At 43.1% G+C, this 54,604-nt stretch carries 70 protein-coding genes; 28 read left to right on the forward strand and 42 right to left on the reverse strand.

What is annotated here, in order from left to right; genetic code table 11:
• On the forward strand, window positions 1-112 hold a 112-nt coding region (locus ICN40_RS05270; RefSeq protein WP_216242901.1), incomplete at its 5' end, for an IS3 family transposase.
• A 169-nt stretch (window positions 113-281) separates the two neighbouring features.
• On the opposite strand, the gene ICN40_RS05275 is transcribed toward ICN40_RS05270, so the two are convergent.
• The 10 genes from ICN40_RS05275 to ICN40_RS05320 form a co-directional block, all read right to left on the reverse strand.
• Complete coding sequence (locus ICN40_RS05275) at window positions 282-1,715, reverse strand: UbiA family prenyltransferase (RefSeq protein WP_216242635.1); 1,434 nt, start codon at window positions 1,713-1,715, stop codon at window positions 282-284.
• A complete protein-coding gene (locus ICN40_RS05280) occupies window positions 1,708-2,619 on the reverse strand; it encodes an NAD(P)-dependent oxidoreductase (protein ID WP_216242637.1) in 912 nt (303 codons plus the stop codon). The genes ICN40_RS05275 and ICN40_RS05280 overlap by 8 nt, the downstream gene beginning before the upstream one ends.
• Window positions 2,616-2,984 carry an EamA family transporter gene (locus ICN40_RS05285; RefSeq protein ID WP_216242639.1) on the reverse strand — a complete coding sequence of 123 codons (369 nt, stop codon included), beginning with the start codon at window positions 2,982-2,984 and terminating at the stop codon, window positions 2,616-2,618. Before ICN40_RS05285 ends, ICN40_RS05280 begins: the two co-directional genes overlap by 4 nt.
• A gap of 11 nt (window positions 2,985-2,995) precedes the next feature.
• A complete protein-coding gene (locus ICN40_RS05290) occupies window positions 2,996-3,514 on the reverse strand; it encodes a hypothetical protein (RefSeq protein WP_216242641.1) in 519 nt (172 codons plus the stop codon).
• Between the two features lie 65 nt (window positions 3,515-3,579).
• Window positions 3,580-5,085 (reverse strand): hypothetical protein, encoded by a 1,506-nt coding sequence (locus tag ICN40_RS05295; protein WP_216242643.1) that lies wholly within the window; start codon window positions 5,083-5,085, stop codon window positions 3,580-3,582.
• A 1-nt stretch (window position 5,086) separates the two neighbouring features.
• Window positions 5,087-6,109: a rhamnan synthesis F family protein gene (locus ICN40_RS05300; RefSeq protein WP_216242644.1), complete on the reverse strand. Its 1,023-nt coding sequence runs from the start codon at window positions 6,107-6,109 to the stop codon at window positions 5,087-5,089.
• A complete protein-coding gene (locus tag ICN40_RS05305) occupies window positions 6,106-7,065 on the reverse strand; it encodes a class I SAM-dependent methyltransferase (RefSeq protein WP_216242646.1) in 960 nt (319 codons plus the stop codon). Before ICN40_RS05305 ends, ICN40_RS05300 begins: the two co-directional genes overlap by 4 nt.
• The gene (locus ICN40_RS05310; RefSeq protein ID WP_216242648.1) at window positions 7,058-8,395 is read right to left on the reverse strand and encodes an ABC transporter ATP-binding protein; all 1,338 of its coding nucleotides are present in this window, start codon (window positions 8,393-8,395) and stop codon (window positions 7,058-7,060) included. Before ICN40_RS05310 ends, ICN40_RS05305 begins: the two co-directional genes overlap by 8 nt.
• Entirely contained in the window at window positions 8,385-9,203 is an 819-nt protein-coding gene (locus ICN40_RS05315) for an ABC transporter permease (protein ID WP_216242651.1), read from the reverse strand. The genes ICN40_RS05310 and ICN40_RS05315 overlap by 11 nt, the downstream gene beginning before the upstream one ends.
• Window positions 9,203-10,195, reverse strand: coding sequence for a glycosyltransferase family 2 protein (locus ICN40_RS05320; RefSeq protein WP_308281770.1), 993 nt, complete (start codon window positions 10,193-10,195; stop codon window positions 9,203-9,205). The genes ICN40_RS05315 and ICN40_RS05320 overlap by 1 nt, the downstream gene beginning before the upstream one ends.
• A gap of 233 nt (window positions 10,196-10,428) precedes the next feature.
• Here ICN40_RS05320 and ICN40_RS05325 point away from each other — a divergent pair, with 233 nt between their 5' ends.
• The 5 genes from ICN40_RS05325 to ICN40_RS05345 are packed head-to-tail and all read left to right on the forward strand — an operon-like array spanning window position 10,429 to window position 15,956.
• Entirely contained in the window at window positions 10,429-11,400 is a 972-nt protein-coding gene (locus ICN40_RS05325; RefSeq protein ID WP_216242653.1) for a glycosyltransferase family 2 protein, read from the forward strand.
• A 13-nt stretch (window positions 11,401-11,413) separates the two neighbouring features.
• Window positions 11,414-12,868, forward strand: a complete 1,455-nt coding sequence (locus ICN40_RS05330; protein WP_216242654.1) for a flippase — start codon at window positions 11,414-11,416, stop codon at window positions 12,866-12,868.
• A complete protein-coding gene (locus ICN40_RS05335; RefSeq protein ID WP_216242656.1) occupies window positions 12,865-13,890 on the forward strand; it encodes a bifunctional 2-polyprenyl-6-hydroxyphenol methylase/3-demethylubiquinol 3-O-methyltransferase UbiG in 1,026 nt (341 codons plus the stop codon). Before ICN40_RS05330 ends, ICN40_RS05335 begins: the two co-directional genes overlap by 4 nt.
• 5 nt (window positions 13,891-13,895) lie before the next feature.
• On the forward strand, window positions 13,896-14,816 hold the full coding sequence (locus ICN40_RS05340) for a glycosyltransferase (RefSeq protein ID WP_216242659.1): 921 nt from the start codon (window positions 13,896-13,898) through the stop codon (window positions 14,814-14,816).
• A 39-nt stretch (window positions 14,817-14,855) separates the two neighbouring features.
• Window positions 14,856-15,956 (forward strand): glycosyltransferase, encoded by a 1,101-nt coding sequence (locus tag ICN40_RS05345; protein WP_216242660.1) that lies wholly within the window; start codon window positions 14,856-14,858, stop codon window positions 15,954-15,956.
• A gap of 20 nt (window positions 15,957-15,976) precedes the next feature.
• On the opposite strand, the gene ICN40_RS05350 is transcribed toward ICN40_RS05345, so the two are convergent.
• Entirely contained in the window at window positions 15,977-17,464 is a 1,488-nt protein-coding gene (locus tag ICN40_RS05350) for a mannose-1-phosphate guanylyltransferase/mannose-6-phosphate isomerase (protein WP_216242662.1), read from the reverse strand.
• A 149-nt stretch (window positions 17,465-17,613) separates the two neighbouring features.
• Here ICN40_RS05350 and ICN40_RS05355 point away from each other — a divergent pair, with 149 nt between their 5' ends.
• The gene (locus ICN40_RS05355) at window positions 17,614-17,760 is read left to right on the forward strand and encodes a hypothetical protein (protein WP_216227240.1); all 147 of its coding nucleotides are present in this window, start codon (window positions 17,614-17,616) and stop codon (window positions 17,758-17,760) included.
• A gap of 9 nt (window positions 17,761-17,769) precedes the next feature.
• On the opposite strand, the gene ICN40_RS05360 is transcribed toward ICN40_RS05355, so the two are convergent.
• The 14 genes from ICN40_RS05360 to ICN40_RS05425 all read right to left on the reverse strand — a co-directional run bounded on the left by ICN40_RS05360 (window position 17,770) and on the right by ICN40_RS05425 (window position 25,159).
• Entirely contained in the window at window positions 17,770-18,312 is a 543-nt protein-coding gene (locus ICN40_RS05360; RefSeq protein WP_216242664.1) for an HPP family protein, read from the reverse strand.
• A gap of 113 nt (window positions 18,313-18,425) precedes the next feature.
• Window positions 18,426-18,734, reverse strand: coding sequence for a high-potential iron-sulfur protein (locus ICN40_RS05365; RefSeq protein ID WP_216242666.1), 309 nt, complete (start codon window positions 18,732-18,734; stop codon window positions 18,426-18,428).
• A 184-nt stretch (window positions 18,735-18,918) separates the two neighbouring features.
• On the reverse strand, window positions 18,919-19,146 hold the full coding sequence (locus ICN40_RS05370; protein WP_216242667.1) for a hypothetical protein: 228 nt from the start codon (window positions 19,144-19,146) through the stop codon (window positions 18,919-18,921).
• Window positions 19,143-20,081, reverse strand: a complete 939-nt coding sequence (locus ICN40_RS05375; RefSeq protein ID WP_216242669.1) for a hypothetical protein — start codon at window positions 20,079-20,081, stop codon at window positions 19,143-19,145. Before ICN40_RS05375 ends, ICN40_RS05370 begins: the two co-directional genes overlap by 4 nt.
• Window positions 20,082-20,085: 4 nt before the next feature.
• Entirely contained in the window at window positions 20,086-20,871 is a 786-nt protein-coding gene (gene folE, locus ICN40_RS05380; protein ID WP_374222783.1) for a GTP cyclohydrolase I, read from the reverse strand.
• A 41-nt stretch (window positions 20,872-20,912) separates the two neighbouring features.
• The gene (locus tag ICN40_RS05385; RefSeq protein ID WP_216242671.1) at window positions 20,913-21,356 is read right to left on the reverse strand and encodes a type II toxin-antitoxin system VapC family toxin; all 444 of its coding nucleotides are present in this window, start codon (window positions 21,354-21,356) and stop codon (window positions 20,913-20,915) included.
• Complete coding sequence (locus ICN40_RS05390; RefSeq protein ID WP_216242673.1) at window positions 21,322-21,573, reverse strand: antitoxin; 252 nt, start codon at window positions 21,571-21,573, stop codon at window positions 21,322-21,324. Before ICN40_RS05390 ends, ICN40_RS05385 begins: the two co-directional genes overlap by 35 nt.
• 83 nt (window positions 21,574-21,656) lie before the next feature.
• A complete protein-coding gene (locus ICN40_RS05395; protein WP_216242674.1) occupies window positions 21,657-22,028 on the reverse strand; it encodes an MAPEG family protein in 372 nt (123 codons plus the stop codon).
• 26 nt (window positions 22,029-22,054) lie between these two features.
• Entirely contained in the window at window positions 22,055-22,687 is a 633-nt protein-coding gene (gene plsY, locus ICN40_RS05400) for a glycerol-3-phosphate 1-O-acyltransferase PlsY (protein WP_216242675.1), read from the reverse strand.
• A gap of 17 nt (window positions 22,688-22,704) precedes the next feature.
• Window positions 22,705-23,628, reverse strand: coding sequence for a site-specific tyrosine recombinase XerD (xerD, locus tag ICN40_RS05405; RefSeq protein WP_216242676.1), 924 nt, complete (start codon window positions 23,626-23,628; stop codon window positions 22,705-22,707).
• A 1-nt stretch (window position 23,629) separates the two neighbouring features.
• The gene (locus ICN40_RS05410) at window positions 23,630-24,043 is read right to left on the reverse strand and encodes a type II toxin-antitoxin system PemK/MazF family toxin (protein WP_216242677.1); all 414 of its coding nucleotides are present in this window, start codon (window positions 24,041-24,043) and stop codon (window positions 23,630-23,632) included.
• Window positions 24,040-24,321 carry a hypothetical protein gene (locus tag ICN40_RS05415; protein ID WP_216242914.1) on the reverse strand — a complete coding sequence of 94 codons (282 nt, stop codon included), beginning with the start codon at window positions 24,319-24,321 and terminating at the stop codon, window positions 24,040-24,042. Before ICN40_RS05415 ends, ICN40_RS05410 begins: the two co-directional genes overlap by 4 nt.
• A 151-nt stretch (window positions 24,322-24,472) precedes the next feature.
• Complete coding sequence (locus tag ICN40_RS05420; protein WP_216242678.1) at window positions 24,473-24,655, reverse strand: CopG family antitoxin; 183 nt, start codon at window positions 24,653-24,655, stop codon at window positions 24,473-24,475.
• Window positions 24,656-24,673: 18 nt separating this feature from the next.
• On the reverse strand, window positions 24,674-25,159 hold the full coding sequence (locus tag ICN40_RS05425) for a YajQ family cyclic di-GMP-binding protein (protein ID WP_215321476.1): 486 nt from the start codon (window positions 25,157-25,159) through the stop codon (window positions 24,674-24,676).
• Between the two features lie 123 nt (window positions 25,160-25,282).
• Here ICN40_RS05425 and murB point away from each other — a divergent pair, with 123 nt between their 5' ends.
• The 3 genes from murB (at window position 25,283) to ICN40_RS05440 (ending at window position 27,083) form a co-directional block, all read left to right on the forward strand.
• Window positions 25,283-26,320, forward strand: coding sequence for a UDP-N-acetylmuramate dehydrogenase (gene murB / locus ICN40_RS05430; RefSeq protein WP_216242679.1), 1,038 nt, complete (start codon window positions 25,283-25,285; stop codon window positions 26,318-26,320).
• 155 nt (window positions 26,321-26,475) lie between these two features.
• Entirely contained in the window at window positions 26,476-26,655 is a 180-nt protein-coding gene (locus tag ICN40_RS05435; protein ID WP_216189216.1) for a type II toxin-antitoxin system HicA family toxin, read from the forward strand.
• Between the two features lie 8 nt (window positions 26,656-26,663).
• A complete protein-coding gene (locus tag ICN40_RS05440; protein ID WP_255561210.1) occupies window positions 26,664-27,083 on the forward strand; it encodes a type II toxin-antitoxin system HicB family antitoxin in 420 nt (139 codons plus the stop codon).
• Window positions 27,084-27,087: 4 nt separating this feature from the next.
• Here the strand turns inward: ICN40_RS05440 and ICN40_RS05445 are convergent, their stop codons facing one another.
• Window positions 27,088-29,103, reverse strand: a complete 2,016-nt coding sequence (locus ICN40_RS05445) for a hypothetical protein (protein WP_216242682.1) — start codon at window positions 29,101-29,103, stop codon at window positions 27,088-27,090.
• A 1-nt stretch (window position 29,104) separates the two neighbouring features.
• Entirely contained in the window at window positions 29,105-30,325 is a 1,221-nt protein-coding gene (gene xseA, locus ICN40_RS05450) for an exodeoxyribonuclease VII large subunit (protein WP_216242684.1), read from the reverse strand.
• Between the two features lie 313 nt (window positions 30,326-30,638).
• Between xseA and ICN40_RS05455 the strand changes: the two genes are divergently transcribed.
• The 6 genes from ICN40_RS05455 (at window position 30,639) to adk (ending at window position 34,682) form a co-directional block, all read left to right on the forward strand.
• Window positions 30,639-31,298 carry a MotA/TolQ/ExbB proton channel family protein gene (locus ICN40_RS05455; protein WP_216242686.1) on the forward strand — a complete coding sequence of 220 codons (660 nt, stop codon included), beginning with the start codon at window positions 30,639-30,641 and terminating at the stop codon, window positions 31,296-31,298.
• The gene (locus ICN40_RS05460) at window positions 31,295-31,759 is read left to right on the forward strand and encodes a biopolymer transporter ExbD (protein WP_216242688.1); all 465 of its coding nucleotides are present in this window, start codon (window positions 31,295-31,297) and stop codon (window positions 31,757-31,759) included. Before ICN40_RS05455 ends, ICN40_RS05460 begins: the two co-directional genes overlap by 4 nt.
• A 26-nt stretch (window positions 31,760-31,785) precedes the next feature.
• Complete coding sequence (gene lpxK / locus ICN40_RS05465) at window positions 31,786-32,877, forward strand: tetraacyldisaccharide 4'-kinase (protein WP_216242689.1); 1,092 nt, start codon at window positions 31,786-31,788, stop codon at window positions 32,875-32,877.
• Between the two features lie 60 nt (window positions 32,878-32,937).
• Window positions 32,938-33,117: a Trm112 family protein gene (locus ICN40_RS05470; RefSeq protein WP_215321469.1), complete on the forward strand. Its 180-nt coding sequence runs from the start codon at window positions 32,938-32,940 to the stop codon at window positions 33,115-33,117.
• A 20-nt stretch (window positions 33,118-33,137) separates the two neighbouring features.
• Window positions 33,138-33,902, forward strand: a complete 765-nt coding sequence (gene kdsB, locus ICN40_RS05475; RefSeq protein ID WP_216242690.1) for a 3-deoxy-manno-octulosonate cytidylyltransferase — start codon at window positions 33,138-33,140, stop codon at window positions 33,900-33,902.
• Between the two features lie 114 nt (window positions 33,903-34,016).
• Window positions 34,017-34,682, forward strand: coding sequence for an adenylate kinase (gene adk, locus ICN40_RS05480; protein WP_216242691.1), 666 nt, complete (start codon window positions 34,017-34,019; stop codon window positions 34,680-34,682).
• 58 nt (window positions 34,683-34,740) lie between these two features.
• Here adk and ICN40_RS05485 read toward each other — a convergent pair whose 3' ends face one another.
• From ICN40_RS05485 to glyA, 4 genes are all read right to left on the reverse strand, one after another.
• Entirely contained in the window at window positions 34,741-35,043 is a 303-nt protein-coding gene (locus ICN40_RS05485; RefSeq protein WP_216242692.1) for an addiction module antidote protein, read from the reverse strand.
• The gene (locus ICN40_RS05490) at window positions 35,044-35,346 is read right to left on the reverse strand and encodes a type II toxin-antitoxin system RelE/ParE family toxin (protein ID WP_216242693.1); all 303 of its coding nucleotides are present in this window, start codon (window positions 35,344-35,346) and stop codon (window positions 35,044-35,046) included.
• Between the two features lie 288 nt (window positions 35,347-35,634).
• Complete coding sequence (gene nrdR / locus ICN40_RS05495; RefSeq protein WP_215360817.1) at window positions 35,635-36,081, reverse strand: transcriptional regulator NrdR; 447 nt, start codon at window positions 36,079-36,081, stop codon at window positions 35,635-35,637.
• A 39-nt stretch (window positions 36,082-36,120) separates the two neighbouring features.
• Window positions 36,121-37,365, reverse strand: coding sequence for a serine hydroxymethyltransferase (gene glyA, locus ICN40_RS05500; RefSeq protein WP_216242694.1), 1,245 nt, complete (start codon window positions 37,363-37,365; stop codon window positions 36,121-36,123).
• Window positions 37,366-37,441: 76 nt separating this feature from the next.
• Between glyA and tolQ the strand changes: the two genes are divergently transcribed.
• From tolQ to queC, 7 genes are all read left to right on the forward strand, one after another.
• Window positions 37,442-38,098 carry a protein TolQ gene (tolQ, locus tag ICN40_RS05505; protein WP_215362629.1) on the forward strand — a complete coding sequence of 219 codons (657 nt, stop codon included), beginning with the start codon at window positions 37,442-37,444 and terminating at the stop codon, window positions 38,096-38,098.
• Between the two features lie 35 nt (window positions 38,099-38,133).
• Window positions 38,134-38,553, forward strand: coding sequence for a protein TolR (tolR, locus tag ICN40_RS05510; protein WP_072583297.1), 420 nt, complete (start codon window positions 38,134-38,136; stop codon window positions 38,551-38,553).
• A gap of 23 nt (window positions 38,554-38,576) precedes the next feature.
• A complete protein-coding gene (tolA, locus tag ICN40_RS05515) occupies window positions 38,577-39,395 on the forward strand; it encodes a cell envelope integrity protein TolA (RefSeq protein WP_216121641.1) in 819 nt (272 codons plus the stop codon).
• A gap of 3 nt (window positions 39,396-39,398) precedes the next feature.
• The gene (tolB, locus tag ICN40_RS05520; protein WP_216242695.1) at window positions 39,399-40,721 is read left to right on the forward strand and encodes a Tol-Pal system beta propeller repeat protein TolB; all 1,323 of its coding nucleotides are present in this window, start codon (window positions 39,399-39,401) and stop codon (window positions 40,719-40,721) included.
• A 119-nt stretch (window positions 40,722-40,840) separates the two neighbouring features.
• Window positions 40,841-41,341, forward strand: coding sequence for a peptidoglycan-associated lipoprotein Pal (gene pal, locus ICN40_RS05525; RefSeq protein WP_216121639.1), 501 nt, complete (start codon window positions 40,841-40,843; stop codon window positions 41,339-41,341).
• Entirely contained in the window at window positions 41,342-42,073 is a 732-nt protein-coding gene (ybgF, locus tag ICN40_RS05530) for a tol-pal system protein YbgF (RefSeq protein WP_216242697.1), read from the forward strand. It begins immediately after the preceding gene.
• A 10-nt stretch (window positions 42,074-42,083) separates the two neighbouring features.
• Complete coding sequence (gene queC, locus ICN40_RS05535) at window positions 42,084-42,827, forward strand: 7-cyano-7-deazaguanine synthase QueC (RefSeq protein ID WP_072583301.1); 744 nt, start codon at window positions 42,084-42,086, stop codon at window positions 42,825-42,827.
• 5 nt (window positions 42,828-42,832) lie between these two features.
• On the opposite strand, the gene ICN40_RS05540 is transcribed toward queC, so the two are convergent.
• Both ICN40_RS05540 and ICN40_RS05545 read right to left on the reverse strand, forming a co-directional pair.
• The gene (locus tag ICN40_RS05540) at window positions 42,833-43,216 is read right to left on the reverse strand and encodes a type II toxin-antitoxin system HigA family antitoxin (protein WP_072583302.1); all 384 of its coding nucleotides are present in this window, start codon (window positions 43,214-43,216) and stop codon (window positions 42,833-42,835) included.
• Entirely contained in the window at window positions 43,213-43,521 is a 309-nt protein-coding gene (locus ICN40_RS05545) for a type II toxin-antitoxin system HigB family toxin (protein ID WP_216242699.1), read from the reverse strand. The genes ICN40_RS05540 and ICN40_RS05545 overlap by 4 nt, the downstream gene beginning before the upstream one ends.
• Before the next feature lie 93 nt (window positions 43,522-43,614).
• Between ICN40_RS05545 and ICN40_RS05550 the strand changes: the two genes are divergently transcribed.
• Complete coding sequence (locus tag ICN40_RS05550) at window positions 43,615-43,860, forward strand: type II toxin-antitoxin system Phd/YefM family antitoxin (protein WP_216242701.1); 246 nt, start codon at window positions 43,615-43,617, stop codon at window positions 43,858-43,860.
• On the opposite strand, the gene ICN40_RS05555 is transcribed toward ICN40_RS05550, so the two are convergent.
• Genes ICN40_RS05555 through ICN40_RS05575 form a run of 5 tightly spaced genes read right to left on the reverse strand, consistent with a single transcriptional unit; the run spans window position 43,857 to window position 47,175 of the window.
• The gene (locus ICN40_RS05555; protein WP_216242703.1) at window positions 43,857-44,468 is read right to left on the reverse strand and encodes a riboflavin synthase; all 612 of its coding nucleotides are present in this window, start codon (window positions 44,466-44,468) and stop codon (window positions 43,857-43,859) included. The genes ICN40_RS05550 and ICN40_RS05555 overlap by 4 nt on opposite strands.
• 26 nt (window positions 44,469-44,494) lie before the next feature.
• Window positions 44,495-45,613: a bifunctional diaminohydroxyphosphoribosylaminopyrimidine deaminase/5-amino-6-(5-phosphoribosylamino)uracil reductase RibD gene (gene ribD, locus ICN40_RS05560; RefSeq protein WP_216242705.1), complete on the reverse strand. Its 1,119-nt coding sequence runs from the start codon at window positions 45,611-45,613 to the stop codon at window positions 44,495-44,497.
• 17 nt (window positions 45,614-45,630) lie between these two features.
• Window positions 45,631-46,176: a Tfp pilus assembly protein FimT/FimU gene (locus tag ICN40_RS05565; RefSeq protein WP_255561213.1), complete on the reverse strand. Its 546-nt coding sequence runs from the start codon at window positions 46,174-46,176 to the stop codon at window positions 45,631-45,633.
• A 7-nt stretch (window positions 46,177-46,183) separates the two neighbouring features.
• Window positions 46,184-46,483, reverse strand: a complete 300-nt coding sequence (locus tag ICN40_RS05570; protein WP_255561214.1) for a hypothetical protein — start codon at window positions 46,481-46,483, stop codon at window positions 46,184-46,186.
• Between the two features lie 26 nt (window positions 46,484-46,509).
• Window positions 46,510-47,175 (reverse strand): hypothetical protein, encoded by a 666-nt coding sequence (locus ICN40_RS05575; RefSeq protein WP_216242709.1) that lies wholly within the window; start codon window positions 47,173-47,175, stop codon window positions 46,510-46,512.
• A 374-nt stretch (window positions 47,176-47,549) separates the two neighbouring features.
• Here ICN40_RS05575 and ribBA point away from each other — a divergent pair, with 374 nt between their 5' ends.
• The 4 genes from ribBA (at window position 47,550) to ICN40_RS05595 (ending at window position 51,328) form a co-directional block, all read left to right on the forward strand.
• Window positions 47,550-48,680 carry a bifunctional 3,4-dihydroxy-2-butanone-4-phosphate synthase/GTP cyclohydrolase II gene (gene ribBA, locus ICN40_RS05580; RefSeq protein WP_216242710.1) on the forward strand — a complete coding sequence of 377 codons (1,131 nt, stop codon included), beginning with the start codon at window positions 47,550-47,552 and terminating at the stop codon, window positions 48,678-48,680.
• A gap of 34 nt (window positions 48,681-48,714) precedes the next feature.
• Complete coding sequence (gene ribH, locus ICN40_RS05585) at window positions 48,715-49,230, forward strand: 6,7-dimethyl-8-ribityllumazine synthase (RefSeq protein ID WP_072583310.1); 516 nt, start codon at window positions 48,715-48,717, stop codon at window positions 49,228-49,230.
• Between the two features lie 5 nt (window positions 49,231-49,235).
• Window positions 49,236-49,745: a transcription antitermination factor NusB gene (gene nusB, locus ICN40_RS05590; protein ID WP_216242711.1), complete on the forward strand. Its 510-nt coding sequence runs from the start codon at window positions 49,236-49,238 to the stop codon at window positions 49,743-49,745.
• A gap of 110 nt (window positions 49,746-49,855) precedes the next feature.
• Window positions 49,856-51,328, forward strand: a complete 1,473-nt coding sequence (locus ICN40_RS05595; protein WP_216242712.1) for an NAD-dependent succinate-semialdehyde dehydrogenase — start codon at window positions 49,856-49,858, stop codon at window positions 51,326-51,328.
• 44 nt (window positions 51,329-51,372) lie between these two features.
• Here the strand turns inward: ICN40_RS05595 and trmB are convergent, their stop codons facing one another.
• The 4 genes from trmB to ICN40_RS05615 are packed head-to-tail and all read right to left on the reverse strand — an operon-like array spanning window position 51,373 to window position 54,494.
• Window positions 51,373-52,176 carry a tRNA (guanosine(46)-N7)-methyltransferase TrmB gene (gene trmB, locus ICN40_RS05600; protein ID WP_216242713.1) on the reverse strand — a complete coding sequence of 268 codons (804 nt, stop codon included), beginning with the start codon at window positions 52,174-52,176 and terminating at the stop codon, window positions 51,373-51,375.
• 3 nt (window positions 52,177-52,179) lie between these two features.
• Window positions 52,180-53,115, reverse strand: coding sequence for a UDP-glucuronic acid decarboxylase family protein (locus ICN40_RS05605; protein ID WP_216242714.1), 936 nt, complete (start codon window positions 53,113-53,115; stop codon window positions 52,180-52,182).
• Window positions 53,116-53,149: 34 nt separating this feature from the next.
• Window positions 53,150-53,614, reverse strand: coding sequence for a DUF2721 domain-containing protein (locus tag ICN40_RS05610; RefSeq protein ID WP_216242715.1), 465 nt, complete (start codon window positions 53,612-53,614; stop codon window positions 53,150-53,152).
• Window positions 53,615-53,648: 34 nt separating this feature from the next.
• A complete protein-coding gene (locus ICN40_RS05615; RefSeq protein ID WP_216242717.1) occupies window positions 53,649-54,494 on the reverse strand; it encodes an undecaprenyl-diphosphate phosphatase in 846 nt (281 codons plus the stop codon).
• Between the last annotated feature and the right edge of the window lie 110 nt (window positions 54,495-54,604).

The following is a 54,604-nucleotide window of genomic DNA, read 5'->3' on the forward strand; positions in this document are numbered from 1 at the left end:
TTTTGATTACATCGAAATGTTTTACAACCCGGTTAGACGCCATAGTTACAACAATGGACTTTCTCCGGTAAGATTTGAACAGCAGTACCAAGCGAGGTTGGGAAGTGTCTAAGATATTGGTAGCGATTCAATTGATAAAGTTAAAGGTATGGCAAAAAGGGAGAAACCAACCTCATTAAATTGTAAGCTTTCATAATTTGCTTCTTTAAATATAAAAATTAATACTAAAGTATAAAAAAGAGTTATTAACAGAAAACTTCTCAGCGCCGTCCACATGAGAACTAAATGCCAAATCTAGCAATAGCAAGAATCATGACAAAAATAGCTCCACAGCAGATGCTAATTGGGTCCTTAACAGCATAAATCACAGGATCGTCATGCATTTGCCCTCGCTGAGTGCAAAGCCACACTCTTGATATCCAAAATAATAATATTGGTATGGATAGAATGGAGAGCTGATGATTTAAATACACCTCAATTGCTCTGGGTGTATTTAAATAAAGTGCAAACAACAGAACTGACGCTACACCAGAACAAATACCTAAACATTGTATAAATTCATAATCTTTAACTGTATATCCCCGCCCCCTTATCTTATCAACACTAACTCCTCCGATAACATGTAATTCAGAGGCCCTTTTAACAAAAGATAAGGAAAGAAAAAAAGTAAAACTAAATAATAACAACCAAAAAGTTAGGTCTAAATTTAGTGCTATTGCACCCGCCACTATCCGAATGGTATAAAGGATCGCCAACATAAAACAATCGATTAAAACCATTTTTTTTAGCGAAAAAGAATATAAGATAGTTAAGAAAAAATATGCGCCCAGTATGAAAAAGAATTTCACAGGCAAAAAATATGCAATCATTAAAGATAATGAAAAAAGAACTGGCAAGATAATTGCCGCGAGGTAAATTTGCACTCCACCAGAGGCAAGGGATCTGAATCGCTTCCTTATATGCTCTCTATCACTTTCTATATCCGATAGATCATTTAAGATATATACAGAAGAGGCGCAGATACTGAATGACATAAAAGCGAAAAGCAGCTTGAAAAACGTTTCTAGGTTTGGGGTGTAATCGGTTGCGGTCAAAAAAGGTAAAAATATCAATAAATTTTTTAACCACTGATGCGGACGTAACATTGATATAATTTTAGATAAATCTGTTATTGAGTCTGAGTCTAAAATTTCAAAATTAGCATTAATTTTTTTTATTTTTTTATGAATTTCTCTTGTTGGCCTCACCAAAATAGCTTTAGATGCATTGGCCCACACTGCAAAATCATCAGGTGAGTTACCTATATAGTCAAAACCCCCAACGCCGAACTTTTCTATCAAAGCCTGACTTTTATTTTTTCCGCTTAAATTTAAATTTGCATCGGAGGCCATGACCTCATTAAATATTTTTAAATACTGAAAAATTTTTTCAGCATACCGATAGTTGCTAGCTGTACATAAAATTAGATAGGCTCCGTTCTGCTTCTGCTCTTTTATAAATGCAATAACTTTATTGTTGTAAGGTAGATTTATGCAGTCAATATCTGCGACAGAAGCTATATAATTTTTAAAGGCCGCCTTACCTTGAAAAAGTTTAAAAATTAGGGGTATAGTTATCCAAGGCTTTCTCAATATTAATTTTAAAAGTCCTTCAACGAGTAAATCGGAGCGAATTAGTGTGCCATCCAAGTCTACTGCTAAGATCTTGTTATTCATGGGGAATTAGCCCGTCAATAAGATCCTCGAGCAACTCTCTATTGGAATATTTTGGCCTCCAACCCAGAGCATAGCTTTTCTCAACGTCAAGTACATGCTGCTCACTAAGCATTATTAGCTGCTCTTTAGCAAGGATACGATACCCAAAAATAGAAGAAATAACTTGTAGTAGCGTTAGGGGCATGTGAATAATTTTGACACTTGATCCGAGCTTTTGAGCGGTGATAACAGCCCAGTCATTAACCGTAAGAGGATCGGTAGCGGCTGCATTGTATAAACCCAGCGCTCTAGTTTCAACCAGCAATTTAACTAGCTGAGCAACATCCAGCACATGAACCATATTTGTCCTGTGATTACCAGTTCCAGGAATCACAACCAATCCAGATCTTTTTATAGCTCTAACAAAATTAATAAATAAACCCTCTCGCCCGGCTCCGCCTATGATACAGGGGATTACCGTGCTAGATGGCATGCCAGAATCTGCGATAACTCCCTGGCAGATTACTTTAGACTTCGAATATATCCCCTGCGCACCCAGAATAGACTCGGGACTGTAAATTCCCGAGCCATCCTGAAGATACATCATGCTGGTACCTACATGGACGAGATGGGCGCCACTGCCTTTGTAACGATCAATTATATTTTCAACAATCTCAACGTTATTTTTAAAAAACCATTTTTTGCGAAAAAAAAGGGGTTTATTTTTTGTGACGTACTGTACGGCAGCACAATTGACTACAACATCAACTTCAGGAAGAGCGCTCAGCGAATCTTTACATGATAAATCGCAGGTGTAATCTACGTCACCCTCTTTATCAACAGTAAAGATCTCATGTTCAGAGCTTAGAGCCCCACATACTGCAGAACCTAAAAATCCAGCGGCACCAGTAATAAGAACCCTCATTGAGCCCTCGACATCAGAAAAACACCAACGATAATCACAGACATTGCACCAATTTTTTGATAAGTAATATGCTCCCCAAAGAAAAAGGATGCCAGCAAAGCAACAACAATATAACCAATTGAAAGCATCGGATAGGCTACGCTAACTTCAACACGTGTTAAAGCATAAATCCATGAAATAACAGAAAATCCATAGCAAATTAAACCAAGTACTATTGGAAGGTTAAAAAATTTGAGTAAGAAACCAGAGATATCAGTTGCTGCACCATAGTTATTAATTGCGTTGGATCCAAATTTAAGGGATATTTGCGCGAAGGCATTTAATAAAACGCCAACAAGAATTATAAGAAAATTTGTTAAGCTCACTGATATCCTTACTAATAAGTGGGAGATATATTAAATAACTTATTTAGAAACTGAAAAAATCTATAAGAATTATAGCCTGATTCAGTTAAATAAATATTATTATCACTTTTACTAATATTACCTAGAACCTCTTGCTCAATTACTCTCTTTTCTATAGCGCTATGATGGAAAACAAATTCAGCAATAAAATCATTTCGAATTTGATCCACAGTTACACCTTGTGTAGAATGGGCCAAGAAATTATACATATGTAAAGTAATAGATCTATCCAAAATTACTGGAAAAGTAGTTAAGAAGGAAAAACATAAAACGCCAGCACAGAAATAAAAAGGTGTATTGTCAATTATAAATTTTAAATTTTTGTTTCTAAACCAATCGAATAGTATTAATGAAATAATCATTACAATTATTAGATTATTGCCTTGATAGAAAACAATTGCTGAATTGTCAAATAATCTAATTAGAGCAAATAAAAATATATATAAGAGGAAGAAAAAAATTAAGCGTGAAAAAAAATTAATAGCGTTCATTTTTGATATGATATATAGATAATAAAGGGCGTTGATTATTTGAAATTTGAAATTTAACGGGCTTATCACTCTTTTGGCTTACAAAGTTCAAATCCATTTGATAAATGAATACATGATAAGTTATTTTTTATTTGAAGAACTATTCCCTCAAGAGCCAAATCTCCATCCATATAATTTTTAGGGGGTATATAAAATGCTGATTTGCCGTCATAAATACTTTTTAATACAATTTCCTTATACTTACTATTCAAACCCATCCTAGAGCTCCAAGTGCTAATTTGATACTTGCACTGCAATATATCATTGAGTATATATAACTGAGGTCCAAAAACCATTGTTTGCATACAGTAGCAATTAGTTTGATTTCTACCTGCAGAGCTTTTACATATTCCGTAACTGGCGAAATCAATATTATTTGAATGACTTACTTGATACCTCTCTACATTAAGCTTATCAAAAGTATTTTTATTGAATATATATTTACTTGATATTACCAATAAAATAATAAATAAACTATAAAAAAGGAGCTTATCAAAATTATAATTTCTAGCAGTGTAGAAAATGATAGCAAACAATAAAGACAATGCAGGAAGAACTTTATATGAATCAGGCATTCTCCAATAAAATGATAGTAGCATTAATATTAAATAAACGGCTGTAAGGTTGCTATTTATATAATGCTTAATTCTTAAAAATAAAATTATGAATGTAATTATTACGATTGATGTTCCATAAGAGTATAAATCCCCATTTTGCCCTAAATTAATAATATTTATAATTATATTTTTTAGTAGCGATGGTTTGACATCTGATGTATTTATATCTATAGTCCAAAAATATAATTCTGACAAATCTACATTTACAAATATACTGAAGAAAATTATTAATATAAATAATATGGAATATACGTAAGTACTTTTAGTAGGAAGCGTATTGTGATCTTTTATAGTTAATATAATATATAAAAATATAGGGAGTATTAAAAGGCCTGGGAAGCCTATTCCAAAATATGTAACTAATATTGGCCCAGTAATATCTACAAGGCTGATTTTTTTTTCTTTATTTAATAAGCGCAAATTTGAGTACAGTAATGGTGTAGCAATCCAAAATGCCAATGTTTCTGACATTGGAAGGTAAAGCTTCAGACTATAAAAAAGAACCAAAGACAATAAGACGGAACAAAGCCCCCGCCAAAAACCCATTGCAATAGTGCTGTATATAATTGCAATACTTAACGTAATAAATATTGAAAATAATATCAATACAGAAGTTGTTAAATTCCCAGGTATTAAATATATAAGTCCAAATATTTTAAATATAAGTCCATATAGAATATATATTCCAGGAAAATGAGGTTGCGAAAAATCAACTCCAAATGTATACCCATTTGCCACATTAAACGAAGATACAATATTTTCTGAAAAATCAGTATAAGGATAAAATGTTATAGCATTTAAATTAATCGTACAAAAATTAAATTCACAAACTACTATTTCAAAATAAAAAACCAATGAAAGAGTTACTAATATAATTAGCGAAATAAGAGACTTCGAAATTAAATTTAATTTCATGTTAGATTGCGCCTATCCAACTTAGCACTTTATTTCTAAACTTATCTTCAAAACTTGGTAACCCTTTTTTTATTAACTCAATCCTCATTTCTTCTTTATCAATAATGGTATCTAAATGATTCATTTTTATGAAAAACTCAGTTAAACTAAATGTACCCCTACTAAGGAGGTCTTTCTTGACTAAGGGGACGTTAAAATACTTAACTGAAAATAATGCATACAAGTGGGATGGATTATTATGTTGATATTGGTATAGGGCTGGGTCAAATTTTGAATAAAGACGTTTAAAATACTCAGGAATCAAGTCATTATTTATAGTTTTAGTTGATATATTTGTTATAGACTTGGCGTCGACAACACCATCGAATCTAATTCCATTTAGTGATAAATGATTTGAAAACCCAATCTCTCCATGCTTTATTACTCTATCTCGTGAATTTGGCTCGCTATATTCTGACCAAAAATTTTTAAATGCATCGCTCAAATGAATACGATCTTTACATAAAATAAAAAAACTTTGAATATGCATTTGTCGTTGATAAGAAATAAAAGGCCCTACAACTTTTGATTCGCTAGCTCGAAGCTCATCCCAGAACTGATCAGCATTAATTATTGGGTAAATTACAGTATCGTTCGTAAACAATAACTCATCGCATTGCTCTATACCACTCTTAATTAAATAGTTATATCCCGCCTTATAACCAGAAAAATCCCTCCCGTAATTTGGCCTTTGAATTACTATATCGACATATTTTGATAGGGCATCAAGCATTGGCCTATTTAAAATTAGATTTGTCACGTAAATTATTTTAAATTTACGTGACAAAAGATCACATAAATGTTTTTCCAATAAAATACTTAAATTATTTTGGTATCCATAAAAGATACAAATCTTTTTTGATATTAGAATATTATTATCAAATACCGTTATTGTTGTTTTGCCAGTAATTTTATACCAAAATCCCAATAATTCAATATAGATATTCCACATTAATTCAATCATTTTTTTTATGATTTTTTTCATTTAAATACAATTCTTCCAATTTTTTTTAAATTTTTATTTAATTTCCATAGAAAACTATTTTTAATTAAAAGTAACTCCCCTTCTAAATGAGAAATATGGTCATTTAACAAAGCAATATTTTCTAGATTTTTATAATGGTTTATGCTGGGATTTTCTCTTAGATTGGACCATAAATTACCCTCCTGATTTGGAGCGCTTAAGTACCCCCCTCTATGCTTCATACTTTCAGTTGCAACGGTCGCCATTGACCCGGAAACTACACGACATCCCAGACCTGCTGGAGCACCTGCTTTCTCTATTTTTTTAACTATGCATACAGAGTTGAAAAACTCTATTGATTTTATTTCATTAAATAAATTGTAATCAATTGATAATTTATATTTTTCCTTGAAACCATCAAAAATTCTTTCTAGTGCATCTGGTACACCAAAATGCTCTCTATTTAATGAGTCGGCCAAAGCCTTGAAAAAACTTACAGCAGATAACGGGTCAAAAATGCCGCCATCAAATTCACTCCAATAGCTACAATGAAGATCTTCAGCAATATATATCCCTCCCGAATTAATTACTGGAAAATATCTTAAAAATGAATTGATGATATCTCCTGATGTGTGTGAGCCATCATCAATCACAATATCGAAGTCTGAGGAGATTTGTCTAATTTGATTGAATGCAATATCTGAATTTGCATCCGCTACGATTACGCTTACCCTCTCATCGTCAAATATTAAAGATTTGCACGCTAGATTGATGTCACACCCAATTATTTTTTTTGCAACCGGAAAATACCTACTCCACACCTCCAAAGAACCACCATTTTGTACGCCAATTTCTAATAGGTTAATTGAAGATTGACGGAATTTAAAAAAAAGTTCTTCATATACATACAAATAACTCTCCCATTTGTCTGAAACTTTTCCGTCATGCAAGGAATGTATTTTCCATAAATTATTCATTTTTATTTTCTAATTCAATCAGATTAAATTTAAGGCCAACCAAACCCCAGCGTACCTTACTAGAGTAAACATTAATTATTAACGCATCATGCAACCAATGATGCTGGGTATGAATACTTTGATCACCCTCAGCAAATGAAGCCATCACACTATATTGCCCATTCGGCAACATGGGCAGCTCAAATTCAAAAGTCGCACAGTAATGCTGCCTCTTTTTTAAAGATTGAGGTTTAATCCTAGTAAATTGAATGGTATTTTCTCCAAATAAATCTTGACCTAACTTATCTCGAAATAAAAAACCTACAATTGGTTTTGTTATTTCCTCATTAACAAGGCCTTCTATGGATAGCCTTACCATCTCGCCACCTTCAAAAATATCACTGCAGCCACGTTCTAAATTCCAAAGCCTTACACTTGTGATCTCAGCTTTTCCAGTCTGCCATCCATTTGAAGATGAAAGATTTGAAATTACTCCCAACTTTGATTCGTAACGTGCAGCATTAGTTTCTATATTTTTAGATTTAGCGCCAAGATGCTCTATCTTTTTGAATTCATATTCTCCGCTAGAGTTTTGTTGCGATGTAAATTCTAGATAACTTTTCGCCACATCCTCAGCCTCACCTATCTCCATCATCCTTCCGCTATTTATCCATAGACTTCTCTTGCATAAATTCAACACAGATCCCATGTCATGACTGACAAAAAATAATGTTCCGGTCTCTCTAAATTTACGTATATACCTCATACATTTTTGCGTAAATATCGCATCACCAACTGCCAACGCTTCGTCAATAACCAGAATATCTGCATCAACATGCGCAATTACTGCAAATGCCAGCCTTACAACCATTCCACTGGAGTAGGTTTTAATAGGTTGATCAATGAAGTCTCCAATATCAGCAAACGTAGTTATTTGCTCAAAACGCTCATCAATTTCATGCTTACTTAATCCAAGCACGGAAGCATTCATATAAACATTTTCTCGGCCCGTAAACTCCGGATTAAATCCCGAACCCAACTCTAGAAGAGCTGCAACCTTACCGTTAACGTGAATCCCCCCCCCTGTTGGGTTTAGGGTCCCGCAAATCAGCTGTAAAAGTGTCGACTTACCACTACCATTTCGGCCAATAATTCCAACTGTCTCCCCCTTTTTTACCTCAAAAGATATTTCCCTTAAAGCCCAGAACTCTCTAAAGTAGTTTTTTGGATGCCTACCCAAAAACTTTCTCACTCTGGAGTAGATAGACTGCTTTAATCTATCTTGTGGTTTTTCATAAATTTGGTAACACTTGCTCAGATTCTCAACTTTAATAGCAATATCAGATGACATCAGCAAATCCTTTCCGAGACTTCTGAAACCAAATAAAACCAAGTAGTGAAATAAAGAAAGAGCCGAGCAAATAAGTCAAATATTCAAATAAATCTGGAGCGCCGCCCCAAAATAATGCTTGGCGAGATTGTTGAATGACTGATGCGAGCGGATTAAGGCTTACGAAAGCTTGAAATTTCTCAGGCAATGAATCAACGGGATAAAAAATTGGAGAGAGAAACATTAAAACCGTAGTCATTACCCCAACTAGTTGAGTCATATCCCTGAGATAAACACCAAGAGATGCAAAAATCCAGGTGAGTCCAAGCGTTAAAAATAATAATGGCAAAATAATAAGTGGGATCAATAAAACTGTAATGTGAGGCGCGCCATAAAAAAGAATGTAGGCTACAAGCCAAATTACATAGCTTATGATTGCATGAAAAAGAGAGGAGCCAAGGGAAACGATTGGCAAAATCTCCAAAGGAAAAATTACCCTCTTAACATAGTTAACGTTTTGGAGAATTAGTCCTGGGGAGCGATTCAAACATTCAGCAAATAAATTAAAAACAATAAGCCCAGCAAAAAGCACCAGAGCAAACTCAGTTTGCGAATCTGTGCCCCCGCTCCACCTTGCCTTAAAAACTACGCTAAATACAAAGGTATAAACAATCAACATAAAAATTGGATTTAAGAAGGGCCATAAAATTCCAAAAATAGAGCCTTTGTATCGACCCAATACTTCGCGCTTAACTAATACTTTGATTAATGAGCGATTTATCCAAAAACTATTAAACATCGCTTTTGGTGTAAATGAAAAATTTTGCATTAAATCTTCTTAAATAAAGCTGCCAAAAACAAACTAAATGTTCCACGGCGTGTTTGTCGATACAAGCCACAAATTTCCATCAAACGAAACCGATCTTTTACGGCAGCCCCCCTGAGAGCTTCAAACATCTTCAAAATCTCTTGGTGATTTTTTACGAGCAAATGACGCACCTCTTTCAAAGCTGTGATATTTTGACTATTCCAATCCTGGAAACGCCCTTGCCAGAGTATCTTCACCCGCTCCATTTTTGCCGAGAACGAATTATTCCCACCCACCAAGGCGCCATTATGTTGACGATATAAAAGATATGGCACTGGGTCATAAAACACATCACCCTCAGCGCCTGAGATCAACTGATACACCCACCAGTCATGTGAAGGTACATTGAGCGGCCCAGCTTTTTCAATCAACAGTTTTGCCGCTAAGTTAAACACCATCGTATTGCCGCCGGCGATGCTTTGCACCAGAGCATTGCGAAAACTAGGCGGAAACACAAAGAGCGGTGAGATGCCACAAGGCTTTAATTGCTCGGTAACATAAGTGGTGCGCCCACAATAGATAAAGGGCACGTAAATATTTTGATTGGCAGTGATCGTTTGCAAAGCAACCGTGAGCTTTTCTGGGAGCCACACATCATCTTGATCACAAAAGGCGTAGTAATCAGCCTTAATTTCAGAATCGCACGCTAAAGACAGAAAGTTCTGGCAAAAGCCTTTTTGGGGACCATTGCGAATGGCCATTTTCCCTTGAGGCCATTTCGATTGATATTTGAGCAAAATGTCCAAAGTGCCATCTTTTGAGCCATCATCACCGACTATCAACACCCAGTTTTGATGGGTCTGGGCCTCTAAGGAGTCAAGCTGCTCAGCTAAGAAGCGCTCACCGTTATAGGTGCACAGCAAAATCGCGACTAAGGGCTGGGCTACAGTCTGAACCAAAGGAAGCTCTAAATCAGAGTTTAAAGAGAAGTTTTCATTAATAAAATCAGTCACTTACTGTATTTCTCGCAAGTTGTAGACCGTGATTAGAGACAAAATTTTCCCAAAGGCATCGCGCCTATCCTAGATTTAATAATTATAACGAAATAAACCTTAAAACAGTGCGCTAAAGCACGTAAACCTCAGCTAAATCATCAAAAATAGAGGGCAAGGAGCGCTAATGGCGTTTACCGGGCCCCAGCAAAGACCTTCTTAATCAAGAAAAAATTGGTTGGTAACATATGCCCATGCCCCCATCCCCCTTTATCGTAGCGATCATTGTTGCTTACCACCCCAACTTAGCCCATCTAAAGCAATTACTTGAGCTTACTAGCGAGCAAGTGGGGGGCGTGATCATTGTTGATAACTCTCCAAGCCCCAGTGATGCTTTATCTGGACTGGGCGCATCAGACAAAATACAGTATGTCAGTCTGGGTGAAAACATGGGAATTGCCTATGCTCAAAATATCGGCATTGAGTGTGCCATCAAGCAAAAGGCAGATTATGTTTTGCTCTTAGATCAAGACAGCATGCCCGAAGAGCAAATGGTTGAAAGATTGCTATTAGGGATCGCTGGCTCACAAAACTCGCTACCGAACATCATTGCAGCTAGCCCACAGTATTACGACCCACGCACTAATTTTCAGTCGCTGTTCATGGTGAGTAAATTCAAAATCCCTTTTCGGTATCGTCCCGAAACAAAGTTATTACCTAGTAATGCTGTTTTTGCCAGCTTCTTGATTAGCTCCGGCACACTAATCGATCTACCTAAATTAATCATGCTACGCGGAATGAGAAGCGACTACTTTATTGATCATGTGGATACCGAATGGTGCTTACGCGCACTCGCTAACGGCTATCAGCTGCTCGGCATTCATGATGCAAAAATGATTCACTCCTTAGGGGATAAGGCCAAAAAGTTTTGGTTTTTTGGCATGAGAAATATTTCGGAACACACTCCTCTTCGAGACTACTATATGTTTCGAAATACGTTGCTTATGCTCAAGGATGTAGGCATGTCTTTTACTTGGAGAATTTTTTTACTATTTCGTCTGGTGGAATTTTTTGTATTCTTTTTAATCTTTTCTAAAGAGCGTTCATTACGTTTTCAACTCATGATATTGGGACTTAGGCATGGTTACAGCAACATTCGGGGTAGGCTTGATTTAAAAACTCTAAAGTGTGATCCCATTGCTCGGACCTCGCTCGACCCCACCTAAATAGATCGTTTTTTTGAGCTCTACTAAACATAATATCGCCTGGAATTTATCTTCCAATATTCTGCCTTTAGTTTTTGGCCTGGCTTTATTTCCCAAAATTATTTCCGCTTATGGTCTTGAGCGTTTTGGCTTACTTTCTTTAATCTGGGCATTGATTGGCTACTTTAGTCTTTTTGACTTAGGTCTATCGCGTGCCCTGACACAACAAATTTCAGAGCTGATTGGCAAAAATAAGTCCGGTCCTGAAATTGCACAGCTCATTCGCACCGCCTTTGTTGTGATGTGGGTACTAGGTATATTGGGAGGTCTAATTCTGTGGGGGATTTCCCCGCTCTTAATTACGGATTTTTTAAAAATTTCCGGGGAACTGCAGGCTGAAAGTATTTATGCATTCTCACTATTGGCTCTATCGATTCCGTTAATTGTTCACACAGCCGCTCTTCGCGCCATCCTAGAAGCACTTCATTTATTTAAATCGGCTAGCTTAATTCGGATGGTTTTGGGTATTGGCACCTTTCTTGCCCCATACCTAACCTCTTTTATCAGCCCTACACTAACTTCTGCAGTAATGGGACTAATCGTAACGCGGACTCTCGTTTGGTTGCTGCATATTTATGCAGTTCATCGATCACAAATTCTAGCCTTTACTAGCCGGCGCTTTGATGTTGTATGGCTTAAACCATTACTCCAATTTGGTGGGTGGATGACGGTGAGCAACATCATTGGCCCCATGATGGTCTATATGGATAGATTTGTTCTTGCTAGCATCTTGGGCGCAGCAGCAACCAGCTTTTATGTTGCCCCTTATGAGGTAGTCACTAAGTTGCTTCTGGTTCCAGCAGCAATTGCAGGAGTGCTATTTCCCCTATTTGCAAAGCAATGGGAGCAAGATCCCATTTTTTCGGCAGCCAAACTAAATCAGGGTATTTGCTACACCCTGATTCTTGTCTTTCCTGCCGGAGTGCTGATTTCATTCTTTTCCACTGAGTGGTTGCAAATTTGGCTTGGACAAGCCTTTGCCGAACAAGGAGGTGCAATTGTTACTTGGCTCACTATTGGCATCCTCATCAATAGTGTTGCTCAAATTCTATTCGCAAAAGTGCAAGGTGCGAAACGATCCGACTGGACAGCAAAGCTACATTTATTTGAATTAATTCCTTATTTAGTTTTACTATGGGCATGCTTAAACTTATGGGGTATTGCGGGAGCCGCATTTGCTTGGTGTATGCGCGCTGCAATTGATTTGATGGGGTTAATCTATTTCAGCAAAAAACTAAACTCTCTCAATTGGGTTGCAATCAAAACACCTCTTCTGCTACTGGCCGCTGGATCAATTGCCATTCTTCCATCCCTTAGTCAATTATCGCTTTCGGGGCGCATCCTCTTTGTCTTGACTTTGCTAGGCTTATATTGCATTCCCACTTTTAAACAGCTACGGCAAGATAAGATTTTAGGAATGCTTAAATGAGCACCCAAGAAACATCCCCCAACCAGTCAATGAGAGTAAGTGTAAAAAATAGATGTGCGTGTTGCAACAGCAATGGTGTTGCACTCTATGGCGAGCAAGGGGATAGATTATTCAATACTCCAGGCAAGTGGACTATCTACAAATGTTCCAATGCAAGATGTGAATTGATGTGGCTCAATCCAATGCCGGTTGAAGAGGACCTGTACCTAGCCTACCAAAATTACTATACCCATGCCTTTTCTACCCCTAAAAAATCTTCCCTATTTTTAAGGATCAAAAGCGCTCACCAAGCACTTCATTTCAATCATCCAACCAAAGAGAGTGGCTCAACAGCCCAACTGCTAAGCAAGCTTATTACAAGGCTCAATTTTTTTAAAGAATCCATGGATTACCCGCTGATCTTCTTTAAAGACTTGCCCCATGGAAATTTACTTGAACTGGGAGTGGGTTCTGGCGAAACATTAAAACAATTTAGTGATTGGGGGTGGCAAGCCGAAGGCTTAGATTTTGATCCTGAGGCTGTCAAGGCTTGTGCTTTAAGAGGATTACAAGTCAGGCAAGGAGATTTACATTCTCAAAAATTTGCCAGCGAAACATTTAATGCTATTTTTTCAGCTCATGTAATGGAGCATGTGCCACAACCCATCGAGTTAATTGCAGAAGGATTTCGCATCCTTAAGCCAGGCGGTCTTTTTGTTGCCGTCACACCAAATGGTAAGTCTGCCCTACATTCATTATTCAAAAAAGACTGGCGCGGACTTGAGCCTCCACGGCATTTACATATCTTTACTAAAGAGGCCTTGTTATCCTCAGCAAAGCAAGCGGGATTTAGCAAAGTGAAGGTGATTACAAGCAACTTTAGTGCCGCAGGTGTTTTTTCAGCCAGTGCTCGACTCAAAACCAACTGCCAAAATTCATTTCCACTAAGACTTTTATCGAATCTCGCCCGCCTCATTCTGACTTTCTACTGGCGTTTTTACCCCGACTCCGGGGAAGAACTCATCCTCATCGCCGAGAAATAAAGCATATGCAACCGAGAGTAGCGGTATTACTTGCGGCCTTCAATGGCAAGCAATGGCTCAAAGAGCAAATTGATAGCATTCTTTTACAGGAAGATGTGGTGGTTTCTCTTTATATTAATGTTGACCAATCCTCCGATGGCACAGAGGATTTTATTGACCAGCTATCCAAAGAAGAGCCCCGTATTCATAAGCTTCCCTTTGGGCAGCACTATGGTGGAGCCGCCCCTAACTTCTATCACCTAATAAAAAATATTGATTTCAGCCAATATGACTTTGTAGCGCTTTCAGATCAAGATGATATTTGGCTGACAAAAAAACTTGTTACGGCAATTGCCAATCTAAATAAATCCAATGCCGATGCTTACTCAAGCAATATCACGGCGTTTTGGCCAAACGGGAAAAAGCTTTTAATCAATAAAGCGCAAGAGCAAGTCCAGTGGGACTTTTTGTTCGAAGCGGCGGGCCCTGGCTGCACATATGTGCTTACGAAAAAATTTGCGATTAATTTGCAAAAATTTATCCTTATGCATTGGGATGCCGTTAACCGCATCAGCCTTCATGATTGGCTGATTTATGCTTATGCGCGAGCGAATGGCTATCGCTGGTTTATTGACCCTTATTCGAGCTTGTTATATCGCCAACATGCAAATAACCAGGTGGGGGCAAACGTAGGCTTATCTGCATTTCTGGTGCGAGCCAAAAAAGTCTTAAATGGTTGGGGGCTCAATCAATCTCTTCTGATTGCAAATGCAGTGGGCCTAGAAAACAGTCCATTCGTATCAATCTGGGACAAGGGTAACCGCCTCGGCTACCTCTTCTTAAGCAAACATTTCTGGCAATGTCGTCGAAGGCTAAAAGATAAATTTCTATTTTTCATGGCATGCATCAGCCTTGCTCTGCTTCCGCCTCAAAAACGACATGAATAAAGTACCAAGAAGTTGATCTGTCTAGAATAGAATATTGCTATGTACGCTCTCATAAGCGCATTTTTGTGCTCACTCGTCGCCTCGCTATTCATCATTCGCTATCAAAGCGTTCATCAACATATCACCGGAGACCTTGATCTTTCAGGCCCACAAAAATTTCACCTATCTAGCGTACCCCGCATTGGTGGCTTAAGTATCTATCTAGCGCTATGGATAGCCAGTTTTGTGCGCTACATACAAGATGCCAATAGTGGCCTTTTATTAATGGCTATTACCGCTTGTGGCAGCTTTGCCTTTTTAATCGGTTTTGCGGAAGATTTAAGTAAGCGCGTTGGGGTGCTGACTAGGCTGATTGGCACGGCAATCTCAGGTGGTTTAGCGGGCTACTTTTTAAATGCCTGGATCTCTCACATCTCCCTATGGGGTATTGATTCACTCTTAGCCATTCCAGCGATTTCAATTCTGTTTACCTGTATTGCTATTGCAGGCCTCTCCAATGCCTACAACATTATTGATGGCTTTAATGGTTTAGCAAGCATGGTTGGTATCATCACTCTGCTCGCAATAGCATCAGTAGCATTTCGTGTGGGGGATATAGCAATTTTGATCGCAGCCCTCATGATGGTTGGCGCTATTGGCGGCTTCTTTATTTGGAACTACCCAAGAGGCTTAATATTTCTTGGCGATGGTGGCGCTTATCTTATTGGCTTTTGGATCGGAGTTTTATCAATTCTGATTGTTGCTCGCAATGGGCAGGTTTCACCTTGGTTTGCTCTCCTGGTGAATGCTTATCCTATCTTTGAAACCCTATTCTCCATTTGGCGCAGAAAAGTACATCAAGGAAAAAATCCTGGAATGCCAGACGGCGCACACTTTCATACCTTAATTTATCGTCGGATTATGCGCTGGGCACTGGCCAATTCAAGCGTTAGTGATTCATTCGGAAATACCCCCAATGAAAATGCGAATGCCAAAACATCCCCTTACCTATGGGTTCTATCAAGCTTTGCAGTGCTTCCCGCAGTATTATTTTGGCAGTACACCTATGCCCTACAAGGCTTTGCTCTTTTATTCTGCGTGACGTATGTTTGGATCTATCGCTCTATTGTCAAATTCCAAACGCCAAACTGGCTTAAGTAAAAAGTTACATTCAGGGCTTTTTATTGGCGCCCGTAACTATCATCAAAACGCACAATGTCATCCTCGCCCAGATAGCTACCCGATTGCACCTCAATAATCTCGAGCGGCTCACTACCGGGATTAGCTAAGCGATGGGTTTGCCCTTGCGGAATAAAGGTGCTCTGATTCTCTTTTAAGATGATGACTTGGTCGCCATTAGTAATCTCGGCAACCCCTTTCACTACCACCCAATGCTCTGCACGATGATGATGCATTTGCAATGAAAGGCTTGCTCCAGGCTTGACCTGAATGCGCTTAACCTTGAAGCGCTCACCTTCATCCACACTGTCATACCAGCCCCATGGTCTTGCTACCTTGCGATGTAGATTCTTTTCTTCGCGCCCTTGTGCTTCAAGTTGAGTCACTATGCTTTTAACATCTTGGCTATTTTTTCGATCGGCAATAAGCACTGCATCCGGCGTTTCTATGATCACTAGATTTTCAATGCCAACAGCGCTTACTAAACGACTACTAGCATGCACCAATGAGTTTTTAGCATTGGTGAGCAAAGTATCACCGATAGTCACATTGCCATTTTCATCCCGTTTACCCACTTGCCAAACCGCGTCCCATGCACCTAGATCATTCCAACCCGCATCTAACTCAACCATTTTGATTGGAAAGCGAGATCCTGGACATTTTTCAATGACAGCATAGTCAATAGATTCACTAGGAATATTTTTAAATTCTTCTTTACCGGGACGAATAAAGCCCACGCCACCTGATGCATCCTCAGTTTTATTCTTCCAGGCTTTTACTGAAGCGTCGTAAATATCTTTGCGAAATTCCTCTAAAGCAGCCAGCCAAGTACTCGCCCTCAATACGAACATGCCACTATTCCAAAGGTAAGAGCCCTCAGATAGATATGTTTTTGCAGTTTCGATATCCGGCTTCTCAACGAAACATTTGACCTCATACGCATTATTGACATCTTTACTATCGATGCGTTGAATGTATCCGTAACCCGTCTCTGGTGCAGTTGGCGTAATACCTAAAATTGCAATCGAATCCACCGAGCCCTCTACAGAGGAAATGCACTGCTGCAAAGCTTTAGTAAAAGCAGTTTGATTTTGAATGGTTTGGTCTGCTGGAGTGATTACCAAAATAGGATCTTGATTATTAGCCAATTGCTGAGCGCAACATGCAGCCATACTTAAGGCGGGCGCAGTATTGCGTCCTACTGGCTCAAGCAATAAAGTAGCCTTAATTGACTTCAGTTCACGCAGTTGATCCAAAACCAAGAATCGATGGTCTTCGTTGGTGACTACCAGGGTCTCACCCAGCGTGATGTTGTTATCCACTACGGAATTTACAATAGAGTTAATCCGCTCTACTGCTTGCTGAAAAAGACTTTGGGACGAACCATCACCCGACAGCACTAAGAATTGCTTTGGAAATCCGGAGCGAGATAAAGGCCATAGGCGGGTGCCGGATCCACCACAAAGGATGACTGGAATTACTAAAGCCATTTGACTGTCGAAAGCCTTTTTGTTTGAATAGTCCTTATTTTATAGGTTTTAGCTCGCAACAAAGGGGCAAATATTGAATAAAATTATTCAGGCGCACAATAGAAATGCTATCTAGCGTCAGCACCTAAAACTATAAATAAGGAGTCAATATGACAACAGGCAATATCCCCAAGATCAATCTACGCAACTCATTAACCGAATGCGGTCAATCTATCCGCAAGGAAAATGCAGGCAAATATCAAAATTATGGCATTAAAGACTGCAAGGCCTCTATTGCAGCTGGTCGCATTAAGTAAGAATTACTATTACTGAGGGGGTCTATTGGGGTAGCGCTTACCAGTGAGATTGCTGTAAGCCGCCCCTGCTAGAACCAATAAGACCGAGTCCACCATTACGGGGAAAACGGCATAGCGGTAATGGGCAATATGACCCAATACCGTAATTAGGGCTACAGCAGCTGCGGGTGGATGTAAACAACGCAAGACAAACATTCCCAGAATGGATAGTGCTGCAGCTGCAGGCAGGGCCAATAATGGCTCGCCAATCAAATGAAAGCAACTAATTCCAATTAGGGCTGACAGGGTATTTCCTGCAATCACCGCCCAAGGTTGAGCCATAGGGCTCTGAGGGAGAGCAAATACCAGCAGTGCGCTTGCCCCCAAGGAAGCCATTAGCCATTCATCAATGCCACTAAGCTCACCAAGGTACTTGGCCAAAGTGATTACCAACATCAGGCCAATAAAGGCGCCAAATACTGAGCGCAATCGCTCAATCCAGGCTACGGAGGGCTGGTCACCGCCTAGATAAAAGGAATTTCGCTTGATGAATGACTGGAAGGCATGCTTCATGTGCACCAATTTTATTTTGTATCAGTAAAAAAGGTATTTACTGGTTCAGAGTTTAATAGCCGAGATAAATAAGAAGGCTGCCGAAGCAGCCTGTTTTAAAACTATGAAAGCAATTAAGCTTTCTTAGCGTAAGCAGAGCACCAGCCCTTAGAGGAAACCTGTTTGCCTGCGAACAAAGCGCAACCACCAGCAGCAGCATCAGCTTTACCTTGGAACAATGCGCAGTTACCGCATTGCTGTCCAGCAGCATACTTAGCGTACTTTGCTTTATCTACCTTAGAGGCATCAGCTTTGTAGCCCAATGCAGCAGCTTGTGGATCAGTTTCTGCAACCATAGCTTGAGCTTGAACTTTACCGTTCAATGCCAAAGTACAGGCACCAGCAGCAGACAAAATCATAAATTGGCGACGACTATTTTTCATGGATTCTCCAAAAATAAATCAGTGATTAACTTGCACGCGCATCTTTAATAAATACGCACCTTTGAAAACTAAGGAAGATCATAGTGGAGAAGATTTGCTGCTGCCACTCATGGCGTAAGTCAATGATTTATATAGAAATATAGATGAGAATTGTTCTCATAAAATCTCCTACTAAAAACGTCGATTAATTCCAGCCCTTGAGCTTCATACAATTAATCCACTGACGGATGTGAACACCCGAACCCATTTCAGGATAATCCTCTTTGCATTCCCTAAGGTCTTTGTTGTAAGTCGCTTTATTATTTTTAGCGGGATCTTGATTTTCAGAAGGGAATGTTGAGCAAGCAGCGAGACTCAATGCAAATAAGAGCGGCGCAATCCGATAACTGAGACGAACAAACTTTGCGTTCAATTTATAACCTTATTGCCTAGCTTCATATATGCCCCATGATCACCACACGCCCTATTAAATGCAACTGCAGACATTGAGTCTTTTTCTCCAACCGTACCACTGGATTTTGCACCTTGGCCTTGAGTAGTTAACGTGAAGGAATTTTCTTGGCAATTAGCTGTGAAAATGTAATCCGCTTGTTTTGCCAAGTCTTTACCTAAAACGTAAGAACTCAACCTCATTTGCCGAACATCTTTTTTTGAGTCGGTAATCGTTACTTCGTTATTAATGACTTCATAAAAGATTGGAGATTGAGCATTCACCAACTCTCGGTCTGCATCTTGCTTGGCAATCACCAGTTGCTTATTCTCTTTTTCATCAAAGATCTCTACAGGCGCCTTCTGGGATATTGGTGCGGGAAGTGAACCTTCTTGATAAAGGAAGTAATTGATATTTTGATCATCAATGAACTTTCTGCCGCAAAGACGGGAGCGCACATAAGCCATCGCGGTTCTGGGGGCAATCTTTACCCAGCCGGAGCCATTCACTGGCTTGATGTCACCTACTAGAGGTCCCTTAGAGACGATATTCTGGGAATAAAAAGTTTCTGACCACTGGTTGCTGCTAAAGCAATCAATCTTTTGGCGGAATGGGCCAACCATAGTGGCGTTGTATGTCGCAAGATTATTTTTCTCTCTCGGCGCAATAAAAGCATCGTAAGTAAGAACACCATCCTCATCTTCGGTCAGGGTATAGGGATCGTAAAACCAGTTCTTGGTTTTAGATTCAGCAAGCAAAATCCAAGTGCGGTCTGCATAGTCTTTTTGATTAAGCGGTGGAACGTAAAAGAATGGCGATTCCACTTCTTCATTCATCATGGATTGATAATCCTGGCGCATTGGGCCTGCAGTGCAACCTACAATAAACAAAACGCCAAGAATAAAAACCTTTTTCATTACTTTACTTACGATCAATCAAAGCCAAGAACTCTCGACGTAAATTCGAGTCTTTTAAGAAAGCCCCACGCATGACGCTATTGATCATCTTAGAATCGCGATCCTTGACGCCACGCCATTGCATACAAAAATGATCTGCGTCCATTACTACCGCCACACCGATAGGCTTAATCTTCTTCTCAAGCATATCTGCCAACTCCACAACAGCCTCTTCCTGTATTTGTGGACGACACATGACCCATTCGGTGAGCCTAGAGTATTTGGAGAGCCCAATCAAAGCAGAGTCCTTGCTTGGCAATACACCAATCCAAATACGGCCCATGATTGGGCATAAATGGTGGGAGCAAGCACTACGCACTGTAATAGGTCCAATAATCATGAGCTCATTTAAGCGACTCACATTGGGGAACTTGGTTAAGGTGGGCTGATCAACATAGCGACCATTAAACACCTCCTGCACATACATCTTTGCTACACGACGGCTAGTATTTTGAGTGTTGTGATCGTTTTCTGTATCGATGACAAGGCTTTCTAAAACGGCCTGCATCTTCTCAGCAACCTCATCCACCAAACCCTCCAACTCACCAGGCTTTATAAATGCCGAGATATTGTCATTCGCATGAAAGCGGGCTTTTTGCGCCTCAATACGGCGGCGAATCACTACCGATAAAGGTAAGCCACCCTCCTCTTTTGTCGCGCCCCTTGATTTAACAGCGGATTTTTTAATAGGAGGTTTGCTCGCTATTTTTTTTACAGGCATTTTCTTAATAGTTTTCTTAGGGGTTGGCATAAAAACTTTCTAGGGGAAAAATAGCGGCTATCGAACAAGGTCTAAATTGACCATTCTTCCACTTGAAGATTGGGAATACGATGAAACTCTCGTGCATTATTGGTGATCAAACCGCTGGACTCAGATAGGGCATGGGCTGCAATCATTAAATCCATGCCACCAATGGGTTGACCCATTCTTTCTAGCCCAGAACGAATTTGGGCGTAATGATGTGTCGCTTCTACCGGCCATGGACGAATTTCAAAACCATCTATCCACGCTTCAATCGCAGCGCTAAAACGTGGCAATGCTAATTTTGCCGCTCCAAACCTCAGCTCTGCAGCAACAATGGCAGATAACCATACTTCATCATGCTCTAGCTCTGCAAAGCGCTCCAACATCTTTTGCGGATGCCTGCGCAATATATAACTACAAATATTGGTATCTAAAGTTTTTTGATTTTTTACCAATCTAAGTCCAATCACGCTCTTGTGCTGGAGGATCATTCCGATCCTCTAAAAAATTCTCTGGAAGAGGATCAGTCTGCTGATAAAAAGAACTGAGCCATTGACCCAGATTGTGCTCTTTCTCATCATCAGGAGTAACCCAAAGCGCATTACCCACTTGCTCTATGCGGACTTGCTTGGAGTGAAAGCGTAGCTTAGCTGGCAGACGAATCGCTTGACTGCGCCCGCTCATAAATAATTTGGCAATACTTGTCATCTGACCCTCCACATCTATGGGGATATTTTGTAATATAGCAATGATATATTACAATTAATCATCAAGCAAATGACTAAAAACCTTTAAATCTGAAAAAACAAACACACTACACAAATCATCCCAAACAACCAAACGATTGATCTCGTGGTTGGCCAATTAGCGATATAGCAAATGAGATAGGCGATACGCGCAATCACAAATCCCATTGCAAGTAGATCGATTCTGTCTTGTGGAGCATGCGCTACTGATGCAATGATGACAGCGGCAAAGAATAAAGGGAGCGACTCAAATAAATTGGCTTGAGCAGCATTCGCTCTGGCTCTAAACCCAGTTTGCTTAGCCAACCATTGCCGTGGCATAGCATTGTCATAGCCCTGAAAACCTTTTTTAGCAATGCCTGCTGCTACATAAGGCAGAAGACCCATCAACAGAATGCAAGCGTAAGCAATAGTCATTAGAAATACCTTTAGTTAATTTTTAGTTATTTGGTGATCTTTTTGGAGCCAATACGACTCTCTTTGCCATTGAGTAAATTCTGGATATTGCTGCGGTGGCGCCAGATGAGTAATGCACATACAGCCAGGAGCGCTAGGCCCATTGGCTGAAAGCCAAATAAAAATACAAAATAAATGGGCCCAAAGATTGCAGCTGCTAATGCTGCTAAAGATGAGTAGCGCATAAACATCGCCACAATAATCCAAGTGCTCAGCGTAGCCAATCCCAAGATCCAATTAATACCAAACAAAATACCGCAAGCGGTAGCAACTCCTTTGCCACCTTTAAAGCCATGAAATATGGGGAAGAGATGACCCAAGAACACTGCGATCACAACGCCGCACAAGAGCCAGGAGTTCATGGTGGAAGTAAGAGATTCATCGCCGAGTAAAACTCGTGCCAACATGACAGCAAAGTATCCCTTTAATGCATCGCCAATGAGAGTTAGCACTGCAGCTAATTTATTACCCGTGCGCAGCACATTGGTAGCCCCGGGATTACCAGAACCATAAGAGTGAGGATCCGGTAAGCGCATGCATTTACTAACCACTACCGCAAAAGAGATAGAGCCTATTAAATAGGCAAGCGGGATTATTAAGAGATCGAGGGTTAATTCCATACCGCTATCTTAAACACTTATGAACCCCTAGGATGGTGCTGCTGATGTATCGATTTGAGGCGTTCACGGGCCACATGGGTATAGATCTGGGTAGTGGAGATATCCGCATGGCCCAAAAGGAGCTGTACTACCCTTAAATCAGCCCCATGATTTAGTAAATGGGTGGCAAATGCATGGCGCAGAGTATGGGGTGATAAAGCCACCGGAATATTCGCTAACGTTGCATAGCGCTTAATCAGCGCCCAGAATGCTTGTCTAGTTAAACCAGTGCCAGTGTGGCGCCCTACAAACACTGCATCAGTCGTTTTACCCTCCAGCAAAGGAGTGCGCGCTTCAGCAAGATAACGCCTTAACCACTGCCCTGCTTCACCACCAAATGGCACTAAGCGCTCTTTGCCGCCTTTGCCATTGACCACTCGCACTACACCTTCATTTAGACCCAGGGCAACGGTTTTTAAAGAAACGATTTCGGAGACGCGCAAGCCACTGGCGTACATTAGTTCCAGCATGGTGCGATCACGCAAACCTAATGGCGTATCAATATCAGGCGCATTGAGTAATGCGGTAACTTGATCTTCACTCAAGGTCTTTGGAAAACGTAGCGCTTGTTTAGCAGCGCGCAAACCAATACATGGATCGCTCTTTACTAAATTAATACGGAGTGCATGACGATAGAAACGCTTAAAAACTGTTAGTCGCCGATTAGCAGTGGTCGCCTTATCGGCACGACGATGCGCTATGTAGGCAGTGAGGTCTTTTTCAGTAACGCCATAAAGATCGCCGCCAGACTCCTTGTATAGCCACTGAGCCAATAACAATAGGTCTCTACGGTATGCGGCCAAGCTATTTTGGGCCAGGCCATCCTCTAGCCAGCAAGCATCACAGAAACGCTCAATGGCCTCTTGGCTTGATAATGAAATTTGAGGTATATTTTTTTTCATCCTATCGGTTTAATGCTGCACGATAAGCCGCTTCAACAGCGCGAAGAATGGTTGCATGCAAAGTGCCGAGCTTGGGCATATTGCCATGTGGGCTTCTAACGGGTACTTTGAAATAGCGCTCAGACCACGGCAGATCCACAATCACCTTGAAGTTAAACTTTGTGTCGTAAGCCAATCCAGCCAATGCATAAGCAGCTGGATTCTTGGTCTGAGTTATCGCCACCTCGCCAGCTTTAAGCCTGGTCAGATTCTGGGATGTTCCATACACCACGCTGACCTGGTTACCATCATCCCGACGCTCGACACTCAGAACGATGGCTGGTCTGGGTTTGGGTCCTGGTTCACTATTAGGAACTTCGGGAAACAAACACCAAACGATATCGCCAGGTGCTGGCAACACCCAAGTCTGACTCATGCAAACAATGTATCGCGTGCAAGCAGTTTTCCTTTTGGTAAGCGCTTGGCTGCATCCTCGCGTAATGCCAAGACTTGTTTTGCGGTCAATGGACCATCATCAGGAGCATAAGAAGGTAAAACATCAGTAGCAAATTTTGACAAGGCCATATGAATAACCTGCGTTTCATTGACATCGAGTTCTTTAGCAATTGCTTTAACCGTTGTTCGAGTCACGCCAAATTGGGTGTCTTTAGAACGGAATTTGACCAACAGGTTTTCGTTTGAAGCTCTCATCATGGCACCTCATTAATGTATATATAAAGTATATACTATTTTGGGTTCAAGTGCAATCTTTACACCCTTAATTAAATGGGATTAAACCCAAACCTACGACAAATTATGGGTGCCTGTTTTAGTGAATTTCCTTGTTCCTTTACCCAATAAAGCCCTATCTCAGCTTTCCAAATATCCCAACTTGAGACTTAATAGTCGCAGAGTGGGGCCTTAGATTTGGAGTTGCCGCCCTAAATGCTTTATTTAAATCAAAATAATCAGAAGCATCATTTATTTCCCAAAACCTTCTTTCATCAAACTCTGATTCAAACATAGGTATGGGTTTAACTGCCTTCATTGCGCTCCAAGCATCTTCTTAGTCACGGAAATTATTAAAGCCCAATGGCGCTTCCGTTACTTCTTTTTTGAGCAGGGCCATAGTTTCTTGTAAATCATCGCGCTTTGCACCAGTGACGCGTACTGCATCACCCTGAATACTGGCTTGCACCTTAAGCTTGCTGTCTTTAATAATGCGCACCACTTTTTTAGCTAGATCCGAAGTGATGCCCTTTTGAATCTTCATCGTTTGCTTGCGCTTATCACTGCCAATAGTTTCTGTTTTCTCATCTTTGAGATAACGCACATCCACATTGCGCTTGGCCATTTTGTTAATCAGCACATCACGCACTTGACCTAATTTAAAGTCGTCATCACCAAACAAGATTAATGCTTCATCTTTTTGCTCTACACGGCTATCTGAACCCTTAAAGTCAAAACGGTTAGTGATTTCTTTATTAGATTGCTCGATGGCATTTTTGAGCTCAACCATGTCTGGTTCGCATACAACGTCAAATGTTGGCATTTTTACTCCCTATATTTTCTTAAATAATCTTGCAATCTTGCATTTTCTAGAGATTTCGACACTCTTTCCAGCTTTAGCGCCCCAAAAATATGCTCTAGATGCATTTACGAATAAGATTGTGGCATGAACCGTGTTCAAAATGCGCCCCAACCCGCAAAATTGATCCCAAATTTGGGATTGAAGCACCGCAACACCTTTGGCTTTGATGCTAGCGCGGAACTGGCCTATGAAATTACTTCGCCAGAGCAAATCCCGGAAGTGATCTCTACAGTTACTAACCAGAAACTTACATGGCGGGTTTTGGGTGGCGGCAGCAACGTCATTCTTCCCAAAGTTCTTCCCGGAGTAACTCTCCTTATCAATATCACCGGGCAAGAAATCATTTCCTCGGATGACGATGCTACCTACTTAGCAGTTGGTGGAGGCGTTAATTGGCATGAACTCGTTGCCTGGACTTTAGAGAACAACCTGCCTGGCCTAGAAAACCTAGCACTTATTCCTGGCACGGTCGGTGCTGCACCGATTCAAAACATTGGCGCCTATGGTGTTGAGATCGCAGATTATATTGATCGTATTGAAGCCTTTGACGCCAAAGACCAAGCCTTTGTCACTCTCACAAAAGATGCTTGCCACTTTGCTTATCGCGATAGCTACTTCAAACAAAATCCCCATCGCTTTATTGTGACAAAGGTCGTTTTTAGAATTCACAAGAACTGGAATGCACGCATTCACTATGCCGATCTTGCAAAACAATTTACAGACAATTCCAATCCGAGTCCTGAAGAGATCTTTTTAGCAGTCTGTAAGATCCGCACACACAAACTACCTGACCCCAAAATGATTGGTAATGCTGGTAGCTTCTTCCAGAATCCCATTGTTCCCAATGAGCAATATGAAACCTTGCTTAAGGCCCATGCTGATTTAGTGTCCTACCCGGATGTAACCGGCAAGCGAAAACTAGCCGCTGGATGGCTCATTGATCAATGTGGCTTTAAAGGTCAACGCATGGGTTCGGTTGGCATCTATGAAAACCAAGCACTCGTATTAGTTAATCACGGTGGTGGAACCGCTCAAGATATTCTTGGTCTTGCTAAATGCATACAAGACAAAGTGCGTGCAAAGTTTGGTGTCAGCCTACAGATTGAACCAAATATTTTGTAGTCCCTTGCATTAACCTTACCTCCAGCGAGGTAAGTAAGCCCCATACCCTAAATAGGGGTAATTCAGTCAAAGATAATATTTGGCTCCCCGCCAATCTCAAAAGTGGACGACTGCCTCTCGATGCTACAAAACACAACATATATGTTAATATTTGCATGAACTCAAAACAAATGAAAAAGTGGCTTGAACTACAAGGCGCCACATTTCTCCCTGGCAAAGGATCGCATTTAAAGGTGTTTCTAAAAGGCAAACAATCTTCTTTGCCAATGCATGGAACGACTGAACTCGGCAAAGGTTTAGAAGCGGCTATTAAACGTCAATTAGGCTTGAAATAATGGAATATATGTTTAGATACCCTGCAACATTCGCCAAAGATGGCCGCAGCATACTCGTAACGTTCAGTGACATTCCTGAAGCTATTACTTTCGGCAAGAATGAATCGGATGCATTTGAGAAGGCTGTTGAAGCGTTAGAGACTGGTCTATCTTTTTATGTAGATTCCCGCAAACCATTACCGAAGGCAAGCAAAGCAAAGCGCGGTCAAAAATTAATCAGCCCATCAGCACTTGAATCAGCCAAACTTGGCATCTATCAAGCCATGATGGATCAGGGTATCAAAAAGGCTGAATTAGCGCGTCGTCTAGGTTGGCATATGCCCCAGATCGATCGCTTATTTGATCTCAAACATTCTTCTAAATTTGATCAGATTGAATCTGCGGCAAATGCGCTTGGTTGTCATATCGAAATAACAGTGGCAGCTTAAAAACTTAAGGCGCTTGGGCTGGTCCCAAGCTAGGTGCTTTGGTAGGTGCAGCAACTCCCACAAAAATCACCACGCCATCTCCACCTGGATTTGAAACAATATCGTTTAATCCAGAGGGCTTCCAATTATTTGTAGCCCAAATATTGCCGGCCATATCTGTATTTACTGAAGTCAATCGCATCAAGGGTAAGTAGGATGGGGGTGCGCCTGTTCCATATAAAGGTTGCCCAGAGTTCAGAAGGACCTGGCTGCCTGCAGATGGGAGGGTGTAGCCAGTGCTTGGAGTGATTGCCGATCCCATCGCTATACCTGTAGGGCAATTTGATGTTGCGCCACAGAGTTGCACGATGCTATATCGAGCACTAGGGGATGAAGTTCCAAAATTGGCAACCCATACATTTCCCTTTGCATCTAATGAAATGCCCCATGGACCATTAATGCCTTGTCCTGTGTAAGTTCCGACAATCGCGCCACTTGCATTGATTGCATAAACAGTAGACGTCGAGCCTGCTGCAACCCAAGCATTACCCAGCGAGTCTACGGCCACACCTTTTGGATTGCTACCGCTTGGCAGTGTGACTGTAAATAATTTAGAGATTACGCCATTACTAAAGCGTAATTTAGAAACCGTATCCGATCCTGTATAGGTAACCCACGCATATCCATCACTAGTAATAGCCATACCAAACGGTTGAATATTGCTGTCTAAGTAACTAATAGGTGTTGTTGTTTGGTTTGGATAAACTACCACGGCATTGTCACCATAGCTGGCCATCCAAATATTATTAGATTGATCGACTGCAGTTCCCTGCACTCGCAGCAAACCAGCGGTATATCCAGCATCTGGAGAAATGGGTACACCAACTGATGATAATTTTGCTACCGCTCCGCTGGTGGGGACATTATTGCCCCATCCAAAACTGCCTGACCAAATAAATCCAAGCTTATCTATCGCAATCCCAAATCCTGAACCCAAAATACCGCCGCCAGTAATAGGTGAGCTTGGAGTATTGGAAGCCCCATTAGCAGGCAGGCCATTGGGCTTCAGAACAACCAAACAATTGGCGGAGTTGGGTGTTCCTTGAATCACATTGTTATTAATCCAGGCATAACCCTTGGTATCAAACGCCACATTAGCTGGGCCACCAAAAGGACAGGCAGCACTACCGGCGTTATTAACCTTGACCGCCATTGTCCAGGCATCGAGCTTTTGTAGTGGTGCAGAGGAATTTGGCCCCTGGCTAGCAGTAAGCGCTGGTGTGTAGCTTGTCACCACACTGCCTAAGTTATAGATACCGCTAACATTGACTGCGGGATTTAAAGCGATATTGACGATCGCTTGCAAGGTATTCTTAGGTGTAATGCCACCTGTAGAAGGAGTTAGGGCAAATAAATTCGTGCACGCATTAGCAACACCTTGAGTACATCCTGCCAAGACATTCGCTAATGTTCCAAGCGCACTCCAGGTATTAGTTTCATAACCGTTAGGCGAAGTCTGAATGACTTTAGATGCAGAGCCAGATTCTGCAGAAACTAAATTCTCTGCCATGCCCGCAGCAATACTTAATGGTAGAGCACTCCCGGCTACCGAATAGTCATCACGAAATAATTGCGCAAAGGCATAAGCGGATGCCACGGTAGTGAGCTCATTAATGCGTACTGCAGATAACGGCCCCGTCCCTAAGCTTGCCATTAGCTGGATGCTTGGAGATTTGCTAGCTACCGCATAGTAAGTAATCGGATTGCTGCTTGTATTTGCGGAATTACTGGGAACCTTGACAGAAAAATTACCAGCACCATCCGATGTAGTCTGAGCGACAACCGATGGTGTGCCAGACTGAATTTGATAAACCACAATTGTGGCGCCCTCAATAGCAACTGGTGTTGATCCTCCACCTGAACTCACTACACCATTAATGACAGTGCTGTTACCGGAACCACTGCTTGGACAACCCGTCAGCATTGCAATCAAGAATGATGTACACGTTAATGCAATCAACCTTAAGATTAGTCGCTGCATATTATTTTTGTTCCGCTGGATTTACTTCTGAAAATTCTACATCTACCTGCCCTTCGGCTAGACGTATTTGATAACTATTACTTACGTTCAACTCAGATGGTTTACGAATGGCGTGCAGCTCTTCTTTGTTTTTACTCAGGATCACAGCATAGCCACGCTCTAGTGTTCTCTGAGGATTCAACATCTCCAACTGGGATTGGTAGTGTGATTGATTGCGCTTCCAATTTTCCATACGCACAGACCAGGCTTGGTTAAGGCGTTGCTGCCACCCTTGAATTTGCTCGCGCATACGATCCGGGTTAGGCAATGCATGACTCAAGCGAAGCGCTAATTGATCTAGCGTTTGTGCCTCGCGTTCAACTCGTTGGTTAATACGCTGGAGCAGTGCTTGCATGAAGGAATCTAGCTCTTGCAACATTTGATCTCGGCGTGGCGCCGCTAGCTCTGCTGCGCCCGTCGGGGTTGGTGCTCGTAAGTCTGCAACAAAATCCGCAATCGTGAAATCGGTTTCATGCCCAACACCGCTCACTACTGGAATAGATGAATCTGCAATCGCATAAGCCAGTTGTTCATCATTAAATGCCCAGAGATCTTCAATGCTGCCTCCACCGCGTACTAACAAAATGACATCTACTGCTTTTTCTTTTTCGGCAGCTTTGAGTGCGGCAATAATTCCGGCCGGTGCATCTGGGCCTTGAACTAATGTTGGGTAAACCACAATCGGAATATGCGGCGCTCTTCTGGCTAAAGTACTTAAGACATCTTTAAGTGCGGCCGCTTGGGGTGATGTGATGATGCCGATGGATCGCGGATGCGTTGGTATCTCACGCTTGCGCTCATCATCAAACAAGCCTTCTTTTGCGAGCTTGGCTTTCAGTTTTAAGAAGGCTTCATAGAGACCGCCCATACCAGCGCGACGCAAAGTCTGAATCGTGAGCTGAATATCCCCACGAGGAACATACATTCCTAAGCTAGCGCTAACTTCCACCAAATCCCCAGATTGAGGCATGAACCCAACCTGGCCATTGCGACCGCGGAACATAACGCAACGAATCTGACCTTCTGCGTCTTTTAATGAGAAATACCAATGCCCACTGTCATAAGCCTTGAAGTTGGAAATCTCCCCGCTCACCCAGACAGTATCGAAACGGTCCTCTAAAGAGGCAGCAATGGCGCGGTTTAGATCACCAACACTCAGAATTTCCCTTGATATTTCCGACATTTTTTCTCTTTAATCTCACAACTATCTGGCTTAGGCGCCAATAAATATCCACAGATACAGATTCACTCTAGGTTTAATCCTCATAAGTAAGTAATTACTGACCCAAAACGTCTCATAAATCCAACATCTAAAATACAAGCTATTGATTTATATAGGAATTAATTAGACTAATAAATTCGCTTTGAACCAATATAAAACCGTGTCAACGATCAATCAAGGACTTACAGAGCAAACTCAAAAAAGTTTTGCACAGAGTTATCCACAGGCTAGCTTTCCGAAACAGGCTTTTTAATTCAGCTAAAGTACTGAGCTTATGTACTCCATCTTACTATCCGCTGGCTGGCCTATTTGGCCCCTCCTCATCATCTCCATATTGGGCTTAGCAATCGCCTTAGAGCGTTGCTGGTATCTGCGACAAACGCATATATTCCCCAAAAATTGCCTGGAAAGCGTGTTTTCTCTTGCAAATCAGTTGGTTGGGAACAAATCCAGCGTTTCAGAGCAGCAGATTACGGAATTGGCCAACCTTTCTCCTGCAAGCCCTTTATTGGCATGCGCACTGAAAGAGAAATTGTCTGGCAGTAATGCCGATGCTGCGCTGGAGGAGTTGCAAGTGACCGCACAGAGCACTTGGCTAAAGTTGGACCGCTACTTAGGCGCACTTGCCACGATCGCCACAGTCGCTCCGCTATTGGGTTTATTTGGCACTGTCGTGGGCATGATTGAAATCTTTGGCAGCCAAGGCGCGATTAATGGCGCTGCTGGTAGTCCACAACAATTAGCACATGGAATTTCAGTCGCTTTGTACAACACGGCATTTGGACTCATGATTGCTATTCCTGCTCTTGCAGCGTGGCGTGGTTTGCGCGCAATGGCCAATCAACGTCAACGTGAATACGAAGAATTTACTCGTCAACTGTTTAAGAAGCTCTATCCAAACGTTTCAAACGACGCTGCTGACATTTCAAAATGAGTTGGTTAGAAACACACCCGCGAGCTAAGAGAAGATTTTCTCTTGGGGGTAGTGCTACACCTGTAGAACCAGAGATCAATCTGATTCCCTTTATTGATGTGCTCTTGGTAGTCCTGATCTTTTTAATGATCTCTACAACCTTCACACGTTATCAAGAGTTAGCCATTACTTTACCCACCGCTAATGGCAATGAGAGCCAAGTAGAAGTAAAGCAAATTCATATTGCAGTGAGTCGAGATGGTCGCTTTGCTGTTAACGGCAAAGTAGTAGATCGCTCTCAACTCAGTAGTGCGTTAACTCAGTTAAGCGGTCAAAGTAGTCAGAAGGAAGGTACCAGCTCTCCGCAAGTCAACATTGATGCGGATGCTAGGGCGCCCCACCAGGCAGTCATGAGCGCACTGGAAGCGGCGCGCGATGCCAATCTCTCAAATATTGTCTTTAGTAGCCAAACCAAGAAGTAATCAGAGAACAAAGAAAAATATTCTTCATGTCCTTTTCTTTTTTCCGTAAAGCCCCTAAGTTTTGGGAAAGACGTGGTCCCACGAGTTTATTGCTATGGCCACTCTCTTGGCTTTATGGCCTAGTGGTGCGTGTACGTAAGTTAATTCTGGATACGGGCTTAGTAAAACAAAAGCCTGCTCCAGTACCAGTGATTATTGTGGGCAATATTCGTGTAGGCGGCACTGGCAAGACGCCCATCGTGATTGCTCTTGCGGAACGCCTTAGTCACCTTGGATGGAGGCCTGGAATTATTAGTCGAGGCTATGGATCTTCTTCTCAAATCACACCATTACAAGTTCGCAGTGATTCTGATCCCAACCTTGTTGGCGACGAACCCGTCTTAATTGCCAAACGTACACATGATGAATTTCCAATCTGGGTTTTTCCAAAGCGTCAAAAAAGTATTCGGGCCTTACTCAAACATTCTCCAGATGTAAATGTGATCATTAGTGATGATGGCCTGCAACATAGCGGCCTAGCTCGCTGGCCTGCTCGCGAAGGTGGTCGTGATATCGAATTCGTAGTGCGTGATGGACGGGGTGAAGGCAATCGCTTTTTGCTGCCCGCCGGTCCTTTGCGTGAACCAGCGACACGCGAACGCGATGCTACCCTTTTTACTGGAAAAACAAAGGATATTGAAACTAAGCTTGGCCCCCAGGATGAATACTTTTTAGGGCGTCGCGCATTTTCACTCTTGGGTAATTTAGGTAATGTCTACCAATTAATCAATCCCACCAATACGCAGACGCTTGCTCAAATTGCGGATAGCTATCTACCAAACAAAATTACTGCTGTTGCCGCCTTGGGTAATCCACAGCGCTTTTTTGATGATCTACTTAAACAGGGCATTGTCGCTAAATCGATTCCTTTGCCTGATCATGCGACCTATACCCCTGAGTTCTTTGAGAAGATCAACGCACAATGCATCCTCATTACCGAAAAGGATGCTGTGAAATGCGCAGCTATTACAGATGAGCGTATTTGGGTGGTGCCAATGACGCTCGCCCTCCCAGACAGCTTGGCTGACTGGCTGCAATCCATTCTGCAAAGACCCAATCCTTATCGCTATACCTTGTAGGTTTAGCGTACATAGCACTACACTGTGTCCTCACCTATATAGATCACCATTAAAGAAATCATGGATAAACGACTACTCGATATTTTGGTTTGCCCTTTGTGCAAAAGCCAATTGCATTTAAATGCCGAGAAACATGAGCTTATTTGCAAGGCCGATCGCCTGGCTTACCCCATTCGGGATGATGTGCCAGTAATGCTGGTTGAAGAAGCGCGCAGCCTCAGCGCTGACGAAATCGCCTAAGTATTCACTGCTCAATCTCAATGAACGCTGACTCCAAAGCTCCTGATTTTTTAGTAGTGATTCCGGCTCGCCTGGGATCTACTCGCTTACCTCGAAAACCTCTGGCTGACATTGGTGGTAAACCGATGGTGATTCGCGTGGCCGAACGTGCAAAACAATCACTTGCTCAAAGCGTTGTAGTGGCAACTGACTCACCAGAAATACAGGCCGCTTGTGATGAACACCGTATTGAGTGTTTACTGACTAGCGAGAACCACCCAACCGGAACCGATCGCATTGCAGAAGTTGCGCAATTATTAAAGCTACCTAGCAATACATTGATCGTGAATGTGCAAGGTGATGAGCCACTTATTCCACCAGAATTGATTAATCAAGTTGCCAGTACTTTGGCAGAACATGAGCAGTGCGCTATCTCCACGGTTGCCGTTCCCATTACCGATGATGCAGAGATCAATAATCCCAATGTGGTGAAAGTCGTTCTCAATCGATCAGGTGAGGCCTTGTATTTTTCAAGAGCGCCGATTCCCTTTGTGAGAGATGCAGGGGCAAGTCAAAAAACTGAGCATTTACGCCACCTAGGCATCTACGCCTACCGAGCTGACTTTTTACAGGCCTATACCCGTCTAGAGGCAGCGCCTCCAGAACAGGCTGAAGCCCTAGAACAGCTCCGCGCCCTCTGGAATGGTTACCGCATAGCGGTTCATACCGCCTCAGAAGCTCCGCCAGCTGGGGTAGACACCCCAGAAGACCTTGAAAGAGTGCGCCAGCTACTAGCTCGCTCCTAAGCCAATAAGCCAATGCCCCGCTAGCTTTAAGCTTCTCGGGGATAATCCTAGGCAATAGGTATATAAGATCCCAACAAAATACGGGACAATGTCAGCTCTTCTAAGGGGAAAACAATGCGGTTGATTCTGCTCGGTGCACCAGGTGCTGGAAAAGGCACACAAGCTCAGTTTATTTGCGCAAAATTTGCAATTCCACAAATTTCCACTGGCGATATGTTGCGCGCTGCTGTGAAAGCAGGAACTGAACTCGGTATTGCAGCCAAAAAAATTATGGATGCGGGTGGCCTTGTATCTGATGACATCATCATCGGCCTTGTTAAAGATCGCTTGACTCAACCTGATTGCAGCAAAGGCTATTTGTTTGATGGTTTTCCAAGAACCATTCCTCAAGCACAAGCCATGAAAGATGCTGGCGTTCCGATTGATTACGTTTTAGAAATCGATGTGCCATTTGAGGCCATCATCGATCGTATGGGCGGACGTCGTGTTCACCCTGCCTCTGGCCGCACTTATCACATCAAATACAACCCACCAAAGGTTGCAGGCAAAGATGATGTGACTGGCGACGACCTCATTCAGCGTGATGATGACAAAGAAGAAACCGTGCGCAAGCGTTTGCAGGTTTACGATGATCAAACCCGTCCACTAGTTGAGTACTACTCATCTTGGGCTGCGCAAGGCAGCCCAGCAGACAAGGTAAAAGCGCCAGCCTATCGCAAGATAAGCGGTACTGGTAGCGTTGAAGACATTACCGCTTCTATTTTTGCTGAATTGAAATAATTAATTGCTTTCGCAATTTTTGGATGTAAATATGGACTGCATTGCAGTCCATATTTATTTATGCATGAACAGTTAATCTCATGCCTAACGCATGTATGACTCTAGTCACAGTCTCAAAACGTGGTCGCGCCTCAATTTTTAAAGCTCTATAAAGGGACTCTCTAGTAACGCCGCTCTTTTTAGCAATGTCGCTCATTCCCTTTGCTCTGGCAATGTCGCCAATTGCAGCTACAAATAAAGCGGGGTCGCCATCTTCTAGTACAGCCGTCAAGTATCCAGCAATATCTGCATCGGTTTTTAAATAATCCACAACATCAAATTTAGATATATCTTGTATTTTTATTTTTTTTGTCTTTTTCATTTAATCCTCCATCGCCAGAAGCATCTTCTTAACTTTTTTAATATCAGCATTTTGAGTTGCCTTAGAGCCACCGCCCAACATTAAGATAACCACCCTTCCGCGCCTTAAGTAATACATTCTCCAACCAGCACCAAAATGCTCACGCATCTCCCAAATCCCGTTTGACTCAGATATTGAAGCAACATCCCCCAAATTCCCTAAAGCAACTCTGCGCAACCTTGCCAATAATCTACCTCGAGTTAAAGGGTCGCGAATAGAGCTAAGCCAGAGTTCAAATTCAACTGTTTTATCGATTTCATACATACATCAATTGTAACCAATCGATTACAGTATACATTTAAAGACCACTCAATGGAAATAGCCATTTAGAAAACTTTTAAAGACGAGTTCTCAATGCTAAATTCACACTATGACAAATACAAAAATGAGGGGGAGAATCCTTGTCGAAATGATCGAAACCTTGGAAGGCCTACATCAAAGCGGTGCACTAAGTACGGTTGACTTATGGGAATCTTTGAAAAATATAGAAAATCGCACTAAGGATTTAAAAAGTGTAAGCGCAACCACACCCAAATAAGAAAAATTTTAGATTTATTTCAACTCTTTTAAAGCGCTCTCAAAAGACTCGATATCGGCAAAGCTTCTGTAAACCGAAGCAAAACGAATATAAGCAACCTTATCAAGACGCTTGAGTTCACGCATTACCAACTCACCTACACGCTCACTAGGAATTTCTTTTTCACCCAGACTGAGGAGCTTTTCTTCAATGCGAGCAATAGATTCATCTACAGAGTCCGAAGAGACTGGGCGCTTTCGTAACGCAAGTTTGATTGAGCTAGCCAACTTATCATGACTATATTCGACCCGGCTACCGTTCTTTTTAACGATTGCTGGGAGCGCCAACTCAACACGTTCATACGTTGTAAAGCGCTTGTCGCACTTGGCACAACGTCGACGGCGACGAATAGTATCGCCTTCGTCAGATACCCGGGTATCTAGAACCTGGGTATCTTCGTTATGACAGAAAGGACAGCGCAATGAGGGCTCTTTTCTTTAATGGGTATTGATTTTTGTTACTTATCCGTAGACCGGGAAACGCTTCGTGAGCTCAGAAACTTGAGCACGCACTTTAGCGATGTTCTCAGGATCATTTGGATTATCCAAAACATCTGCAATAAAGTTTCCTACTTGTCTTGCTTCAGCTTCTTTAAATCCACGGGTAGTCATTGCTGGTGAACCCAAACGAATACCACTGGTCACCATTGGTTTTTCTGGATCGTTTGGAATACCGTTTTTGTTGCAAGTAATGTGCGCTTCACCTAAAACGCGCTCAGCTTCTTTGCCGGTCATTTTCTTGGCGCGTAAATCTACCAACATCACATGAGAATCTGTTCCACCAGAAACGATACGTAAGCCCCGTGCAATCAAAGTCTCTGCAAGTGCTTTTGCATTCGCAACAACTTGCTTTTGGTAATCAATAAAGCCCGGCTCCTGCGCCTCTTTGAATGCTGCTGCTTTACCTGCGATGACATGCATCAAAGGACCGCCCTGTAAGCCTGGGAACACTGCAGAGTTAATCGCTTTTTCGTGCTCAGCCTTCATCAAGATGATGCCGCCACGGGGGCCGCGCAAACTCTTGTGAGTAGTAGAAGTAACGATATCTGCGTGCGGTACTGGGTTTGGATAAACACCTGCTGCAACTAAGCCCGCATAGTGAGCCATGTCGACCATGAAAATCGCGCCCACTTCTTTTGCTAATTTACTGATGCGGTCGAAATCAATTTTTAAAGAGTAAGCAGATGCCCCAGCAATAATCAATTTTGGTTTGTGCTCACGAGCGAGACGCTCCATTTGCTCGTAATCAATCTCTTCATTTTTATCGAGACCGTAAGCAATTGGGTTAAACCATTTACCACTCATGTTCAACGCCATACCGTGAGTCAAGTGACCGCCTTCAGCAAGACTCATACCCATGAAGGTATCGCCTGGTTTTAAGAAAGCCAAGAACACTGCTTGGTTAGCAGATGCTCCGCAATGGGGTTGTACGTTTGCTGCTTCAGCACCAAACAATGCTTTGACACGATCAATCGCCAATTGCTCAGCAACGTCCACGAACTCGCAACCGCCGTAATAACGCTTTCCTGGATAACCTTCTGCATACTTATTGGTCAACTGAGAACCTTGGGCCTCCATTACCGCTGGTGAGGTGTAGTTCTCAGAAGCAATCAGCTCAATATGGTCTTCCTGACGCTTATTTTCGTTCTGAATGGCTGCCCATAATTGGGGATCGGTTTTGGCTAAGGTGTTTTGACGGTCAAACATGGTGATAATCCTGAAAATGTTGGATTGCTGAGTGAATTAACTTAGTAAAATCAACCTACATCATACAAAATCCATCATGACCTCTACACAAGACCTCTCATTTCTCTCCCTAGTCCTTAATGCCAGCCTATTAGTACAGTTGGTAATGTTGTTATTACTAGGGATGTCCGTCGCCTCTTGGACCATTATTTTCAAGAAAACTGCTGTTTTACGTGGGGTCCGTCAGGATACTGAGCGCTTTGAGCGCGACTTTTGGGCCGGTGGCGACCTCAATACCCTCCTGGAGGCAGCCCAGCGTAATAACCGCAATGACGCGGTCCTAGAGCATATTTTCGAAGCTGGGATGCAAGAATTTGCAAAAGGTCGTGAGATTGACGCCGCCCGTCGCGCCATGAAAGCCACCTACCAACGTGAAATGGACCTTCTAGAAGCCAATCTACCTTTCTTGGCATCTGTAGGCTCAGTTTCTCCCTATATCGGCCTCTTTGGCACCGTTTGGGGCATCATGCACTCCTTCCGCGGTTTGGCTAATGTGCAAAACGCCACCCTTTCTGCTGTAGCTCCGGGTATCGCAGAAGCATTGATTGCAACAGCGATTGGTTTGTTCGCAGCAATTCCGGCAGTAGTGGCTTACAACCGCGCAGCAACTGATGTAGACCGCCTCTCCATTCGCTTTGAAACTTTCATTGAAGAGTTCACCAATATTTTGCAGCGTCAGACTGCAGGCCGTTAATTGAAATAACGAGTGAACCGATAAGCGAAAAAATTATGGCTGGATCTTCATTACGTAAAAACAAACGTCGGGCAATGTCTGACATCAACGTCGTTCCGTACATCGACGTAATGCTGGTATTACTCGTGATCTTTATGGTCACTGCACCAATGGTCAATCCAGGTGTTGTCAACTTACCCACTGTTGGTGGCGCCAAAGTGCAATCACTACCGCCAGTCTTTCTAACGATTGATGCCAACGAGAATGTCATCGTTCGCAAAGATGGTGATCCGACTCAAACACTCAATAAATTTGAACTCGGTGCTTTTGCAAGATCACAAGCAGAAAAGTCTGCCGATCAACCCATTGTCATCGCCGCAGATAAATCCATCAAATATGAAACAGTGATGGAAGTCATGTCCAAGCTCAAAGAGAATGGCGTGAAGCGCGTTGGCCTTGCGGTCAAGACCCAGTAAGAATCTGGCCTTCATAGCTGCTCATGAATAGCGCACCTTCTTTTCAGCAATCATTTTCGCCGTTTAAGCGAGGGCGTTTTACGAAGGAAGAAAGCACTAAGCGCGCGTTTACTTTTTCACTGATTGCGCATTTAGGTTTGCTCGCTTTTTTAATGATTGGTATCAGCTGGAACAACACCACCTCTTCTGGTGTTGAAGTTGAACTTTGGGATTCCGCTCCACAGGTTGAAGCACCGCCTGAACCAGAACTCAAAACAGAAGTTAAAGAAGAAGCTGCTGATATCGCCATCAAGAAAAAGAAGGTTGAGAAAGAGCCTCCTAAAAAAGAGGTGAAAGAAACTCCTAAAGCAATAAAACCTCCTCCGCCCAAGGAGAAGGAAAAGCCGAAGAAGGAAGAGCCGCCGAAAAAGGCTGAAGCTCCTAAAGCACAGTCACCGGCAGAAACCAAAGCCAATGCCGCAGCAGAAAAAGCACGTGCAGATCAGTTAGCGCGTTTACGTGCAGCAGCTGGTGCCGAAGGTGGTAGGGGTGGAACCGTTGGCAGTGGAGTCGGCGGCGGAGGTAATGCACCTCCAGGCTGGACTGATAAAGTAATTAAAAAGGTTAAGCCATTGATCGTCTTTAACCCTGAATCTGTGAGCGGCAACCCTGCTGCAGTTATTCTGGTGAGCCTTGCTCCAGACGGAGCTATTTTGAGCACCAGCATTCAATCCTCTAGCGGCAACGCTGGCTGGGACCGTGCCGTACTCCTCGCACTTTCTCGCGCAGAAAGCCTGCCAAAAGACGACAATGGCAAAATTCCTCAACGCGAAGTAAAACTGACTTTTAAACCCAAGGATTAATGCATGTTGCAATTAGTAAAAAGACAGCTACAGAAACTAGCATCAAAATTGAACTCTTTTCGCTTGATTGTTATTGCTCTTTGTATCAGCTTTGCAATGCCTGCGCTAGCGCAGATGAATATTGAAATTACAGGCGTTGGTCAATCACTTTATCCAATCGCAGTGATGCGCTTTAAGGATGAAAATAAATTACCCACTAGCATTACTGAAATCATTCGGCAAGATTTAGCGCGCAGCGGTTACTTTAAAAATACAGAAAATGGTAATGCCGTTGAGAGTGATGATGGTACGCCTAACTACAAATCGTGGGCAGCACGCGGTGCTGATGCACTGGTGGTTGGATCAGTCGTGCAGACTGGCAATAATCAGTTTGACATTCATTACAAGCTGTTTGATGTTCGTAAATCCCAAAGTCTGGGTGGCTTAAATCTCAACTCAAGCGCCGATAACCTGCGTGCGGTTGCCCACAAAATTGCTGATGACATCATCTTCAAATTACTGGGTGAGCGTGGCGTGTTCTCCACCCGTCTCTCCTACGTCATCAAGGATGGCAAGCGCTATCGCCTGGTGATCTCGGATGCTGACGGTCAAAATATTCGCAATGCACTCAATAGTGCTGAGCCCATCATTTCCCCATCCTGGTCACCTGATGGCAAGAAAGTGGCGTACGTTTCTTTTGAAGACCGCAAGCCAGTCATTTATGTTCACGAGCTTGCTACTGGTCGTCGCATTTCTCTATCAAATCAAAAAGGCAACAACAGTGCACCAGCCTGGTCACCTGATGGTAAGAAATTAGCCATCTCATTATCTAAAGACGGCAACACTCAGATCTACGGCATCAATGCCGAGGGCACGGGTTTACATCGCTTAACTCGTGGCAACACGATTGATACTGAGCCGCAATATTCTGCTGATGGTCGCTATATCTATTTCACCAGCGATCGCGGTGGTAACCCACAAATCTATCGTATGAGTGCTGATGGCGAACAAGCTGAAGGCGTAAAACGGATTACCTTCAAACAAGGTTTTGTGACCTCACCTCGCATCTCACCTGATGGCAAGTACTTAGCTTACATTGCTAACGTTGGTGGCGCATACCGTCTCTACATTCTGAACTTAGCTACCGGTGATGCTCAGGCACTTACTGATGGCACTAGTGATGAATCTCCTTCCTTTGCTGCCAATGGCCGCTATGTTCTCTACTCCACCAAAGTGGGTGGTAAACGGGTTCTTGCTGCTGTCTCAGTAGACGGCAATTCCAAGCAAGTGTTGAGCATTCCAGGATCTGATGTACGTCAGCCATCCTGGGGTCCATTCATGGACTAGGTCCTAACTACGTTAAACCCCCTTTTAGGGGTTGAAATAGTCACTTTTGACGTTCTTGGGGGCATAATATTGTCTATTGATTCATTTATAGATTTAGCTCGTAGGAAAAAGGAAAATTCATGAAGATTTCTATCGCACGTCGCGCAGCGACATTCGCCTTGATCGGTGCCACAGCATTTTTGATGGCAGCATGCTCCAGCGTCAAACTAGATGACACTGATGGCGCCAATGGTAGCGGCAGTGGCAAATTTGGCTCACAGCCGTGGAATGATCCAAGCAGCCCACTCTTTGAGAAAAGCGTTTACTTTGGCTTTGATGAATACACCGTTCAGACTAAATACCAAAAAATGTTGTCTGCTCATGCAGGCTACTTAAAAGCGAATCCAAAGCAGAAGATCATTATTCAAGGCAATACCGATGAACGCGGCACAGCTGAATACAACTTGGCACTTGGCCAACGTCGTTCTGATGCTGTACGTAAATCATTGAACTTGATGGGCGTTTCTGACGACCAAATGGAAGCGGTGAGCTTTGGTAAAGAAAAACCAAAAGCAGAAGGTGATACCGAAGCAGCTTGGGCAGAAAATCGCCGCGCTGATATTGTTTACATCACGAACTAAATGAAGATACTTTCATGCTCAGTAAAACAAACGCTCTCACGAGCGTTTGTTTTAAGTGCTGCTCTCATTTGCTTAGGCGCATCTAATAGCGCCTGGGCGCTCTTCTCTGATGATGAAGCGCGTAAGGCAATTCTGGATCTGCGTAAGTCTCTAGCCACCACCCAGCTTGAGTTACAGGGCCAAATCGACAAACTCAAAACTGAGAATGCAGAGCTCCGTGGCAAAGTTGAAGAACTTGAGAAACAAGGCGAAGACATTAGTACCAGTCAGAAGACTTACTACCAAGATCTCGATACTCGTTTAGGTAATTTTGAGCCTCGCACCGTAACGATTGAAGGCGTTTCTGGAACAGTACAACCTGGTGAGAAAAAAGCCTACGACGACGCCTTAAAGTCATTCCAAGCAGGCAGTCTCAAAAAAGCTGATGAGGGATTTTCAGTATTTGCAGCCAAATATCCTAAAAGCCCTTACTTACCACTTGCTCTGTACTGGAGCGGTAATAGCAAATATGCGAATAAAGATTACGCCGGTGCGATTAGCCAACTACAAAGCCTAATTAAGAAATTTCCGAATCATCCACGTATTCCTGCAGCGATGGTGACTTTAGGAAACTCGCAATTAGAAAGTGGCAATAAGGCAGCAGCTAAAAAAACATTTAACGAAATCATCGCTAAGTATCCAGATACTGACGCAGCCAAGGATGCGCAGCAACTCATTGCTAGCACCAAGTAATTAATCATCTATGTCTAAGCTTTCTGCTGCATTCGAATCTCTGGCGCCCCGTAAAGCAGGCGCTCCAGCGGTCATTCTGTTTTCGGGTGGGTTGGACTCCACTACTGTTCTAGCTCTTGCCAAAGACTTGGGATATACGCCCTACGCCCTCTCGGTTGGATATGGTCAGCGTCATTCATCTGAGCTGGCAGCGGCCAAACATATTGCCAAGCAAATTGGAGTGGCACGACACGAAGTAGTTAACCTAGATCTCACTCGCTTTGGGGGCTCTGCTTTAACTGACTCCTCGATTGCAATCCCAACGACCCCCGGCAAAGATCAAGAAATCCCCGTTACCTACGTACCAGCACGCAATACGATCCTGCTATCACTTGCATTGGGTTGGGCAGAGTCATTAGGCGGACTAGATGTTTTCTATGGGGCTAATTCGGTAGATTACTCAGGCTATCCTGACTGCCGCCCTGAATATGTTGCCTCTTTTGAACATATGGCTAACCTAGCTACTAAAGCAGGTGTAGAAGCCATCAATGATGCAAATCGTTTTAGAGTGCACGCGCCTATCATCAGCCTAACTAAAGGTGAAATCATCCAGCTAGGAAGCACTCTAGGCGTTGATTACTCGCAAACAGTCTCTTGCTACCAAGCTAATGATTTGGGTGAAGCTTGTGGAGAATGTGAGTCTTGCCGTCTAAGGCAGGCAGGCTTTAAGCAAGCTAATGTGGGCGATCCTACTCGCTACCAAAAAAAGTATTAAACGTATTAGGCTGCGCGCAGCTCATCATCCTGCTGAATCAAACTATCAGCAGGGATCCCCAACATAGAGTGCAACCTCCAAATCATCTTCAGTGTAAGGGGGCGTTTGCGATTTAATATTTCATATACGCGATTTAGGCCACCGATCATCGGCTGCAAATCCTTTGGACTCAAGCCGGATTGTTCCATTCTGAATTTAATTGCCTCAATTGGGTCTGGTGGAAGAATCGCATAGTGCTTGCTCTCATAAGACTCAATGAGCATTAAGAGGATCTCAAACCTATCTCCATCCTTAGTCCCAGGTTTTGGCTCATGATCAAAATAGTAAGACGCCTGGGCTAGGGCATCCTTGTATTCAAGCTTGTTACGAATGGGTTTTAATTCTTTCATTTTTCCTCCAACTGCACTGTGCAAGCATCAATTCGATCGTATGCAGCATGGCTACCAATAAATTTCACATATACCGCCCCAAAACTATAAGCAACTGCCACCACCAAACGGTAGGAATTTCCTTTGATATTAAAGACAACTCTGTTGCCTGCAATAAAACTCGCATTTCGATACTTATTCTTTATATCTTGCGGCCTTTTCCAACTTGCATGCGCCACCTCGTCATACCAAGCTTTAAGTGGCTGCTCGGCATCGGGATGAATACGCCAAAAATTTATTAGGTGTTTTCTGGCTATTATTCGCACATATTAATTTTAGTCCCAAAATGGGACTATTGCAAGTGGGGCCATATAACCCCATGCCAATTAAGATTTAAGCGATTTAAAATTACAAGTCACATGGATATTGCAGACATACTTCGCATCAAAACCACAGTCAGCATGGCTGAGCTAAAACGCAATCCTAAGAAGATTATTGGTAATGCAGACGATCTACCTATGGCCATCTTAAATAGCAACAAACCTAAGGCTTATCTTTTGTCAGCTAAGGCATATGAAGTGGTACTTGATTTTATTGATGATGCCTCACTAATAAAAAGTATCAAGGCTCGTAGGGGCGGCAAAACTATAAAAGTAAAGATTTAAGCCTTATTAAGCATTCTAGCTACATAGCGCGCAATCAAATCTACTTCAAGATTTACAGCATCGCCTTGCTTGAGATTACCCAACGTAGTGTTTTCCAAGGTGTGGGGAATGATGTTGATATTGATGATGCAAGCGGTTGCCGTGTCTTCGGTCTGATTGACTGTGAGCGATACACCATTCACAACAATCGAGCCTTTATAAGCCAAGTATTGCGCCAACTCTTTTGGTGCCTCGATGCGTAACAACCAGGATCCATAAGCATCATTAGCCACTTGAGCAAAATGCGCCACTTTACCAACACCATCTACGTGCCCACTAACTAAATGTCCGCCCAAGCGATCATTTAAGCGCATGGCTTTTTCAAGATTGACTGGACCGACCCTATCTAGACCAATGGTTTTATTCAGAGACTCACGAGAAATATCCAGAGCAAAAGAATTGCTGGTTAACTGGGTAGCTGTCATGCAAGCGCCTTGAATGGCAATGCTGTCACCCAAGGCAACATCATCCAAATAGCCAGATGGAACCTCAACAACTAAATGCAAGCCATCGCCCTTTGCTTGAGCACTCTTTATTTGACCAACCGCAGTAATGATTCCAGTAAACATAGGGGGATTTTAGTTCCGAATGATTCTTATTGCTTTTTAACTAGGCGTAAACGAAGATCTGGGCCAAATAGACTGTGATCTATCGCTTGCCATTCTTGCTTGCTTTCCAAGGAGCTCAAGGGTGACACATTGGCCATACCAATACCATCACCCATTAGGAATGGGGCGTAGTAGAGCAGTAGCTCATCTACACAATCTTCTCTGAGCAAAGAACCATTGAGCTTAAAGCCTGACTCAATATGAATCTCATTCATCTCACGCTCTTTAGCTAAATACGAGAATAGCTTTGGCAGATCCACCTTGCCAGATGGGTTAGCCATAGCAATAACTTCTATACCGCGCTCAGTAAATACTTGCGCTTTTTTCTGCATTTCAGGGCTGTCCAAGTTGGCACAAACAATGATGATGCCTGATTGATCAATGTTATTGAGAATCTTTGCTGCCAGCGGCGTTTCTAATTTGGAATCAACGATGATGCGCCAAGGTTGACGCTCAGTTTGAATATCTCGCACATTGAGGGTGGGATCATCTTCTTTAACAGTGCCTACACCAGTCACAATGGCACAAGCTTGCGCACGCCAATGATGGCCATCTGCTCTCGCTAATGGTCCGGTGATCCATTGACTACGGCCATCAGGCAAAGCTGTTTTGCCATCCAGGGTCGCAGCGATTTTCATGCGCACCCAAGGCAAGCCTCTAGTCATCCTTGAGATAAATCCTGGGTTCAATGCCCGTGCTTCTGCCTCCATTAACCCGCAATGTACTTTGATGCCAACAGCTGTTAAACACTCCAAGCCTTTACCCGCAACCAAGGGATTGGGATCAGACATCGCTACAAATACGGCTTTCGGTTTTGCAGCAATTAATGCATCGACACATGGGGGAGTTCGCCCGGTATGACTGCAGGGTTCCAGCGTTACATAGATGGTTGATCCCGTAGGATCATTTCCGAGTGATTTAGCGTTCGCTAGGGCTTGCACCTCAGCATGAGCGCTGCCTACCTTCTGAGTAAAGCCCTTACCAATCACTTTGCCATCTTTAACAATGACACAACCCACTCTAGGATTAGGGTTCGATAAATAAAGTGCTTTTTGAGCCTCGGCTATTGCCTCGCTCATGAACTGGTGGTCAACTGCGCTGTACATAGGGTCTATTAAACCATTCAATTGCAGCGCTTTGCATCTCTAGCAGGGTCACAGATTCGCCAGCGCCCTCCACTTCCCAAAATCATTTGGCGCTCCAAGTCGGGAGCCCTGCTATGACCAAGGATCAATCGATTAGCTACAAAGCCGCCTTGAGCCGTTTTTGCCGCACCAGCGGCATTAAACAGAATGCCCTTCTTGCCCGAATTGGGGTCGATGAATTGCTTGCCTCCACCCTTAAAGTAAACGGGGTCAATACTTCCCTGCGAAAACCAGGGCTTTTCGATGCAGCCCGGTTTGGCTGGCTTTTCGATGCAGCCACTTTTAACCACCCAACCCGCCTCCCACCGATCGCTAGAAATAGGCGCAAGGTAGACGGGTTGACCCAAATGTAAGGCCTGCTGACGAGCAAAGTGGGCATGAGCAATAAACCTTCTGGCAATAGTTTCAATTTCTCGAGCGGCAATTTGTTCTTGCAATAAAGGCATAGTCATCATCGCAACAATGGCAATGAGTAAAACCACAGCCATTAATTCAAGGAGGCTAAATCCAGATTTCGAATCCAACTTGCAGTTATTCAAATACTTGTCGCCAGTTCATGCGAGTGACTATGCCAGATGTTGCATCAATCACAACACCAATCTGAATCGCCGGCTTCTCTTTGCTCGAAATCAGCCAACGGTTTTTACCGACTGATTGAACAAAGCAAACATTCTCTTCCAAATTAGCAAGAGTGGTTAAATTTTTCTCGCAGTCTAAGACTGATTTTTCAGCAGCAAGAAAATGTTTCTTGGCTACTTCCATTGTTTTTACTTCTACGATACGTAATGCACTCAGTCTCTCTAAATACGCAATGAGAGATGAACAGAGCAAGAGCAGCGATATCACCCAAGCCAATATCACAAGAGATTCCGCGTCGAAAAAGTTCTTTCAAGATCTAGGTTGAGCTTAGCTCCATCAGTCATTTGTAGCTTGATCTTAAAAAGTCTTGATGCCGATGATTGCTGGGTGTGAGAGGGGTTCAACTCTTCTATCAAAAGACTATTGACTCCATTCATTAAGGTGGTGTTTTGAATGCGTCCCTGGCGATCGAGCGACTGACAAATTAGCGAACCGCCATTGACTTTCTTACCTTTGGGAATGCCTGCCTGATAATCCACCAAGAATCCTTGCATGGCTAAGTTATTTTTTGTGCGATCTTGAGTAAGTGCATTACCAATGCAATCAAAATCTGTACCAGCGGATAATTCATGACGAATGATCAATGAATCCGATCCACGAAATCCCGACCTTTTTTCAACCCGAAGAAATGAATCATCGTTTTTTTGATGTCTTATTTTTTGTCCTGACTTTTGGATTGGGATTTGAGCGGTTTGAATATTTCGATAACCAGCCATACGAATCGCTCGGCCAATTAATTCAAACGCACGATCTGCTTCTGAAATTAATGCTTGTGATTTTTCATACTCAATTTGCTTAATTACCAAATCAGCGCTTGTCTTTAAGAGAGGGTTGAGTAGAAGCGCGCATAGAGCGATTCCGACTAGACATTCGAGCAGACTCATTACTTAGGGCTTTTTTGGGTAGATTGCTATTGGTCCTGCTGTGTTCTTGTATTTCAAAAGCATCCGAATCCTTTCTGAGTTGAGCTCTTTTACTTTCTTGTTGTGTCAGAGTTAAAGCGAGGCGCTGATAAACGCCCACCGATGTCATCCAAACTCCCAAAATCAGGGCCATTGCGACCAGAACCTCCAGCAAGATGAATCCCTGGCCATTTTTAGATCTCATTGGAGGCTGGGGTGCTTTATAGGGGGCATTGCCCATTTTCAAAGGCAGTCTTGTGGACTGAAACTCCGAACCAAGGCTCTTGCTGTCAGAAACGCGGGATATTGAGGTAGGACAGCACTGTAAAGGGCTCCTGAGCTTAAAATAGAGGGCTATGCCAAATACCCTTGCCTCCACTGAAGAAATCATTGCCGAGCTCCGCGCCGGCAAAATGGTGATCCTCGTCGATGAAGAAGATCGTGAGAACGAAGGTGATTTAGTCATAGCCGCCGATCATGTCACCGCTGAGGCTGTGAATTTCATGGCAAAACACGGCCGTGGATTGATTTGCTTAACCTTGACGCGCGAGCGCTGCCAACAACTCAACCTACCTTTGATGGTTCGGGATAACGGCACATCCATGGGAACGAATTTCACAGTTTCTATCGAAGCAGCTAGCGGAGTAACTACAGGCATCTCAGCGGCTGATCGTGCGCTCACCATTAAAACTGCTGTGGCATCAAATGCCAAGCCCAGTGATTTAGTACAACCTGGCCATATTTTTCCACTGATGGCACAGCCTGGTGGTGTACTTATACGCTCAGGACATACTGAAGCGGGTTGCGACTTGGCAGCAATGGCTGGATGCTCAGCAACTTCCGTAATTTGTGAAATCATGAAAGACGATGGCAGCATGGCACGTCTTCCAGATCTTCTAGAGTTTGCGAAAGAGCATCAATTAAAAATTGGCAGCATTGCAGATCTCATTCAATACCGTAGCCAACATGAAAGCATTGTGGTTCGCGAAGGTACCCGTGAATTCATTACCCCTTGGGGAAAATTCCAAGGCATTATTTATCGTGATACTCCTAGCTCATGCATTCATATTGCATTAGTGCATGGCAAGCCTTCTGAAGCTCAAGAAACCTTAGTGCGCGTGCATGAGCCAGTCACTGTTTTAGACTTCCTGGACTCCAACGTCAGCAATCATTCATGGCCGCTAGCGAAGGCCTTAGAGCAAATTGCCGCTTCACCGGCTGGCGTAGCCGTGCTCCTCAATGCCTCTGGCATTGCCGCCCCTAATGATCAAGATTGGTTAGCGCAATTTCAGAAACTGAATCAATCGCAGGAAGAAAGCAAGAAACCGTTGGCCAGAAAAACTGATTTTAGAAGCTATGGTATTGGCGCCCAAATATTGAAAGATATTGGTGTTGGCAAAATGCGCTTGCTTGCCAACCCAAGTCCTGTGCCTAGCCTTTCTGGTTATAAGCTCGAGGTTACAGGTTACAAGCCGTACACTTCTTAAATTCCATTAAAGCCTGAATATTTTAAAGATTGATATGACGAGTTCCACTAATGATTTTGTAGGCGTACTAGAAGCTGATCTCAATGGTCAAGATCTCCGTATCGGTGTTGTGCAAGCACGCTTTAATGAAGATCATTGCGTTGCCCTAACCAATTCCTGTATCAATGAATTAATTTCTCTTGGGGTTTCCCAAGCGGATATCAAATTGGTGACTGTTCCTGGCGCGCTAGAGATTCCATTTGCCCTCCAAAAAATGGCCGAGACTGGTGAGTTTGATGGCTTAGTTGCCCTAGGTGCAGTGATTCGTGGTGAGACCTATCACTTTGAATTAGTCTCCAATGAATCTGCTTCTGGCATCACTCGTATCTCGATTGACTCTGGATTACCAATCGCCAATGGTGTGCTCACTTGCGACACTGATGAGCAAGCTCTTGCTCGTGTTCAGGTAAAAGGCGCAGAATGTGCTCAAGCAGTAGTGGAGATGGCAAATTTAGCCTTGGCATTAACTCCTGATATTGATATCGAAATTAACTCGAGTGAAGAAGAATAATTCGCATGTCTACATCTAGCCAGAACCCACTAAGCCCTCAAGCCGCCAAGGAAGTAAAGCCTGCTCCAAAGCGCTCACTGACACCACGTCGTCGCGCTCGTGAATACGCCCTCCAGGGTGTTTATCAAAGCCTAGTCATGCGTCGTGCTGGCAGCATCCCTAATGGCGCCTCCATTGCCAAGCAGCTTGCTGAAGACCCCGCATTCCGTCGCTGCCAACTTGATCTCTTCCAAGGTATTTTTGATGGCGTACTGGCTCGTACCGATGAGCTGGAGGCGATTATTACCCCAGCATTAGATCGCCCTATTAACGAACTTTCTCCAGTGGAGCACGCAGCATTACTCATTGGCGCCTATGAACTAGCTATCGACCTTTCGGTACCTTACAAAGTGGCCATCAATGAAGCGGTTGAACTTGCTAAAACCTTTGGCGGTACTGATGGCCATAAGTATGTCAATGGCGTTCTTGATCTACTTGCCCAAAAGCTTCGCACCGCCGAGACTCAGGCAGGCTAAACACCCCCTAACTAGCAGCAAGGAATCCAGCCTCCAGGCCCTAAAAGCTTGGGGGCTATTTTATTTATTGAGGGATAAAATGATCTTCATCCATACCAAGGTCAAACATCATGCAAAAAGTAGACATTCGTAGTCAATTACAAGATTCAAGTCTTTTTAGAGAAGAGGCTTTTATTGATGGCCAATGGATTGGCTATCAAAATACCTTCGCAGTTTCTAATCCAGCCACTGATGAGATCATTGCTTTGGTAGCGAACTTAGAAACCAAAGATGCTGAGCTTGCTATCGCCGCAGCTGAAAAAGCCCTGCCTGCATGGCGCAGCAAATTGGCCAAAGAGCGGGCGCACATTATGCGCAAGTGGTTTGACCTCATTATTGAAAATACACAAGATCTTGCAAAGCTCATGACGCTCGAGCAAGGCAAGCCTCTAAGTGAAGCTGCTGGTGAAGTTGTTTATGGCGCTTCATTTGTAGAGTGGTTTGCTGAAGAAGCGAAACGCGTAGAGGGCTCCATTCTGGGTACAACCTGGAGTGACAAGCGCCTCATGGTCTTAAAGCAACCGATTGGTGTATGCGTAGCTATTACGCCATGGAACTTCCCCATTGCCATGATTACGCGCAAGATTGCACCGGCATTAGCGGCGGGATGCACCATTGTGATTAAACCTGCTGAATTGACGCCGCTATCCGCTTTAGCTCTGGCTGAACTTGCCAAGCGTGCCGGCATTCCGGATGGGGTAATTAATATTGTGACTGCCGATGCTAATCAATCGATTGTGATTGGCAAAACCCTTTGCTCCTCTCCTACAGTTCGTCATCTTTCCTTTACAGGTTCGACTGAAGTGGGTCGCATCCTAATGGAACAGTGTGCGCCAACTGTCAAAAAACTTGCTCTGGAGTTAGGTGGGCATGCACCGTTTATTGTCTTTGAAGATGCCGATATCGATGCTGCTGTCAGTGGTGCCATGGCTTCTAAATTTAGAAATTCTGGTCAGACCTGTGTTTGTGCAAATCGCTTTTATGTTCATAAAAAAGTACATGATCAGTTTGTTGAAAAGTTTGCTAAAGCACTAGCTGTTATTAAAGTCGGTAATGGGATGGAGACTGGTATTACTCAAGGCCCCCTGATTGAAACGGCCGCTCTTGAGAAAGTACAAAAGCATGTTGCTGATGCACTTAGCAAAGGTGCCAAGCTGGTTACTGGTGGCAAACAGTCCATTGAAGGCAAGAACTTTTATGAGCCGACCATTCTGGCTAATGTAAGTAGTCAAATGTTGATTACCTATGAAGAGACCTTTGGGCCGATAGCGCCAATCATTCCTTTTGAGAGTGATGAAGAGGTCATCCAGTTAGCCAATAGCAGTCAGTTTGGTTTGGCATCGTATTTCTATAGTCGTGACATTGGCCGTGTTTGGAAAGTAGCTGAGGCCTTGGAGTATGGGATGGTGGGGGTTAATACCGGATTAATCTCTAACGAGGTTGCGCCCTTTGGTGGCATTAAGCAATCTGGTCTAGGACGCGAGGGTAGCGTCTACGGTATGGATGAATACCTTGAGATGAAATACGTCTGTGTGGGCTTATAAGCCTGCAGATCTCTTTTTATTAATTTATTTTTTAGCTACTTGGTTTATTTTTTCTTGTAGACCAAATCCCAAACACCGTGGCCTAGCTTGACGCCACGGTTTTCAAACTTCGTCACTGGACGATAGTCTGGGCGCACGACATAACCCTGATGCTCGGCATTGAGCTGTTCTAGGGTAGGCTTAAATTCATTGCAAACCTCGCCGGGCTTAGCAACATCCTCAGCGGTGAAAGTTTCTACCTTCATCAATTCGCTAGAAGTATTTTGTATAGTATTTTCAGCATTCAGAACCAACAGCATTTGCTCGGCATAGTTATGCCAATCGGTAGCTAAATGTAAATAGCCACCCGGCTTTAATCTAGAGACTAAAAGTCTTACAAATTCAGACTGAATTAAACGACGCTTATGGTGACGCTTCTTATGCCAAGGATCAGCAAAGTAAATATGAATGCCATCCAAAGAAGTTGGTGCAAGCATATGCTCAAGTACCTCTACAGCGTCATGGCGAATGAGTCTGAGATTAGTGAGATGGATTTCACCGATTAGCTTGAGTAAAGCACCCACGCCGGGAGGATGAACTTCGATTGCCAAAAAATCAGCTTCTGTTCTGAGAGCTGCAATCTTGGCGGTTGTCTCACCCATTCCAAAGCCAATCTCCAATATCTTTGGCTTGCTTGAACCTTGGAATGCCTCATTTAAATTGAGATTAGATGCTTGGTAAGGAAGTAAAAACCGAGGGCCTAACTCATCAATCGCGCGCTGTTGACCAGCAGTCGTTCTTCCCGCCCTTAAAACAAAGGAGCGGATACGCTCATCAAAGCGCCTTCCAGATGCAGAGCCATCAACCATTACTTAGGCCACTACCTTCTTAAAGTAAGCAATCGTCTCTTTTAGGCCATCTTCTAGATTGACCTTTGGTTGCCAACCAAGCTTCGCTTTTGCGAGCTCGATATTCGGTTGACGCTGCTTTGGATCATCAGATGGCAAAGGTTGATGAATGATCTTTGATTTACTGCCTGAGAGCTTGAGGATCGTTTCAGCTAACTGGAGCATCGTGAACTCACCAGGATTACCAATGTTCACCGGACCTGTAAAGCCCTCTTCTGAGTTCATCATCTTAACCATAGCGTCGATTAAGTCATCGACATAGCAAAAGCTTCTGGTTTGCTGGCCATCACCATAAATCGTGATGTCTTTGCCTTGCAATGCTTGCACAATGAAGTTGCTCACGACTCGGCCATCATTAGGGTGCATCCGTGGGCCATAGGTATTAAAGATACGTACGACCTTGATGTCTAAGTTGTGCTGGCGGTAATAGTCAAAAAACAGAGTCTCAGCGCAGCGCTTACCTTCGTCATAGCAAGAGCGAATACCAATGGGGTTGACCTTACCCCAGTACTCTTCTGGCTGAGGGTGCACCTCTGGATCGCCATACACCTCGCTAGTGGAGGCTTGGAGAATGCGAGCTCTGGTTCTTTTGGCAAGTCCGAGCATATTAATAGCGCCATGCACACTCGTTTTAGTGGTTTGCACCGGATCATATTGATAGTGCACTGGAGATGCTGGGCAAGCGAGGTTGTAGATCTGATTGGTCTCTACATAGAGCGGGAAAGTGACATCGTGACGCATGAGCTCCAGGCGAGAGTTAGGCAATAAATGCGCTAAGTTCTCTTTGGTGCCCGTGAAATAGTTATCCACCACCAAGACATCATTACCATCTTTAAGGAGCTTCTCAGTTAAGTGAGATCCCAAAAAGCCGGCGCCACCGGTGATGAGGATTTTGTTCATAGTTCGTCTTTTTTAATAAGGGTATTTAGATGCACTAGCTAATAGTCTTTTTTGGGGTATTCCAGCCTGCAGATCGATAAGCATAAACAACCTCAGTCAGCACAATGGAGAGGGATGTCATAAAAAAGATGAGGCCTAATACAAAAGTCCAGATGACATAAGTTGTTTGCAATGAGCGCACAGCACCCGCTTGAAAGAAAAATAATTCGAGAACAGTCAACGAAATAAAGACACCACTGAGTACATCAAAAAATATGGCTGCCGTACAAAGACGACCTCGAATTTGGGCTTCATTAGCCTCTGTATTCAGATGCTGTAAGAGTGCAGCATCTGTTACCTCGCCTCGATCGATAGAGTGACGAATAGCGCGCATACGATCTACTGATCGCGCTAGACGACCAGAGATAGCATTAATTAAAGTAGCTACAGCAGTCAACAAAAATACAGGGGCCAATGCCAGCTGAATATTATTGGTAATTGCGTCTATTGATGCATCCATGAGAATTTCCTGAGCTTTTTACGTCACTTAAAGATTAATGGGACCAAGCGATTAAGCCAGTATAGGAAGTAAATAAAACCAGCAATCCAAATGCAATGCGATACCAAGCAAATGGAATGAAGTTATGGTGGGCCACATAATGAATTAACCAGCGCACACAGACAAACGCTGAAATAAACGCAGCAATAAAGCCCACAACAGTAGCGAGAGTAAATTCTCCAGAGAAGGCTACCGGTGCTTTCCAGAGCTTAAGCAGCTCGTAAGCGGTGGCACCACCAATGACTGGAATAGCCAAGAAGAATGAGAACTCAGTTGCAACAGCGCGAGGCAATCCAAATAACATGCCCCCAATAATAGTTGCGCCCGAACGCGATGTCCCCGGAATTAAGGCCGCACATTGCGCTAAGCCTACTTTGAGCGCATCCAAAGGAGTGAGGTCATCCACTGATGTAATGTGACTAGATACATCAGCTCGATTTTGTTGGCGACGTTCGGCCCAAAAAATAATGAGCGCGCCCACAATAAATGCGCTAGCCACTGGGATTGGTGAAAACAATACCGCCTTAATATGTTTTCCAAATAAAAAACCCAGACCCATGGCCGGAATGGAAGCGATCAATAAATTCAGCACAAATCGACGGGCAATGGGACTATCAGAGAAAGAGGTGACAACTTTGATAAGCCTTTGGCGAAACTCCCAGCAAACCGCCAAAATGGCGCCAAACTGAATAATGACCTCAAAGGCTTTGCCTTGATCGTTATTAAAGTCGAGCAAATCCCCGACCAATATCAGATGCCCGGTACTGGATATCGGCAAAAACTCCGTTAATCCCTCGACCACCCCCAGAATGACTGCTTTAAGCAACAAAATTAGATCCATGGACCAAATTTTATAGGTATATAGGGACAACTCAGAGGATTTGGCAAAATAGCGTCTAAATGAGCATTTTGAATAAATTAGCCTTAAACTGCATGGCACATTGAAAAGTA

Origin of the sequence: Polynucleobacter sp. Fuers-14 (genome assembly GCF_018882045.1) — a bacterium.
Taxonomy (GTDB): domain Bacteria; phylum Pseudomonadota; class Gammaproteobacteria; order Burkholderiales; family Burkholderiaceae; genus Polynucleobacter.

Excerpts from the sequence above, each read along its gene's own strand:
- ICN40_RS05610 (WP_216242715.1), bottom strand. The coding sequence starts at position 53,614 with ATGGATGCATCAATAGACGCAATTACCAATAATATTCAGCTGGCATTG.
- ICN40_RS05575 (WP_216242709.1), bottom strand. The coding sequence starts at position 47,175 with ATGAGTCTGCTCGAATGTCTAGTCGGAATCGCTCTATGCGCGCTTCTA.
- ICN40_RS05350 (WP_216242662.1), bottom strand. The coding sequence starts at position 17,464 with ATGGCTTTAGTAATTCCAGTCATCCTTTGTGGTGGATCCGGCACCCGC.
- ICN40_RS05550 (WP_216242701.1), top strand. The coding sequence starts at position 43,615 with ATGGATATTGCAGACATACTTCGCATCAAAACCACAGTCAGCATGGCT.
- tolQ (WP_215362629.1), top strand. The coding sequence starts at position 37,442 with ATGACCTCTACACAAGACCTCTCATTTCTCTCCCTAGTCCTTAATGCC.
- ICN40_RS05425 (WP_215321476.1), bottom strand. The coding sequence starts at position 25,159 with ATGCCAACATTTGACGTTGTATGCGAACCAGACATGGTTGAGCTCAAA.
- tolA (WP_216121641.1), top strand. The coding sequence starts at position 38,577 with ATGAATAGCGCACCTTCTTTTCAGCAATCATTTTCGCCGTTTAAGCGA.
- queC (WP_072583301.1), top strand. The coding sequence starts at position 42,084 with ATGTCTAAGCTTTCTGCTGCATTCGAATCTCTGGCGCCCCGTAAAGCA.
- nusB (WP_216242711.1), top strand. The coding sequence starts at position 49,236 with ATGTCTACATCTAGCCAGAACCCACTAAGCCCTCAAGCCGCCAAGGAA.
- ICN40_RS05540 (WP_072583302.1), bottom strand. The coding sequence starts at position 43,216 with ATGAAAGAATTAAAACCCATTCGTAACAAGCTTGAATACAAGGATGCC.
- ICN40_RS05300 (WP_216242644.1), bottom strand. The coding sequence starts at position 6,109 with ATGAAAAAAATCATAAAAAAAATGATTGAATTAATGTGGAATATCTAT.
- ICN40_RS05395 (WP_216242674.1), bottom strand. The coding sequence starts at position 22,028 with ATGACTATTGCTTACGCTTGCATTCTGTTGATGGGTCTTCTGCCTTAT.
- ICN40_RS05345 (WP_216242660.1), top strand. The coding sequence starts at position 14,856 with ATGTACGCTCTCATAAGCGCATTTTTGTGCTCACTCGTCGCCTCGCTA.
- ICN40_RS05410 (WP_216242677.1), bottom strand. The coding sequence starts at position 24,043 with ATGAGTCAGACTTGGGTGTTGCCAGCACCTGGCGATATCGTTTGGTGT.
- adk (WP_216242691.1), top strand. The coding sequence starts at position 34,017 with ATGCGGTTGATTCTGCTCGGTGCACCAGGTGCTGGAAAAGGCACACAA.
- ICN40_RS05455 (WP_216242686.1), top strand. The coding sequence starts at position 30,639 with ATGTACTCCATCTTACTATCCGCTGGCTGGCCTATTTGGCCCCTCCTC.
- folE (WP_374222783.1), bottom strand. The coding sequence starts at position 20,871 with ATGCCAACCCCTAAGAAAACTATTAAGAAAATGCCTGTAAAAAAAATA.
- xseA (WP_216242684.1), bottom strand. The coding sequence starts at position 30,325 with ATGTCGGAAATATCAAGGGAAATTCTGAGTGTTGGTGATCTAAACCGC.
- ribBA (WP_216242710.1), top strand. The coding sequence starts at position 47,550 with ATGCCAAATACCCTTGCCTCCACTGAAGAAATCATTGCCGAGCTCCGC.
- ICN40_RS05290 (WP_216242641.1), bottom strand. The coding sequence starts at position 3,514 with ATGAACGCTATTAATTTTTTTTCACGCTTAATTTTTTTCTTCCTCTTA.
- ICN40_RS05325 (WP_216242653.1), top strand. The coding sequence starts at position 10,429 with ATGCCCCCATCCCCCTTTATCGTAGCGATCATTGTTGCTTACCACCCC.
- ICN40_RS05555 (WP_216242703.1), bottom strand. The coding sequence starts at position 44,468 with ATGTTTACTGGAATCATTACTGCGGTTGGTCAAATAAAGAGTGCTCAA.
- ribD (WP_216242705.1), bottom strand. The coding sequence starts at position 45,613 with ATGTACAGCGCAGTTGACCACCAGTTCATGAGCGAGGCAATAGCCGAG.
- ICN40_RS05595 (WP_216242712.1), top strand. The coding sequence starts at position 49,856 with ATGCAAAAAGTAGACATTCGTAGTCAATTACAAGATTCAAGTCTTTTT.
- ICN40_RS05415 (WP_216242914.1), bottom strand. The coding sequence starts at position 24,321 with ATGATGAGAGCTTCAAACGAAAACCTGTTGGTCAAATTCCGTTCTAAA.
- ICN40_RS05385 (WP_216242671.1), bottom strand. The coding sequence starts at position 21,356 with ATGATCCTCCAGCACAAGAGCGTGATTGGACTTAGATTGGTAAAAAAT.
- ICN40_RS05305 (WP_216242646.1), bottom strand. The coding sequence starts at position 7,065 with ATGAATAATTTATGGAAAATACATTCCTTGCATGACGGAAAAGTTTCA.
- ICN40_RS05310 (WP_216242648.1), bottom strand. The coding sequence starts at position 8,395 with ATGTCATCTGATATTGCTATTAAAGTTGAGAATCTGAGCAAGTGTTAC.
- ICN40_RS05440 (WP_255561210.1), top strand. The coding sequence starts at position 26,664 with ATGTTTAGATACCCTGCAACATTCGCCAAAGATGGCCGCAGCATACTC.
- ICN40_RS05295 (WP_216242643.1), bottom strand. The coding sequence starts at position 5,085 with ATGAAATTAAATTTAATTTCGAAGTCTCTTATTTCGCTAATTATATTA.
- ICN40_RS05365 (WP_216242666.1), bottom strand. The coding sequence starts at position 18,734 with ATGAAAAATAGTCGTCGCCAATTTATGATTTTGTCTGCTGCTGGTGCC.
- murB (WP_216242679.1), top strand. The coding sequence starts at position 25,283 with ATGAACCGTGTTCAAAATGCGCCCCAACCCGCAAAATTGATCCCAAAT.
- plsY (WP_216242675.1), bottom strand. The coding sequence starts at position 22,687 with ATGGAATTAACCCTCGATCTCTTAATAATCCCGCTTGCCTATTTAATA.
- glyA (WP_216242694.1), bottom strand. The coding sequence starts at position 37,365 with ATGTTTGACCGTCAAAACACCTTAGCCAAAACCGATCCCCAATTATGG.
- ICN40_RS05375 (WP_216242669.1), bottom strand. The coding sequence starts at position 20,081 with ATGAAAAAGGTTTTTATTCTTGGCGTTTTGTTTATTGTAGGTTGCACT.
- ICN40_RS05360 (WP_216242664.1), bottom strand. The coding sequence starts at position 18,312 with ATGAAGCATGCCTTCCAGTCATTCATCAAGCGAAATTCCTTTTATCTA.
- kdsB (WP_216242690.1), top strand. The coding sequence starts at position 33,138 with ATGAACGCTGACTCCAAAGCTCCTGATTTTTTAGTAGTGATTCCGGCT.
- tolR (WP_072583297.1), top strand. The coding sequence starts at position 38,134 with ATGGCTGGATCTTCATTACGTAAAAACAAACGTCGGGCAATGTCTGAC.
- ICN40_RS05335 (WP_216242656.1), top strand. The coding sequence starts at position 12,865 with ATGAGCACCCAAGAAACATCCCCCAACCAGTCAATGAGAGTAAGTGTA.
- ybgF (WP_216242697.1), top strand. The coding sequence starts at position 41,342 with ATGAAGATACTTTCATGCTCAGTAAAACAAACGCTCTCACGAGCGTTT.
- pal (WP_216121639.1), top strand. The coding sequence starts at position 40,841 with ATGAAGATTTCTATCGCACGTCGCGCAGCGACATTCGCCTTGATCGGT.
- ICN40_RS05435 (WP_216189216.1), top strand. The coding sequence starts at position 26,476 with ATGAACTCAAAACAAATGAAAAAGTGGCTTGAACTACAAGGCGCCACA.
- ICN40_RS05340 (WP_216242659.1), top strand. The coding sequence starts at position 13,896 with ATGCAACCGAGAGTAGCGGTATTACTTGCGGCCTTCAATGGCAAGCAA.
- ICN40_RS05355 (WP_216227240.1), top strand. The coding sequence starts at position 17,614 with ATGACAACAGGCAATATCCCCAAGATCAATCTACGCAACTCATTAACC.
- ICN40_RS05315 (WP_216242651.1), bottom strand. The coding sequence starts at position 9,203 with ATGCAAAATTTTTCATTTACACCAAAAGCGATGTTTAATAGTTTTTGG.
- lpxK (WP_216242689.1), top strand. The coding sequence starts at position 31,786 with ATGTCCTTTTCTTTTTTCCGTAAAGCCCCTAAGTTTTGGGAAAGACGT.
- ICN40_RS05390 (WP_216242673.1), bottom strand. The coding sequence starts at position 21,573 with ATGACAAGTATTGCCAAATTATTTATGAGCGGGCGCAGTCAAGCGATT.
- ICN40_RS05490 (WP_216242693.1), bottom strand. The coding sequence starts at position 35,346 with ATGTATGAAATCGATAAAACAGTTGAATTTGAACTCTGGCTTAGCTCT.
- ICN40_RS05460 (WP_216242688.1), top strand. The coding sequence starts at position 31,295 with ATGAGTTGGTTAGAAACACACCCGCGAGCTAAGAGAAGATTTTCTCTT.
- ICN40_RS05605 (WP_216242714.1), bottom strand. The coding sequence starts at position 53,115 with ATGAACAAAATCCTCATCACCGGTGGCGCCGGCTTTTTGGGATCTCAC.
- ICN40_RS05485 (WP_216242692.1), bottom strand. The coding sequence starts at position 35,043 with ATGAAAAAGACAAAAAAAATAAAAATACAAGATATATCTAAATTTGAT.
- ICN40_RS05445 (WP_216242682.1), bottom strand. The coding sequence starts at position 29,103 with ATGCAGCGACTAATCTTAAGGTTGATTGCATTAACGTGTACATCATTC.
- trmB (WP_216242713.1), bottom strand. The coding sequence starts at position 52,176 with ATGGTTGATGGCTCTGCATCTGGAAGGCGCTTTGATGAGCGTATCCGC.
- ribH (WP_072583310.1), top strand. The coding sequence starts at position 48,715 with ATGACGAGTTCCACTAATGATTTTGTAGGCGTACTAGAAGCTGATCTC.
- tolB (WP_216242695.1), top strand. The coding sequence starts at position 39,399 with ATGTTGCAATTAGTAAAAAGACAGCTACAGAAACTAGCATCAAAATTG.
- ICN40_RS05275 (WP_216242635.1), bottom strand. The coding sequence starts at position 1,715 with ATGAATAACAAGATCTTAGCAGTAGACTTGGATGGCACACTAATTCGC.
- xerD (WP_216242676.1), bottom strand. The coding sequence starts at position 23,628 with ATGAAAAAAAATATACCTCAAATTTCATTATCAAGCCAAGAGGCCATT.
- ICN40_RS05470 (WP_215321469.1), top strand. The coding sequence starts at position 32,938 with ATGGATAAACGACTACTCGATATTTTGGTTTGCCCTTTGTGCAAAAGC.
- ICN40_RS05615 (WP_216242717.1), bottom strand. The coding sequence starts at position 54,494 with ATGGATCTAATTTTGTTGCTTAAAGCAGTCATTCTGGGGGTGGTCGAG.
- ICN40_RS05280 (WP_216242637.1), bottom strand. The coding sequence starts at position 2,619 with ATGAGGGTTCTTATTACTGGTGCCGCTGGATTTTTAGGTTCTGCAGTA.
- ICN40_RS05420 (WP_216242678.1), bottom strand. The coding sequence starts at position 24,655 with ATGAAGGCAGTTAAACCCATACCTATGTTTGAATCAGAGTTTGATGAA.